This is a genomic window from Chryseobacterium cheonjiense, assembly GCF_012927265.1.
Taxonomy (GTDB): domain Bacteria; phylum Bacteroidota; class Bacteroidia; order Flavobacteriales; family Weeksellaceae; genus Chryseobacterium; species Chryseobacterium cheonjiense.
Map to the genome: position 1 here is coordinate 542206 of NZ_JABBGF010000001.1, position 57671 is coordinate 599876.

A 57671-nucleotide genomic window follows, 5' to 3' on the forward strand; every position below is an offset into this window, starting at 1 on the left:
CACAAGATAATCCTGCTGAAGCTGAATGAATTGGGGATCTTCCACTATGGCAAGAACCTGCCCTTTGCTGAAACGGCTCCCGCTGATTACGTTGATCGATTTGATATGCCCGCCCATAATGCTGGAGACGGAACTGATGTGGGAGGGCGCTATTTCCACTTTACCATTCAGCAGGATGAGCTTCTGCATAGTTTTCTCCTGAACGGTAGTCGTTGTTACACCGACGGACCGGATCTGCTGATCGGATAGCTGTACAATATTATGTTCTTCCTCTTTGAATTTTGTGTTTTCATACACTGTTTTTTCTTCATCCTTTTTTCCGGAACATGAAGATAAGGCCAGGATTGTACTTGCACTGAAGATTATGATATATTTTAAGTTCATTTTGTTTTATTTTAATAATAAAAAATTAAGCTCGGATGCGATCCCGTTTAGTTTTTCGATACTATCGATGTAATCAACCTTTATTTTAACCGCCTGATTGGTAAGAATGACCCAGTCCAGGTAATCGATTTCTCCGGCTTCCATTTGTCTTTGGGCTGTTTTTAATATTGTTTCCGACTTAGGAAGCTGTTTTTGCTCATAATTTTCAACAATTTTCATCTGGTTGGTATACGTATTCATTTGCTGGGCAAGCCTGGTTTTAAGTTCAATTTCTTTTCTCTGATATTGATTTTCAGAAATCGCCACTTTTGCTTTCGCCGCTTTTGTCAGCATTCTCTGTCCTTTTGTAAACAGGGGAATTCCCACCCCGATCTGAATGGTATTAAAACGGTTGCTATTGACGTTTTTCATGCTTTGGTTGGTATATCCCACCAAAAGATCAGGTAAAAGCCTGGATTTTTCGAACTGTGCTTCAGCCTCGCTGATGGTAATCTGCTGATTGAGATATTCCAGTTCAGGGTGTTGCCGGATCATTTCTTTTGAAACCTGCAGATCAATATCCATAGTAGGCTTATCGGAAACCGGCTGGTATTGTTCTTCAGACTGTAAGAGTAACTGCAGCTGAAGTTTTGCGGTATTCAGATCATTTTCAAGCATATTCAATTGGATTTCCGCCTGTTGCTTCTGAATCTCTGCAGTAGATTCTTCCAGAATATTGGTTTCGCCTTTTTTCAGTCTCAGCGCTGCTTTATCTGCGAAATTATTATACAGTCCGCCGATATAGACAATTACTTTTTTCTTTTCCTGAAGGGTAAGAATTCTGTAGAAAACGTCAGCAATTTCCTTTTTAAGCTGAGCTTTCGTAAGCTTTTGGTTAATGATGCTGGCAGTCCATTCTGCATTCAGCAACTGTTTTCTCTTAGTATAAACTGTAGGAAAGTTAAAACGCTGTGAAATAGAGAAGGAATTATCCGTTTCCACACCGTTCATCTGCCCGATCTGCGTATTGAGCTCTGTCTGTGGGATGTCCAGATAGCTTTCTTTTAATTTTTCCTGATATTCGGAAAGTAATCTGGAGTTTTTTAAAGCACCGTTCTGCTGAAAAGCTTTTTCCAAAGCCTGTTCATAGGTAATATTTTCCTGAGCGCTTAGTATTCCCGAGATAATTAAAAATAATATCGCGGTAAATTTTTTATGATAGTTTGAAAATTTCATACTGATGTAATTAAAATTGATGAGATGAAGATTTCTTTTTCTTTTTACCGATTTTTTCAAAGAGCACATAAAGAACCGGTAGAACGAATAAGGTGAGAAAAGTAGCCAGCATCAGACCGCCGATCACTACGGTTGCCAAAGGCCGCTGAACCTCCGCTCCGGCGCCGTTGCTAACTGCCATTGGCAAAAACCCCAATGATGCCACAAAAGCGGTCATCAGAACCGGTCGCAGACGTATTCTTGTGCCCAAAAGCACAATCCTGCTGAGATTATTGATTCCGTCTTTTTTCAGTCGGTTAAATTCGGAAATCAGAACAATCCCGTTCAGAACGGCAACCCCGAAAAGGGCAATAAACCCGACACCGGCACTGATACTGAAAGGCATTCCCCTCAAAGCGAGAAAGTAAATGCCGCCAATGGCTGATAACGGGATTGCTGTGTAGATTAACAAACTGTGTTTTACAGATCCGAATGCGAAGAAAAGCAACAGGAAGATCATAACCAGAGAAATGGGGACTGCAATTCCCAGCCTGGCTTTCGCTTCATTCAGGTTTTCAAAAGCACCGCCGTAAGAAATGCTGTATCCCGGAGATAATTTCAAATCTTTATCAACCTTCTGCTGAACTTCTTCTACAATACTCTGAACGTCTCTTCCACGAACATTGAAGCCCACCACAATCCTTCTCTTGGTATCTTCGCGCTGAATCTGATTCGGACTTTCCTTTAATTGTACTTTTGCCAATTGTGATAATGGAATTTGCTTTCCGCCAGGCCCCGGAATAAGTACATTCTGAATATTGTCTACATTTTTTTTATAAAGGCTATCCATCCGTACCACCAGATCAAATCTTCTTTCTCCTTCATATAAAACGCCGGCCGTCTGCCCTGCGAAGGCCATATTAATTACCCTGTTTATTTCTCCAACAGAAATATTGTAGCGTGAAAGTTCAGCCCGGTTATAATCGATCACAAGCTGAGGTGCGCCGACGACAGGTTCCAGATAAAGATCCTGTGCGCCGTTAACGGTTGAGATAATTCCGCCCAGCTTTTTAGCATAAGAAGCCAGGCTGTCCAAATCTTCACCATAAATTTTACACACGACGTCCTGCCTTGCTCCGGTCATCAGTTCATTAAACCGCATCTGCACCGGAAACTGAAAACCGGTGGTAAGACCGGGAATGACTTTTAATGCATTGCTCATTTTCTCGGACAGTTCCGGGAATGTGTGTGCAGAAGTCCATTCTTTTTTAGGCTTTAAAACAATAATCATATCCCCCGCATCCATCGGCATCGGTTCTGTAGGAATCTCAGCACTTCCGATCTTAGTGACTACTTTCTGCACTTCTGGAAATTGTTTCATTAAAATATGCGAGGCCTGAGTGGTTACTTTTTTGGTTTCTTCAATATTGCTGCCCTGCAGAATGCGCATTTCTACGGCAAAGTCTCCTTCTTCAAGGGACGGAATAAATTCTCCGCCCATTTTGGAAAGCACAAAAACAGCTCCGGCAAACAGAATAAGTACTGTCACAATGATTGTTTTTTTAAATTTCAAAGCTTTTATTAAAAGTTTCTGATGGCCATTTTCCACTTTTGCCATTACTTTATCAGAGACCGTATCTTTTATTTTTTTCTTCCTGCTGAGTACCAGGGCACTCATCATCGGAATGTACGTTAACGAAAGTAAAAATGCCCCGATTAACGCAAACGCCACGGTTTGCGCCATGGGCTTAAACATTTTTCCTTCAATTCCCTGTAGGGTAAAAATGGGCAGGTAAACAATAAGAATGATAATCTGTCCGAAAACCGCGCTGTTTACCATTTTCGTAGCAGATGCTGAAACCTGCTGATCCATTTCAGCTTTGGAAAGCATATTGTCTTTTCCGAAATGCTTTTTGTGGGCGAGCTGATGAAGAACGGCTTCCACGATAATGACGGCTCCATCTACAATCAACCCGAAATCCAGCGCTCCGAGGCTCATCAGATTTCCTCCGACTCCGAAAATATTCATCATGATGACCGCAAAAAGCATTGACAATGGAATAACCGATGCTACCAATAAGCCGGCCCTGAAGTTTCCGAGAAATAATACCAGAATAAAGACGACAATCAAAGCGCCCTCCATCAGGTTTGTTTTTACGGTACTGATGGTGTTATTTACCATTTTGGCTCGGTCGAGAAATGGTTCTATCACCACACCTTCCGGCAGGGATTCCTGAATTTTTTCTAATCTTTGCTTGATATTAGTGATAACTTCATTGGCATTTTCTCCTTTCAGCATTAAAACAATGGCTCCCGACACTTCTCCGGTATCATTGTAGGTCATCGCTCCATAGCGTGTGGCAAAGCCGATATTTACCTTAGCAACATCTTTTATACGGACAGGAATTCCTTCTTGTGTTGTAGAAACCTGAATATTTCCGATATCTTCCAGGCTGCCTAAAAGCCCTTCACTGCGGATAAATAGTACGGTCTCTCTTTTCTCAATATAAGCACCTCCCGTGTTTTGATTATTTTTTTCCAAAGCGTTGAAAACATCGTTGATGTTGATGTTAAAAGCCTGAAGCTGATTGGGATTAATTGCAATTTCATACTGTTTTAATTTGCCCCCGAAACTGCTGACATCGGCAACACCTTTTGTTCCCAGAAGCTGCCGCCGGACCACCCAATCCTGAATGGTTCTCAGTTCGGTGGCATCATACACGTTTTCATATCCTTTTTTAGGTCTCACCACGTACTGGAAAATTTCTCCCAGACCTGACGAAATGGGTCCTAATTCCGGCTTGCCGATACCTGCCGGAATATTTTCCTGCACCAGCTGCAGCCGTTCCTGTACTTGCTGGCGGGCCCAGTATACATTCGTATCATCGTCAAAAACGATTGTTACGAGAGACAATCCGAAACGCGAAAAGCTCCTCAATTCTGTAATTCCGTTGATATTACTGGCGGCCTGTTCAATAGGGAAGGTTACCAGCCGTTCAATATCTGCCGCCCCGTAAGATGGAGCCACAGTAATTATCTGAACCTGATTATTGGTAATATCCGGCTGTGCATCAATGGGAAGCCTGGTGGTTTCATAAATTCCAAAGAGAATCAGCCCTAATGTAAAAAGAGCGATAATGAGTTTATTCTTTACAGAAAACTCAATGATTTTATTTAGCATAAAAATTTATTAATTGAATGAAATGAAAATAGCTGCTTCGCGGAAGATCCTGAAGCATAAAATTTTAATTAAACAATTAACAAAACCGTGGAGGCTGGAAAATAGTGGAAAGATAGCTGCTGGAAAAATCTTTTTCCTGGTATACAGCCGGTTTATGAGAAATGATTATTTCCTTGATTTTTTCAAAATGAAAAGTAGTGTCGGGAAGTTTGGCATATACCATCATGACGATGGGAGGATTGAAAAACGGGAGTTTCTGGTCTGTGCTCCAGTCTGCATCTTTTGGGTGGTTGTCATAATGGTCTGCTACAAACTCTGCCAGGTTTCCTTCATAATCCATAAGATGCTCTATGAAGACAGGTACTTTCAGTACTTCTGCGACATTGGTCGTTGCAAGCACATAAATCATTGAACATAGTATGGAGAACCATTTTAACATCACTGCAAAGATATTATTTAAATATCAAATCTGGAAAATGATTTCTGAATTTGTATTGAGAATAAATTAATAATGAAGGAACTTGGAACTTCTACCCTGCAATGCAATATATTTTATTTAAATACGGATACACTGGAACTTTTGACGTTTATTTTAGATTAAAAAACCTCAACAAATAAATGTTGAGGTTAATGATTGATATACGCAATGTAACTTTTAGGCAGTATCGTTTTGTTTTATTTAAACTTTGAACTTTGAACTGTTCTAATTATAATACCGTTTTTTTAGCCATAAACTTACCCTTACAAGCAAAATAAGGACCGGGACTTCTACCAGCGGACCAATTACGCCTACAAAAGCCTGGCCGGAACTGATACCGAATACGGCAATGGATACGGCAATGGCAAGCTCAAAATTGTTTCCCGTAGCCGTAAATGCAATGGAAGCATTTTTGTCATACGGAATGTTACATGATTTGTTGATGAAGAAACTTACAAAAAACATCAGCACAAAGTAGACAATGAGCGGAACCGCCACTTTTACAACATCCAGGGGCAGTTTTACAATAGTATCACCTTTAAGGCTGAACATCAATATGATCGTAAATAATAAAGCATATAATGTTAGGGGAGAAATGGCAGGGATGAACTTTCTGTTGTACCATTCGGTTCCTTTTAATCTGGTTAAATAATAACGGGTTACAAAACCGGCCAGGAAAGGAATTCCCAGGTATGTCAAAACACTTTGGGTAACATCGGCCATCGATACGGTTACATTAAAATGTGAAAGTCCTAGCTTTTCCGGTAAAATATTGATAAAAAGCCATACCATAAAGCTGTAGCTCAATACCTGAAAAATGCTGTTCATTGCCACCAGCAATGCGCCATATTCGCGATTTCCTTTTGCCAGATCGTTCCAGACCAGCACCATAGCAATACACCTCGCAAGGCCAATAAGAATAAGCCCGATCATGTAGTCCGGTTCATCTCTTAAAAAAATAATGGCCAGGATAAACATTAAAACAGGCCCGATCACCCAGTTTAAAGCCAAAGAAATTCCGATCGCTTTTTTATCCCGGAAAATTTTAGGTAATAATGTGTAGTCCACTTTAGCCAATGGCGGATACATCATGACGATCAGCCCGATGGCCAAAGGAATATTTGTGGTTCCTACGGACAGAACATCATTAATTTGGGCGATACCGGGAAAGAAATATCCTAAACTTATTCCCAAAAACATAGCCATGAAGATCCAGAGGGTCAGGAAGCTGTCGGGAAATTTTAATTTTGGTTGCATAATATTGTTACTCTGTTCCTACAATTGTACTTCTTCTTTCCATGATTACACTGTCTTTCCAGACTCCGTTCAGCTTACCTATTTTTTCACGATATCCGATAATTCTGAATCCGAACAGTTTATGTAAGGCTATGGTTGCTTTATTTTCAGGAAACATTCCCGACTGCAGGGTCCAGATTCCATTGTCTTCACTTTCTCTGATAAGATGTTCCATCAGGATTTTCCCGACACCTTTTCCTCTGTGGTTTTCGGCTATATAAATACTTACTTCGGCCACCCCTTCATACACGCAGCGGCTGCTTACTTTCGACAAGGCGGCCCATCCCAGCGCTTCGCTATTTTCAAAGGCTATGATCTCGCTGTGCTGTAATTTATTTTCATTCCAGCTTTCCCAGGAAGGAGCGGAAGTTTCGAAGGTTGCCATTCCTGTATTGATTCCCTGCTGATATATTTCAGCGATATCAGGATAATTATTTTTATTGATTGACAGAATCTCCATTTTATTTTTTTATTTGTGAAAAGGCATACAACATTTCGGCTCCGATTTCTAAACTTCTTTCATAATATACTTTTGTCTGCTCCGGAGTATCGTCAGAAATCTTCGGATCTTCAAATGTAATCGGAATGCGTTTTTCGGCGCCTGCGATAAAAGGACAGCCACTGTCAGCCTGGGAGCAGGTCATCACTGCTGCGAATGCACCAACGGGATTAAAAGAACTGTCGTATTTTTTAGAAAAGCCAATGACCGGATGACTGTTTTCATCATATTTAATGACATACACCGGATTTTCGGAATCAGAAATTTTTGAAATTGAAAAGCCCTGTTCTGCAAGCGTTTCTGCTACTTTCGGAAACAATGCGGTTTCTTCCGTTCCTCCGGAATAACAGATGACTCCCGGAACGCTATAATAAAAGCTGGCTGCCTGCGCCCAAACCTGTGACAGATGGCTTCTTCTCGAATTATGGGTACAGATAAAATTAATACGTATTTCTTTGTTTTCATCCACCTTTTTCTGAATAAAATCAATTAATGGAGCAAGTGTAATTTTTCTTTCCGCGCTTATTTCATGCTTTTCCAGCAGCTTTACTGTTTCTGATAGTTTGGAATACATCGTTATTATTTTTGAATAGGTTTAAAATTTTAGCAGCATCCTGAGTCTGGCGTACAGCAGGAAGACTTATTAACAATAAGTTCAGATAAATTAATTTTTTGCTTTTCTGCAGGAATTCCGCAGGCATCCTGAGCTAAACACGCAGTGGTTGTATTGGTAAGGACGAAATTTTTTCCGTTAAATTCCAGGTTGTATTTTCCTATGGTCGTATTCTGGTATTCCACTTCAATTTCACCGTCTTCAAGACCCAGCTTTTCTTCAGATAATGCAATGATATTCAAAAGCTTTGCAGGTTTCAGGCGGTGCTCAAAGTCATTGGCATTCCATAACTGGAAGCTGACGGTATTCTCTTTCCGGATTGTGCCGCCGCAGTCAATAAAGTGCTTGATAACGCTTCCAACTTCGGTTACATGGAAATGTTCCGGAACAAAAGATCCGTCTTCCAGCTGAAATTCAACGTTGTCTAATGATGGTAAGATCTCTTTAATTTCTGATAACTTCATAATGTATGTTTTATTGGTTAAATGCAATATTGCGATAATTAAAAATAAAAAAATGCTCAGCAGCACTTTTGGTTGGCAACCGTAACAATGATATTTGAAAAATAATCTTTTAGTAAGGCAAAAGTCTTTTCATCGATGCAGTAACAGATCGCTGTTCCCTCAATATTTCCTTTGATGAGTCCGGCATTTTTCAGCTCTTTCAGATGCTGGGAAACAGTTGCCTGCGCCAGCGGTAATTCGTTTACAATATCACCGCAGATACAGGTGTCTACTTTCAGCAAATATTCAATAATGGCAATCCTTGCAGGGTGTCCTAATGCTTTAGCGATAATGGCTATTCTGTTCTGTTCGTCTGTAAAATGATCTGTTTTAGTTGCTCCCATCGAATAATTGTATATTGCAATATTACGATTAATGTATTTACGATCCTATTAAATTATATTATTTTTTAAATATTTGAATTTTAATACTTGTTGTGCTTCTGAATATTAAGACCAATTGTTGTCGCGGTCTTCTCTTTTAAGCTCTCTTTGTACCTCATCAATTTCTGTGAGAGGAAAAAGAAAACTGTCATTGATGTATTGAAGAATACTTTCGTTGGTGGTATGATTCACTTTCCTGATAAAAAGCTGATTGCTTTTTTTAAGCGATTCAATAAGATGGGTATAATATTGATTTTTATTAAAAAAGTTTTTTTCGATGGACGCTCTTTTATCATCATTTACAATAATATCTTTAAAAACGGTATTCATCAGGACCGTCTGAAAAAATGATTCTGCCGGTAAAAGAGTATGCAGGTAATAGTCTTCAAAGTCCATCACCCGTTTATTATTGATAAGAAAAGTACAGGTTTCTCTGGTAAACATAAACCATTTTCCACCGATATAAGGGATGACGCCATCCATAAACTCTCTTTTATAAATTAAAGAAGAAATTTTATGTGTCAGTTCCGTAAAATGATTTTGTATTCTTTGAAGTGTATCTGGTCTGTAATATTTCTGGTCGTAGTAAAAAAGATAATTTCTGCCGTTATTGGCTGTAAGAAACTGGCGGATGATATTTTGAGATTTCAGCGGATGATCTTCTCCGCTTAGATTAATGAAATAATCCCAGTCTCTGCTTACATTCAGCAGGTATTCCATTGCATTGAGCTCTGCCTGTATCATGCTGAAACCTCCCGGAACGATATTCATGCTTTCCAGGATGAATGCATTAGGATATTGCATCAGGTATACCTGAATTTCTTCTGTTATTTCCGGTTTTGCCTTTCTGTCGATATGGATAAGGTAAAACTGATCCCGGGTATAGATCTTTTCGAACATGGCCCTGAAAACATCAGGCTTATGGTGTACCATAATAAAATAGGCAATCCTGACCTGTCGGGGAGAATGCTTATCCTGTGTTTCGGATTGGGTTTGCGGGAAGTTCATATAGGTTTGCATCGGTACGGAATTTAAATCATCCGCATTTTTGCAAACAATTTGTTTGAGTTCTAAGCTACGAATAAAATTTTGATAATCAATTAATTATATTTGCTATTTTATACTTTGTTTTACCGTACCTTTGCCATGTGTTCATAAGACAGGTTCCTGCCTTCGCTAAAACTGGCATCGTTTAAATCATATTTAGATCTCTCAGTCTTGCTTCTACAGCTGCCCAATTATTAATCCGATTTCGAATTAACAAACGGAACTTCAATTCCCAAGATGATAAGAAATGCTACGTTATTGCAGGCTGTCTGATATTTTTGAAAGAGTATGGATGCCAAGCAAAAGCTGATAAATGGAAAGAGTAGAACTTAATTTATTTATCCTTACAATATTGCCTATTCAGATCCTCAGATCGGATCTGCTCACAAGATACCGGGAACTCCCGAACAATTATGATCAGTTTTAAAAATCTACATTTAATTAACCCCATCATCCGTGCTGTAACAGAAGCCGGATATTCCAAGCCTACCGAGATACAGTATTCTGCAATTCCTCATATTCTGGCTGGAAAAGACATCATCGGATGTGCGCAGACCGGCACCGGAAAAACTGCCGCATTTGCAATGCCTATTCTTCAGCTGTTGAAAAAACATACTCCGGACCACAACGAAATAAGAACTTTAATACTAACTCCCACAAGGGAACTTGCTATACAGATTGAAGAAAATTTTGCGATATACAGCAAATATCTTCCTCTTTCCCAGCTTTCTATTTTCGGGGGCGTTTCCACAGGCAGCCAGCTTGCTGCTTTAAGGAAGAGAGTGGATGTTCTTGTGGCAACGCCAGGAAGGCTTCTAGATCTTGCGGGACAAAGACATATTGACCTTTCTAAAATAGAAATTTTAGTATTGGACGAAGCAGACCGTATGCTTGATATGGGTTTTATCAATGATGTAAAGAAAATCCTGAAGATGATCCCACAGAAAAGACAAACCCTGTTTTTTTCTGCGACCATGCCCGGAAGTATCCGGAAGTTTGCAGAAACGATGCTTCAGAACCCTGTTGAGGTAACGGTAAATCCGGTATCGTCAACCGCAAAGAGTGTACAGCAGTCCGTTTATTTTGTAGAAAAACATAACAAGACCGGCTTGCTCATCAACATCCTTCAGAGTAAAGATGTACAGCGCTCACTGGTTTTTACCCGTACAAAACATATTGCCAACAAACTGGTTACGCAGCTGGAAAATGCAGGAATTTTTGCAGCGGCCATTCATGGGAATAAATCGCAGGCTGCCAGACAAAATGCACTGAATGATTTTAAAAACAGCAAAATCAATGTGCTGATTGCTACCGATATTGCAGCAAGAGGAATTGATATAGATGATTTGCCCCGCGTCGTAAATTATGAACTTCCGAATGTTCCGGAAACTTACGTCCACCGAATCGGAAGAACGGGAAGGGCGGGAGCCGCAGGAACGGCAATCTCTTTCTGTGATGCAGAAGAGCAGGCAGATTTAAAAAACATTCAAAAACTGATAGGCTTTACCATGCCGGTCAGACATTTTCAAAAATAAGATCTGTAATGTGTACAGATAACATACTATTTAATTTTAATAATAATTACAATGCAAAAAGGCACCGTAAAATTTTTCAATGAAGCAAAAGGCTTCGGGTTTATTTCTCCTTCAGAAGGAGGTAACGATATATTCGTACATTCAACCGGACTTAATACCAGATCGATCCGTGAAAACGACCAGGTTGTTTTTGATGTACAGAAAGGTGACAGAGGTTTAAATGCTGTCAACGTAAAACTTGCATAATAAAATCAGTATATTACTTTTTTTTCGTTATATCATCAGCCTCTCGCTCTATGCAGGAGGCTTTTTAACAGTTTAGGCAACATACAGTCGAAAATGAGGCTTCTGGCTTTTTAATTAACAATTAAAATAAAAAACAATGGTTATCATCAACAATTACGAAGAATATAAATTGCTGGAAGGTACAATGGTAGGCAGTTCTTCCTGGCATACCATCGATCAGGACCAGATCAGCCGTTTTGCGGATGCAACGCTGGATCATCAGTGGATTCACGTCGATAAGCAGAGAGCAGAGAACGAAGGACCTTATCAGTCAACGATTGCACACGGCTACCTGACGCTTTCTCTGATACCTTATCTTTGGAAACAGATCGCGGAAGTACGTAATGTAAATCTTGAGATCAATTACGGAATAGAAAATTTCAGATTCGGGATTCCTGTAAAAGTTGATTCCGAAGTTTCTCTTCAGGCTACTGTAAGATCTGTGATTGACCTTAAAGGAACGGTTAAAGTAATTGTCGGGGCCAAACTTCTTATTAAAAACGAGCTTAAACCTGCCTATACCGGCGACGTGGTATTTCTTTATCAATTCAAATAAATATTTTCATTTAAAAATAAATTCTCATTAAAAACTTTTATAGGAAGCACAGTAAAAAAATCTTTATGTTTAAAAACAAATACTTGCGGACATGGACAATCATTGTTCCGCTTTTAGCATGGCTCTTGTATTTTGGAAGTGCTTTCATCTCTTCGGGCTATTATTCGGTTATTCTTACTCTATTGCTGCTGGGAAGCGTTCTGTCGGCAGTTTATCACTCCGAAGTTATCGCTCACCGCATTGGCGAACCTTTCGGGACTTTGCTGCTTGCATTTGCCATTACGGTAATAGAGGTCGGGCTTATCATTTCCATTATGATGGGAGCGAAAGGTCTGGAGACAATTACCCTTGCTAGAGATACTGTTTTTGCGGCAGTGATGATAATTCTTACCGGTATTATCGGGATTTGTATTGTCATCGGTTCGTTAAGATACAGAGAGCAGTCTTTTACTCTTAAAGGGGTAAGCACGGCTTTAATCACACTTACGGCGGTAGTTGTTTTTCTGCTCATATTACCGAATTACACCGTAAGCCACAGCGGTGGAGAATATACCTCTTTTCAGCTGCTTTTTATTGCGCTGATCTGCCTGTCGCTTTACCTCGGTTTTACTATGGTTCAGACGATAAGGCACCGCAGCTTTTTTATTTCGCCCCAAAACAAACTTTTGGAAGATCATGCAAAAACGGATGATCATAAGAAGGGTTCTCGTAAAAACATCTATATCAGCAGCTTTTTTCTGATGCTCTGCCTGGGAATTGTGGTGCTGATTGCAAAACTCCTTTCTAAAGATGTTGAATATATCATGATCGCTGTAGGAGCTCCCAAATCAGCAGTAGGAATAGTAATTGCCGGAATCGTACTTTTGCCGGAAGCTTTATCGGCGTACCGGGCTGCAAAAAATGATCAGATCCAGACCTCTCTAAATCTTGCATTCGGTTCTGCGTTGGCAAGCATCGGGCTAAGTATTCCCGCTATTGCCATTATATCGGTGATTACCGGCATACGAATGACTTTAGGTATTGATATAAAATCAACCGTTCTTCTGGGATTGTCGCTTTTTATTATTACGGTATCGCTGGCTACCGGTAAAACGAATATTATGCAGGGTGTGGTGCTTGTCGGGATCTTTTTAATGTATTTATTTATAAGTGTTGTACCTTAATTATTGAGGGAATAAATGGCTTACGCCCGCAATTGTGCCGAATAGTAATCGATTGCATGATCGATTATGGATTTTGTTGTAGAAAAATTGGAATAATTATCGCGGTAAACCTCCAGCTTATTGAGTTCTGTGGTAATGCTAAAGCTAAACGAACTTGTAAGATCTAAATCTGCTAACACCTGCTTGATGTGAACAATGGTTCCAATCGTATAGTCGATAGATGTCAGGGAAGAGAGTGATGATCTTAACTTTTTAAGTTCATCTATTTTTTGTTGTGTAATTTGTTTAGCCATAGAATAATCAGTTGAGCCATATGCTCATTTAGATTTCCAAAAACTGTACCACCGTATTTAACATAATAGCTCACGCTTTAAATTTAGCTATATTACTGCTGTTCAAAAGATTTCAGCGTGCCGTCTTCGTTATATTCGATATCATACCGGTACCGCTCACTATTGATGGTTCCCGGATGCCATACAATTTTATTTCGCCGTAAGCCTGCATTGATTACTTGGTTCTCATTATTGCTTCCTATTTCTTTTCCTTTTTCTATAAGGATTTTGTATACATTGTTTGCATTTTTAAAAGGAATTTTGTCTAAACTTATAAGATCTGCCTGTACATCATCATTTTTGGAAAGAAGTACTGGTTCCGGCTGCTGCCACTGTCCGTTGCTGTAAGTATATTCATCTACGAAATTCGGATTTTCAGGAGTCTGAAGCTTGACAATGATTCTTCCGTCTGCATAAAAATGAATATCCTGGTAAATGTATATCAGTTTTCCTTTAAAACGCGGCAGATCACGGAGCTGTTGTTCGGCGAGATTAAGCTTTTCCGGTTTTGAGGCGAAAGGAGCATCTTGTTCTTTACTGTTATTTGTATCTTCCAGGTTAACGGAACCGTTTTCTAAAGTTGCGGTACCTTGGAGAGAATCTCCGGCAGAACGGTTAGCACTAAGCGTATCATCAATACTTTTCTTAAAATCTTTGCAGCCTGCCAAAATAAAAGGCAGCATCATTATTAAAATATTTTTTTTCATGGTCTAGTCGTTATTGATTTCATCATAAAACACGAATTTTTCAGGCCGCTCCGGCAGATACATAATTTCCCTCTGTTTTAAAGCCGAAACTTTAGCAATATCAAGCAAAGACACAATTTCTTTCTTGGATATATGAAATAACTTCCCGTTTTGATCGGCAAATTGCAGGGTATATTCAACCTGCGGCTGCTCATTGATGTACGTTCCGGTCTGCCTTACCTGTACAATTTCGGCAGTTGCCTTTTTTCCTTTGAATTTCAGTTCCAGAAGATCCCTTCCGGTTTTGTTTCCCATAATGAATATCCTGAAAATAAGATAAAACACACCCGTAAACAGAATAAAACATGCAGGAATAACAAGCAGGGGATGGAAAAGCTCAAGAAAACGCCATCCTAAGCCATCGCTTTCCGTAGAATAGGCATACTGGTAATATGCAATGACTCCGGCTGTGAAAACAAGCCATATCAGAGGCAGAATATAATTTATTTTAGATTTTGACCCTTCCATCAGCAAATATGGATTCTTCTTAAAATCGGGATCGACCTTTAGAAAAATAGTCTTTCCGGCTTCAAATCTCTTTTCGTTGGGGCGTGTGTCATTCATGATCATGGTGTGATGAACGGTTTCCCCGGAAAAATTGCTCATCTCAAGACCGATTTGCCGGGATACCCAGGATTGATGTTCTTTAAGCACCTGCGATTTGATGATCACCGCCTGGATTCTTCTTCCGTGGCGGTCAATACAGATAAGATTTCTTTGGGCTAAAATGCCGTTTTTCAGGATAAGCCATAACGTGCTTCCCAGTACAATGGTCCACAAAGCAAAGCTTAAACCCAGATAGAACAGGGCAAGCATGCCATTTTCAGTGTTATTGCTGGTATGGTAAGTATTGTAATAAATGATGCTCGGATGCACAAATATAAAATAGGCTATGAAAAGACCCCAAAATCCGATGAATCCTTTTTTCATATCAAATTAAATTCTTCTTGTTGAATGACCCGGACTGAGAATGGTGCAGACCGGCAAATAGAATCTATAGATTTAAATGAAAGTATAATTCTACAAATACAGTTGCTGATCATAATAATATCCTCAGGAACGGACTGTTTAAAAAGCAAATCATGTAACAAATATTATGCCCTAAGCAGAAGGAAATACTGTTGTTTTGCGAAAATTATTTTGCCTGCCCCGGATAAACAGTCGTGATGACACCGCTTCCGATGGTTCCCGACTGATCGGCCACCTCAAAATCCATTCCTTCATAAAGTTTATCGTTTAACATATCGTCGCCGATCAGGGTAATTTCAGCATTGATGACATCTCCCGGAAATACCAGTTCCGTCTCCGGAAAAGTTTGGCTGGCGATGTACATCCTGTTTTCAAAAGGAAATATAAAAGAAGCTCTGAACCCGGACGAAACTGGCGTAACAATACCGCCGTCTTCGGTTTTGTTATAGGTGATCAGTGCTTTAAAGTGGGGTCGTTTTTTCATTTTAAAAAATTTAGACAAAGCAACCGTAGTGTTATATTTTTTAATGATAAGCAAACTGTATATTAATACATTTTTTTACGGTTCTTCTGTTCCTCTTCCTAAGGTAATAAAATATCATTAAACTATCGCTATTATAAATCTTAGCTGAAGCAGGAACTTCTGTTATCTAAAGGTAGCGGTTAACTGAAATGTCTTGATTTTCGTTTTCTTACAATTTATCGTTCATGAGGGTATCTACATTTGCATCATAAAAGAACGTAAAAATATTTCATTATGAACTGTTTATACAAAAAATATTTATCCGAAAATAAAAACATCCGGGTCGAAAAGGGGCTCATAATTATTCCTGACATCAGTGGCTATACGGAGTTTGTAAACGGTATATGTATTGAGGCCGGACGTTACATTACCAGAGAACTGCTTTCCACGATTTTACAGGCCGATACAATCGGGATGAGCGTGTCAGAAATCGAAGGCGATGCCATCTTGTTCTATAAATTTGGCAAAAAACCTCCCGTACATAAAATTTTAAAGATGTATGAAACAATGCTTAATGCTTTTAATATAAAACGTAAAGAGATTGAGTCTGTGGTGGGATATACACTCAATTTATCATTAAAATTAGTAGCGCATTACGGATCTTTCTCAGAATATACGATCGGACCTTTTAAAAAGCTTTATGGAGAGCCGGTTGTGAAGGCGCACTCGCTTTTAAAAAACAATATAGAAAGTAAGACGTATATATTGCTGACCAGTGCTCTCGTCGGCAATCAAATGTCTGAAAAAGAATATTCTTTTATCAATTACCAGTCTGAAAATATTTTTACAACAACCATAAAAAACGAGAAAAATGGAACAAACAACAAAGGTAAAATTCGACCAGTCAGCTTACAATCCGGTATTGTTTAAAAGCTATAAGACCGTTAAAAAACTAATTAAGTATAGTTTTTATCTCGCTCTGGTTTATTTCCTCTATGAAGGTTTTATGTCTTGGGATTAATTGCTCACACTATTACCTGATCGCCGTTGATGAGAAATTCATCAGCGGCTTTTTTGATGGTGCGGTATATTATAAAAATTTAAATACTTTTGTATAGGTTAATCATCTATAACCAATTGTATCATTTATTTTAAAATGATAACGGTTTGATTCCAAAACTTATACATATGAATGGCTATAATAGTTACCGAATACCCGTGCCAACAGAATTTGAAGAAGTTTTTTCGCATTTTTATTATGCTGAAAACAAATCGGAAGCACTGGTGGAAAAAACGCTATTGCCTTCATACCAGACAATCCTGATTTTTAGTTTCGGTACTTCCGCATCTTTTATTTCTAAAAATAATACCGAAATTATTGTTGAAAAATGTATAGTGTTAGGTCCTATAAAACAGGCTTTTGATTATATTCTGCCGGACGGCGCAGAGATCCTGGTCTGTAATCTCAAAGATGATGCTTTTTTCAGATTTTTCGGAAATACAGCTTTTGAAGATGATTTAGGAGCGAATCCGGATGAGCTGCTTGGTCAAAATTGCTTTACAACACTTTGGTCAGAACTGAATAAGATCAATACTGCCGAAAGCCGGGTTCAGACATTGCTGGATTTCTGCAAGCCTTACTTACGGAGCCGTGACGAGATCGCAAAACAAATTGCTGACTTCGACAGAGCAGTCTTCAGCCCTATCAAAGAGATTTCAAGGAAAAATAAATTATCAGAAAGGGCACTTCAGATGAATCACAAAAAGCATTTTGGCTATACCTCGAAGGAATTGTACCGCTACCAGCGTTTTTTAAAAGCACTTCAGATTATTCAGACCCATTCTTCCCGAAATATGAAATTAGATTGGTTTGAGGTAATCAATGAATGTGGCTATTACGATCAAAGTCAGCTTATTAAAGATTTCAAACATTATATTAATCTCAGTCCTTCCAAATACCTGAAATTTCAGGAATCAATATGTGACCCTAAAAATTAAGGTCATATCCATTGATTTTTAAATATTCCATACCGTCCGATTCTCGAGTTGGCGGCTTTTATTATTGCTTTACATGTGTTAATCTGTAAAGAGGCTTCGTTTTCTTACAATTTTAGCTCCTCTATTAGACCGAATTTTGGGTTATTAAAAAAAACAGTTTTATGAAACAGACAAACCTTTTAATTACAGGAGCAACGGGAAGTGTAGGTACACAGCTTGTTAAAGAATTAGTGAATATGAATGTGTCTTTTAGAGCATTAGTCCGAAACAATGATCAGAAAGATTTGATGGCCAATTGGCCGCAGGCTGAAACAGCAATTGGTGATTTATCGGATCCCGACAGCCTTGCTCATGCGTTGCGGGGAATTGAAAAAGCATTTTTGCTGACAAACTCATCAGAGCATAGCGAAGAACTTCAGCTTAACTTTGTTAATGCAGCATATAAAGCAGGAGTAAAGCACATTGTAAAATTATCCCAGCTGGCTGCTGAAGAAACTTCACCGGTCCGTTTCCTAAGATATCACGCCGCTGTTGAAAAAAGAATTAAAGAACTGGGCATGGATTACACGTTTTTACGTCCCAATTTATTTATGCAGGGTCTTATTGCATTCGGACATTCGATTAAATACGAAGGAAAATTTTACGGATCATTGGGAAATGCAGCTGTTAGTGCAGTTGATATTCGGGATATTGCAGGAGTAGCTGCAAAAGTACTGACGGAGCCGGGTCATGAAAATAAGATCTATAATATAACAGGACAGGAATCCATTACACATTTTCAAATGGCAGAAATATTTTCCCGTGTATTGAATACTAAAGTTACTTACATTGATTTAAATTCCGACCAGATGCAGGAAGCATTAACCGCTGCCCGGTTTCCGGAATGGCAGATAGGCGGCCTTATTGAAGATTATGCACATTATGCAAGAGGAGAGGCTTCTGAGATTTTTAGCAGCGTTCAGGATGTAACCGGAAGTCTGCCGGTAAGCTTTGAACAATTTGTTCACGATTATCAAAAGTTTTTTAAATAATTATTAATCTCTAAAAATTAACGAAATGAAAATATTGGTTTATAGTCTGCTTTTAATAGCAGGAGTCATTGCAATAGCCGTTACCTGCCTGGAAATGTTCACTTCATATACTGTGTCAGAATCTATTAATAAGGAAGCTCCGGTAAAGACCTATCAGCAAATTACGATAAATGCCCCTGCGCAAAAAGTTTACCAGCTGATGAGTGATATCAATCGTTGGAACGAGTGGCATACTGACGTTAAAGATCCTAAACTGAACGGACCATTTAAAAAGGGAAGTTCTTTCGACTGGAAAAGCGGGGGATTAACGATTCATTCAACCTTACATACCGTATTGCCCGGACATAAAATTGGCTGGTCTGGTAAAGCTTTCGGAGCATTTGCCATACACAACTGGTCCTTTGTAGAACAGAATGGAAAAACAACTGTGAAAGTCGAAGAAAGCATGGAAGGATGGCTGGTATCTCTTATGGGTAAAACATTTCAGGAAGGTCTGGAAAATTCATTGCAAGTCTGGCTGCGGAATCTTAAAAGCAAAGCAGAAGAAAAATAGATTCTGATGATCTGAAGCTGAATCGGTTTTTCCCGAATTACCATTATACAATAATCATTTTATTAAAAACTTTCTATATTTGATGAAGCTGAATAAAACTATTCACCATTAAATCATCAAACGGATTATGGTAAATGATTACAAAAAATATGAGCTATTCGGGAAAACCCTGATGCAGAGAATTGAGTTGACGGGGCCTTTCAGGTATGATTTTCCAGTTGCTGAGCAAGCCTGTTTTATTTACGTTTTAAACGGAGAGCTTCAATACAGGACGGATGAAACAGCTTTTGATATTCCTGCGGATTATTCTTTATTTCTGAATTGTATAAGTTCAGGAAAACATGTTCATAGTTCAGGGCAGGAGGAAAATTGTCACATTGTTATTGTTACCTTTTATCCGGATATTTTAAAAAAGATTTATGACCGGGAATTGCCTTCGCTTTTTCAAAAACCGGAAAATGTAGTCTCAAATAAATCTAATCAGAAGATCAATAACGACTTTCTGATAAAAAAATATGTTGAGGGACTGCTTTTCTATTTCGAAAATCCGTCACTCGTTAATGAAGATATTCTGGTCCTTAAGCTGAAGGAGATTATTTTATTATTGGCGCAGTCTCAGAATGCAGATTCCATTCAGCTGATTTTGTCACAGCTTTTTTCTCCGGCAACGTATACTTTTAAGCAGATTATTGAAGCTAATGTATTTTCACAGCTCACTATTGAGCAGCTGGCCGAACAAAATAATCTCAGCGTTTCTTCTTTCAAAAGAGAATTTGCAAGACTTTATAATGATACGCCTGCAAATTATATCAGGAATAAAAAACTTGAGAAAGCAGCCGAACTGCTCCAGATATCCGATAATAGAATTACCAATATCGCCTATGACTGCGGCTTTAATGATCTGGCTACTTTTACGAAGAACTTTACGGATAAATTCCACAGCAGTCCTTCAAATTACAGGCTCAATCATAAAGAAAAGTCGAATTGATAATATATTACAGAGCCTTTTTGAATTATAATTTATTTTTAATATTAGAAGTTGTCTTAAAAAAACTTAATAAAAACAATTTATTGATTTCTTACTTTATTTCAAATTAATTTGCTGAAATTCTTAAAGTTAACTTTAAAAATAAACAAGTTTATTTAATTTAGAAATTAAGAAGAACCTATAAAAAAATTATTTAGTAAAATTTAAACAGCTTTTTCAATTAAAAATAAATTCCACAACTCTGAATAAGTATTTCTGAATACATCGGCGATGCTTTCTTGAACTAAAATCTCAAATATCTGAACCAAATCACAAAACCATTCTTGTCTATCTGTTGCAACTTTGTCCTGTTATTTCAGGGAAAAAATTCCCTGTATGACAGAATTTTTAGTTAAACAAATATTAAACAAAATGAATTTATCAGGTTTAGGACTTTTTCATACCATCATCGGTGTTTCAGCAATTGCAGCGGCAGTAATCGGGTTCATAAGATATGGCAAAATCAATCTTGCCATGCTTTCAGGTAAAGTGTACTTTTATGCAACGCTCATCACTTCAGTTACGGCATTAGGGATTTCAAAACATGGCGGTTTCAATGCGGGACATGTTTTTTCTTTATTTATTATTGTTTTGATTGTTGTTGCGTATTTTCTGTTTTCAAGTAAAAAAGAAAACCGGAAAGCTGCATATTTTGAGAACTTTTTATTATCATTCAGCTTTTTTCTATCGCTCGTCCCTACGGTTAATGAAACATTCACCAGAGTTCCCATCGGGCATCCGCTTGCGAAAGACATTAAAGATCCCGTGATCGGACAGACACTTCTTGTTCTTTTTATTCTTTTCATTGCAGTTTCTGTTTTACAGTTTCTGAAACAAAGAAAACTCAACAAAAAAGCAGTTCTATTAAAAGCAGAAGAGAATCCAGATGGTTTTTAGTGACTTAAATATCCAAGATATTGAAAATGAAGGGGACGTATTAAATTGATGTTTCTTCAGTAAGTAAAGGCTCTATCATCAGCTCGAAGCAAAAAACGGGAAAACAATCCGTAAAATTTTATTAAAAATAAAACATTTAATGCAGCAAGCACTCACAAAAATGTGGGTGCTTTCTCCATATAATTACAGATTTCCGAAATTGATTTTGTTCCATATTATTAATATGAATAATAAAAAAATGTGTATTTCTATATTATCTGTTTGATTGTCAGTTAATAATAAATTGTTAACTTTAAATGTTCATAATGTTGATCCTTTGTTAATGAACCTTAACAAATAAAAATGGAAATGCTTTGTTTTTTTAGATAATTTTGAGCCGTTAAAAGTGAAATATTCCTGAATTTAATTACGTAAGGAATTGACAAGGTGATTATTATATATAGTGTGTAATTTTTGAAAAAAGAGTAATGATTAAGGCAACAAAGGATGATATTCCCAAAATGATAGCAATACTGACAGAGTCTTTTGAAGACAACCAATCTGTAAATTTTGCTGTAAAAAACAAAAAGTCACTTCCCTGGCTTTTTGAGTATTCAATCGCCAAAGGATTTCTTTTTGGTGATGTCTGGATGAATAAAGATAAAACCGCCTGTGCGATTTTACTGGATCCGAAGAAAAAACAATCGGGTTTACGATCAAAACTGCTTGATCTTAAATTGGTTTTTCAGGTTGTTGGGCTGTCCAGAATGAAGAAAGTCCGTAAGAAAGAAATGATTACCGAGCAAACGCTTCCTCAGGATATAAATTATATTCATTTATGGTTTTTGGGGGTAGCACCTGAAATGCAGGGCAATGGAATAGGCACTTTATTTTTAAAAAAGCTCATCGAACATTACAGACCTTCAAAAGAAGCCATGTGTCTGGAGACTTCCACACTGGTAAACATTCCTTTTTACGAGAAACAGGGTTTTTTAAGATATGCAACAAAATATTTCGGATTCGAGTTCTTTTTTTACATTAAACAGCTGCAAAATACAAAGGAGTTTATGTACTAAACTCCTTTGTATTGATTTGTGATTATTCAACGTCCGGAACAGCTCCGAGAGTAAATTCTATATTTCTTTCCTTGTAAACATTAGGATTTTCTGCAGTAGGTACAATTAAGGTTAAATAGGTTCTTTCATACGGTTCGTAATTTTTTAAAGCGTCTGAAAAAGACTGTATGTCATATACCGGATGAGATCCCACCGATTTAATGAGTGTTCCCGGTAAAATATTGTTGCGGTGTAAGGCGCCGCCCACGGTGATGGGTCCAGCCAGCAGGCATTTTACATTTTGTAAAGGGGTGCTATATCCGTTAAACATATAAAGCTGGCCTTCCCACGGCATGGCATCAATCATACCGATTGATGGTTTGTATTTTGCTTCTTCTTTAGCGATAACCGGCTGGGTAACCGCATGCTGTACAGATATTGTTTTGACGCTACTGTAGTCTTTTGCCATTTTGGTCATTTCAGTGCTGTTCAGTACTCTTTTTATGGATGTTTTGCCACTTCCGCTGTTATTTCCCCATCGTACACCATTGGCAATAAAGCCCACATAATCTTTTTTACCCAATGCTGCTACTGCCGCTTCAATATTAGGAGTAAGGTTAGGGTCATTCTTGGATAAAGCCTCCGCATACTGGAGATGGAAATTCTGTAGTTTTTCGTTACCTTCAGCTTTAGCTTTTTCAGCCGCAGCAAGATGATTTTGGATGGCCTCCGTTGCAGATATTTCAGGAAAAAATATTTTTTCAAATGCATCAATCATCTCTTCATCCGCATCATACATCTCTATTCTTGTAGCATTGATAGTTTCATCCTTGTACTGAGAGTTCACTTGTTCGTTAAAAGAAGATTTCATTGATTTTTTACTGCTTCCGAATCCGAGAAATGCCCATCCGCTGGACTTTTGGCTGGTACTGCTCTGGTAGGCTTCATTCAATACCTGATTTATAACTGCAGTGGCATCAATATGAGCGCTGATTGAGCTTACTTTAGAATTCTTAAACTTATAGCTCACCGATATATCTGCATTTCCGTCTGCTAAGACATTCTTGGTATATTCTGTAGGATTTTCTATCCTGATATTTTTGAAAGTGCCATTCACAATGTAGGTGCCGGGAATACTTTTGTTATATACCGTTTGCCCACCGGCTTCCACCGTAAACTCCACCTCATTGGGAGAAATAATCTGGCTCTGGAAGTTGGTATTAAAATCAGTAATGAGCTGTTGCTGCGGTGCAATTACCGTTGCTTCATATTGACTGGCCAATGAAAATAAGTAATTGACAAGGGATGGATTTGAATTTACCAAGGGGCTCAGCAACGGCTGTCCGTTCATGTTTTTAACAATAGGAGCATAATATGCCGATAGGGTGGTGCTTCTTATTGCTGCGTCAATGGATGCCTTCTGGCTTTCATTGGGTAGCGCCAGTTCCTGTGTGACAGGGATCACCAATGTTCGGATGTCATCAGAGTTTTTATAAGTCTCTTTTCCTTTACTGTCTATATATTTAATATTATTCACATCAAACTTCAGGATCGGCAAGATATACACTCTCCCGATACTGCCTTTTGGGACGCTCTCATAAAAGCCGTGAGTTGTGTAGGGTATGTATTTTCCATTTCCGTCTAAGGCAATGTAATTGACTACGGAAAACCTGTTCGTATTGGGAGGGATCGGTTGTGAATAAGCATTTTCGGTACTGGCAATAAGTATCAAAAAGATAATTAGAAAATTTTTCATGATGATTTTATTTAAAGGTTACGGTAATGTTTTTATTGGGCGTGCTGTTGGGATCAGAAGTTCCGTAAAATGCTTCCTTCAGTTGGGCATAAGCGCCAGCACTTTGCTGAACACTGCATTCCGAAAGATTAGCTCTCATTCCTACCAATACACATCCTTTAATTTGCTTGGTATAGTTTCCCATATGAATCTGTACCCCATCCCGGTCGGGTACATTTTCGAGCTGTATTCTCCATCCGTCACTTTTATCATATCGTAAAATTCCTTTATAAGATCCCGAAGGAATACAGCTGATGTTTTTTGCATTGTTTTCCCAGGGTAATTCTAAAGTATAGCAAACCGCTTTATTATTAATGCTCAAGTATCCCATGATACAGGCATCAGATGATATTTTTCTTTCAATCGTTATCTCGTAATTTTTTTGCGCAGAAAAATATGTGAAAGAAAGTGTAGCTAAAAAGACGAGCAGGAATGGTGCTTTCATGACTTTATTTTTTAAACCGGAAATTATTATGCTTACAGCCGATGCCTGAATCTTATAAACATGGTTCATTCGCATAATATGACCCGAATTATTTATGGTAAAATTATTCGTTACCTGAATAACAGTCCATAGCACTTTTGTGTGATTTTAGCTCCTGTTATTTGCACTTAAAATTAAACAGAGTGATAAAGAACTTTTTGAGGTAAAGATTAGATAAAATATTACAGAAATAATAGCATGACATTAGCCCTACTGTAAAAATTATCGTTAAATAATGCTAAAAGATAGGTGTCCTCGCAGAATAAACGAGATGAAGTGATATTAAATTTTAAGAAATATGATAATCAGAAAAAGCAGTTTTAAAATGTTCCCTGATTATCCTATAGGAAGGGTGAACCAGAATGTACTTCCTTCTCCTTCAGTACTTTTTACACCTATTTCTCCGCCATGTTTTTTAATGATGTCAGCGCTGATATAAAGTCCCAATCCAAGACCTGTAAATCTTTGTCCCTCATAATTGGTTCTGTAATAGCGTTCAAATAAATGCACCTTTTTTTCAGGGGGTATCCCGGGCCCCTCATCCTGAACGCTTATTTTTATTTCGTTATTGCTGATTTTCTCTGCTCCAATAATGATTTTTTCAGATTGTGGCGCATACTTTACGGCATTGGTAATGAAATTCGTCATCACTTGTCCTATTTGTTGGCTGTCCGCCGTGATAATTTCATGAATATCCCCTTCCAAAATAATTTCCTGATCGGTAATCTGCGCAAAGTTGCTACAGCAGTCATCAAAAAGTTCGGATACCGTAAAGGACTTCTTTTCCAATTTGATATGTCCATGCTCCAAACGGCCTGCGTCAAGTAATGTTGTTATTAAAACTGATAATTTTTCGACGCTTTTAATAGCCTGAGTCAGCAAGCGGCTTCGGGAGTCAGCCGGAAGTTTATCATAAGACCTTTCCAATAATTGTAATGAAGCCTTGAGCGCTGTAACCGGTGTCTTCAGCTCATGACTGGCAATGCTGATAAAGTCTTCTTTTCCCTGCATCACCAGACGTCTTGCCGTTACATCCATGAATGTGCCGATTCCGCCCGTTAATACACCGTCTTCATTAAATAAAGGCGCTGCATTAATCGAAATGTACATACGTTCTCTTCCCGGAGCCTGCACAGCGATTTCATGATCGAAAACAGGTTTTCCGGTTGCCAGCATAATAGACATCGGATGTTCCTCGGAAGGAAGCAGGGTGCCGTCAATTCTAAGATTTTGCCACTCCGGGGCATCATAAGCTCTTTCCTTAATAGCGCTTTCGTTGAGGCCCAGGATCTGCTGAGCCATTGGGTTGGCATACACCAGCTGTCCGGTAGCATCGATCACTCCTACGCCTTCTGCCATGGTATCAAGAATACCCTGAAGGCGCTGCTCGCTTTTTTTCAGAGTTTCTGCCAAAACACTCTTTTCATGGATAGTCGCATCACGTTCCTGAACTGCAAGCACTTGTGGTGTGACTTCTACCGCCATATCAATAACTCCGGTAATTACACCATCTTCAATAAATGGGGTATAGTTAAAATTAAAATAACGCTGCTCCAATTGGTCGTTGCGCTTGAGCTTTACCGGATTTGAATGCTCAGAATGAGCTTTGCCAATATGAAAAGTTTCCATCAGCATATCGGCGGCAGGCTGCCCTTTAAGTTCGGGGAATTCTTCAAATAAATTCTTGCCTATGATCGAATGATCTTTTCCGATAAGCTCGAGCATGGCATCATTAATCATGGTTACCGTCAAATGATTTCCCTTTAACAGCATCATGGCAACGGGAGCCTGAGCAATAAGGTTGCTGAAACTTATATCGCTTTCAGAAAGTTTTCTGTTTAATATTGAAATTGTATTGTTTAATGCAATTAGTTCTTTATTTTTAACTTCCAGGTTTCTGTTGGAGTGGTCCAGGTGTGCAATATCATCTTTAAAGACATGATTGTCAGAAATCAGGTCTTTATTTTGCTGTTCAAGAGCTTCATTCAGCTGATGGATATTTTTGCTGGAATCATCTAGCTCGGTGTTGGCTGTCGTGTACTTTTCATTTAAAGCATTGAGTTTCTCGGTAGAGTTTTGCAGCTGTTGATTTACCTGTTTAAGTTCATTAATCTGCCTTACCAGATCCCTGTTCCGAACACGCTCGGTGACATCATTTCCTGTATGTATAATGCAGATTACAGCGCCGTCTGCACTCATAATGGGTTTGTACGTGAAATCAAAGAAAGAACTGACTGTTTTCCCATCCTTTTCCAGCGTTACGGGAATTTCTTTTGCTTCAAAAGGTTCGCGTGTATTCCAAACCTTCAGCAATATATTATAAAAGGAAGGTTCTTTCGCTTCAGATAAAGTGTCTTGGAGTGTCTTGCCGATAACCGATTCATTCTTTCCCCAGATTGTAAGCATCTCGTTATTTGCCAGCTCAATGCAGAATTCTATTCCTGTATAAACTGCTATAGCCTGAGTGGATTGCTGTAATATTTCGACAATCGAATTGCTGTCCAGAGGAAATGAAGGTTGGGGCATTAGTGATTAGGCATTATGAAATGATACAAGATTGAACTTACAAAGTTACAATATTTATCATAATAATGAATGAAAAACAGTTTTCAGCGTGACCTACCGAGTTATTTGATTGACAGCATTAATGTGCAGGACACGCGTGGCCATGTGTTACGGATGCTTTTATCCCTTTTTTTTAAATATTAGCTAGTGTTGGAATAAATGTTAAGTTCATTGGCGAACCCTTTGTTGCTGCTAATGATTTACATTAAAAATATGATATCAGATTCATTACTTGTGATAATAAATTTTTCCGCCCTCAATTTTCAGAATGTGCTGCTTTTCCATTTTTTTTATAGTTCTGATAACAGTTTCAATGCGCAGCCCGGTTAATCCTGCCAATTGCTTCCTTGAAAGGGGAATAGGCCTCGGTTGCCTGCTGTAAGTGCTGTTGTATTCTTTAAAATACTCCATTACGGTTTGTAGCTGATGGGAGGGATCATTAGAAGAAATGGTAAAGAGCATTATCGATTTGTAATATAATCGTTCCGCTAAACATCTGAATATATTAAGGGAAACTTCGGGATTGAGTAACAGGAGCTTAAAAAATGCAGGTTTCGATAATCTCAGGATAACACAGTAAGACTTTGCCACTGCCGACATGGGATACGGCTTTTCCGTAAAGAGCACAGACTCTCCAAAACATTGCCCCGTTGAAAGGATGTTTTGGGTAAATTCCTTACCGGACTCGTTGTAATTGGTAAGTTCTACGGTGCCTTCCACAATCTGATAATAGAATCTGGGAGCATATCCTTCCTGAAATATTTCCTGATTGATTTCATAGGATACGTATTCTGCACCGTTTTCTAACAAAAGATTCTCATTAATAATCATATATTGCATTTAATGGTTGTGACGAAAATCTTAGTATCAATTGGTAATTTATATGTGCAAAGATTATTCCATCATATTCATATACATGTATTTACAATATATAAGTTTAATAATGGTTAAATATATACTATAAAATAAAAATTAGTTGATATATAAACTAATTTTGTATTTTAGTACGGTAATTTAACTAAAATGGAACTTCCGGAAACAGGCAGCTGTTGCAAAGATTATAAAGCTTTAGTAGACCAATATTTGTTGATGAACGTTAGGAATACATTCGGCATAGAACTTCCAATTGCAGACGAATATTTTGTTACGCTTAATATGATTTCTAAAAAGATAATTGTAGCGAAAACATTCTCCGATACCGTCATAGAAAATCAGCCGCTCCATTATTTATTGAATTCATTGATTCATGCCATTAATAGCGGACTTGTAAAATCGGACGACATGATTGCCGAACTCGCAGCAGAAAACACGACAGTTACTAATTTTTAAAAATAAAAAAGCGGCTTATTTGCCTAATTAACTTTTTATTTTTTGTCCGGAGATGGATTAAAATTTCACACCCTCATTCTTTGGTGATTTAAATTTAATTTTTTTATGCCCAATAATACGAGTAAATAAAGCAATTTTTAAGTGTTAAAAAATATATCGCTATTAGTAGAGTTATTTTTTTTATTTCAGGAAATTAAATTTTGAAATTTCCACAAAAGATAGACTTATATATAGCTTATTATCAGCAATAAAAAAGTACAAAAGATTCGTTGTTTTTCACAAGAAATGTTTCGTGGCAAGTCTATACATTTGCACCATAAAAATTAGAATTAATTTAAAAAAAGATACCAATCGTTTATGAAAAAGTGTATTCTTGCTTCTGTTGCTTTATTAGGGTTCATCACAATCGGAGCACAACAAAACGTTACGTTAAACGTAAGACTAAAACCAATCCAGACTTTGGTGGTTAACAATTCTCAGAAAATCGTAAACTTAGACTATGTAACGAAAGATGATTACGCAAACGGAGTTTCTTCACTTAATGCGGATCATTTAACCATCTTTAGTACCGGAGGTTTCCAGGTAAAAGTAAAAAGCGCTAACGCTGTTTTACAAAATGGTGGTAAAAACATCCAGGCGAATACCATTCAGCTTAAAGCCAGTGCAGGTACAGATGCTGTAAACGGAGCACAATATGCACAGGGTGCCACCCTTTCTACAAACGAAACAACCTTGGTAACTTCTACCGTAGGAGGTGTTGATAAAAAAATCAGTATCGAATACAAAGGTGCAGGAGCAAATGCTTACCTTGACAATTATATCGCAGGACAGGATCCTACCGTATATACAACTGAACTTACCTACACGATTATTGCACAATAATAAGTATTGTAGATTTATTTGTCAAAATTAAAGAGGCTGTTTCAAGTGAAACAGCCTCTTTAATTTAATAGTTATTTCGCTTGGAATCTTAAACTAAGAAGTTCCATTAAAGCTTTTTTCAAGACTTAGGTGGTACTAATTAATAATGTCGTATCATAACCCAATATCCATATCTAAAAGCGTCTTCATTTATTAATTTTCTGTTGTGGTACGCTTTTCAACAAAGCAAAGAGAGAAATCGTTGCTATTTTTGTATTTTCGTGAACCGAAACTTTAAGCAACGATGAAAGATCCTGTACCACCCTTAGATTTTGAACAACTTATCAATGTGCTTTCTTTTACAAACACCGCCACTGCTGTGCATGTTGGTGAAGATGCAAGGATAGAATTTGCAAATCAGGCAATGTTAGCCATTTGGGGTCGCGGCTCGGAGGTAATCGGAAAAGGTCTTGGTGAGGCCATGCCTGAACTGTCAGATCAGCCGTTTATTGAAATGTTTGCAAAAGTATGGCGTGAAGGTATTATTATTTCGGGAAATGACACCCCCGCAGAAATATTGGTGGATGGTGTATTGGATACGTATTACTTTGATTTTGAATATCGCGCCATAAAAGACTCAGATGGTCGGGTAATAGCCGTATTGCATACCGCTACTGATGTAACCGAGCGTTACCTGAACAGGCGTGAACTGGAAGAAGCCAGCCAGAATAAAAAGCTTCTTATCCGGGAGCAATCGCTCAACGAACAGCTTGCAGCAGCCAATGAAGAATTGAGTGCAATTAATGAAGAGCTTCAGGCAAGCCGAGAAGAACTTTCACGAATGAATGTTGAGCTGGAAAACATCGTTCAGGATCGCGTAAAAGCACTGGTAGAAAGTGAAGAACGCTTCAGATCTATGGCAGACAATACCGATGTGCTTATAGGTGTCCGTAATGAGACGGGGCAACTGATTTATTTTAATAAAGCATGGTCACAGCTTAGCGGGCGAACTGCAGATCAGCTGATCAGCAGAGGATGGCATGATTTGATTCATCCAAATGACAGACAAAAATTTTTAGATATGCATCGGCAGGCATTTGCGAGAAGAATTTCTTACAGTGCCGAGATGCGTTTGCTGGGATCTGACGGATCTTATCATTGGCTCTTAAAGAAAGGAACGCCAAGATTTCTTTCTGACGGAAGCTTTGCCGGCTATATCAGTTCCTGTGTAGACATTACCCAGCTAAAACTGAGTGAACAGCAGCTACAGGATTTAAACGAAGAATTAGCAGCTTCCAATGAAGAGTTTGCTGCGCTTAATGAAGAGCTTGCAACAACCAATGAAGAGCTTGCAGAATCCAATGAAGAACTGCTGCGCAGTGAAGCGCGTTTCCGGAATCTCATCAGGCAGGCACCGGTTGCCATCTGCGTGATCCGGGCCGAAGATCTTATTGTTATTGAAGTTAATGACGGTTATCTTGAATTGGTGGGCAGATCCAGGGAACAATTGGAAAAACGCTTTATCTGGAGTGGGGTAGCCGAAGCAGCGGAAGTATATTCTCCGATAATGCAGCAGGTAATTAAAACGGGAATTGCTTTTCATGGAAGAGAACATGAACTTGTTCTGAACCGAAATGGAGTAGACGAAACCGTGTTTGTCGATTTTGTTTACGAACCCGTAACAGACCTGAAAGGAAAAGTTACCTCGATTATGGTAGTAGGAAATGATGTGACCGACAAAGTAATGGCCAGAAGGCAGATTGAAGACGTTGAAGAACGTAACCGTCTTGCTATTGAAGCAGCAGAAATCGGAACCTATGAACTTAGCTATGAGGAACAATTAGTTATTGGCTCAAAACGGTTTGATGAAATCTTTGGTGTTACCAGTCCCGCTTCAAGAGAGCAGGTGCTTGCTACGTATCATCCTCTTGATGCACATCTTAGCGACCAGGCTCATGACATTGCCAGAAAAACCGGAAAACTTTTCTATGAAACCCGTATTGTGCTTGCCAACAATGCTGTAAAATGGATTCGCCTGCAGGGGAATGTTCATTATGATAGTGAGGGTAATGTAAAAAAATTACTTGGTACTGTGATGGATATTACTGCCTTAAAACAAATCCAGCAGCAGAAAGACGATTTTATTTCTATCGCCAGTCACGAGCTTAAAACACCGCTTACCAGCCTGAAAGCTTCTTTGCAGCTGCTGGAAAGGATGAAGAGCAGCCCGACAGCATTGCTTCCGCGGTTAATTGACCAGTCTAACAGAAGTATGGAAAAAATTTCTGAGCTGGTGGAAGAATTGTTAAATGTAACCAGAATAAATGAAGGCAAAGTTATGTTAAACAAAAAGAAGTTTAATCTGACAAATATGGTAGACGAATGCTGCTCACATGTCCTTCAGCTGGGAACGCATGAACTGGTAGTGGAAGGTGAAAGAAACCTTGAAATCATCGCAGATGAAAACCGCATACAGCAGGTAATCATTAATTTTATCAATAACGCCATTAAATATGCTCCCCAGAGCCGCGAAATATTCCTGAAGATTGAACAAGGGGCAGGTTCGGTAAAAGTTTCGGTGAGAGATACCGGTCCCGGAATTCCGGCGGATAAATTGCCCTATCTGTTTGAGCGCTACTACAGGGTTGATCCGAAAGGGATACAGGCTTCCGGGCTTGGATTGGGACTGTATATCAGTGCCGATATTATCCAGCGCCACGGCGGCAAGATTGGTGTTGAAAGCACCGAAGGCACGGGAAGCACCTTCTGGTTTACCCTTCCTGATCAGGCTGAATCATCTTCCGAACCTGTTTTTTAACACAAAATAAATTAGTCTAAAGTCATCAGCGTACCGAATTGTAATTTTAATTAAGCGTATTCTTATCGGGAAGAGTTCTTATTTTTAATATAAATTACCCGTTGTGCATTTTGAATTATTGTTTTTCGAAAATAAGTGAAACGGCTTTGTTTAGCTTTATAATAAGTATTTTTTTTATAATTCTTTGTATAACCTTGCGTTTTTATTGGTAGGAAATGCATTTTTTTTAATAAATATTTATTTTTTAAGAAAAATAATGGTATTTCAGTTAATAAAAAAGGCAAATGTTTAATTATCAGTCATTTGGATGTATTTGCGAAATGCACAACGGGAATAAATTCTATTATAAATTAATATGAAAGTTATCTTTCATAATGATTATATGGTGTTGATAATCTATTATTTGCTGGCATTTTATTTGTTTATTATAGCTAAAATAAAATTATGGCAGATAATAAATCAAAAAAGACCAGAGGGACCGCAGTAAAGTAAGTGGTTCGGAAAACTACGAAATTCAATATTTCAAAGACAAGCTTGGCGTAACATCGCAGGCAGTAACCGGTGCAATTCGTGCGACGGGTTCAAACGACAGAAAAACACTTGAAGCCTACTTAAAAGATAAGCACAAGAAATAGTAAAATACGCTCAACACCAGAGCGTTTTTGTTCATGATCTTTCTGAAGCGGAAAGATCATTTTTCATCTAAAAATATTTCTAATGGATTTATCAGACTACAAAAAAAAGAGATCCGCAGAAAAGACACCGGAACCTTTTGGAGGAGTTTCGTCAGGAAAAGAACTGCGATTTGTCATCCAGAAGCACGATGCCTCTCACCTGCATTATGACTTCCGTCTTGAGATGGATGGTGTATTGAAAAGCTGGGCTGTTCCCAAAGGGCCTTCACTCGACCCTGCCATCAAGCGCCTGGCCATGATGGTGGAAGATCATCCCTACGATTATAAAGATTTTGAAGGAATCATCCCCAAAGGGCAATATGGCGGCGGAACGGTGATTGTATGGGATGAAGGAACCTATACCGCAGCAGAACCTGTGGAAGGCGATTTTAAAAAGCAGGAGAAAAACCTTCTGCATCAGCTTTATTCCGGTAAGCTTAAAATAAAACTCAACGGTAAAAAGCTTAAAGGAGAGTTTGCATTAGTAAAAGCCTATGGAAGAGGAGAAAACGGATGGCTGCTGATGAAGCTGGATGACAAATATGCCACTGCTGATGATGTCACCTTAAAGGATAAATCTGTAATTTCTAAAAAAACCATAGAACAAATGGAAAAAGCACCTGATCATGTATATGGTAAGGATAGCGCTAAAACAGATCATGCCGCAAAAGATGAGCAGGCCGGTAGAGAAGAAGCCAAAGATAATCACTCTAAATCAAGCGAAAAGACGAAAAAGAAAAAGGTATCCGGAAATACAGTTGAACCCCTATTAAAAAATACTCCTGACCAGGCATTTTATCACAATGTTGAGCCGATGCTGGCTACATTGGTAGACCAGCCTTTTGACAGTGATGACTGGCTGTATGAAATTAAATGGGACGGTTATCGCGCAGTAGCTTTTATGAACGGTAAAACCGTGGAACTGAAATCTCGTAACGATAAAAGCTTCTCAGAAAAATTTTATACGATACAAAAGGAGCTGGAAAAACTGAATCTGAACGCAATTCTCGACGGAGAAATTGTTGTATTGAAAGAAAAAGGATCGGCAGATTTCGGGGCACTGCAAAACTGGCGCAGTGAAGCAGACGGAGATTTGGTTTATTATGTATTCGATATTCTCTGGTATGACGGGAAAGATTTAAAAGATCTGCCCTTAACGGAACGCAAAATGATTCTGGAAAATATATTACCACAAAATGAGTCTATTTTGATCAGTCAGGATTTTCATACTTCCGGTCTGGAATTTATGGAAGCGGCAAAAAAAATGGGCCTTGAAGGTATCATGGCTAAAAAGAAAGACAGTTTATACCATATTAAAGACAGAACCAGGGATTGGCTGAAGATCAAAGCGAATAAGAGACAGGAAGTCGTCATCGGAGGATTTACCCTTAATGATGATTCAAAAAAACTGTTCAGCAGCCTTCTGGTCGGTGTTTACAAAGATGGAAAATTAGTATATACCGGAAAAGTCGGTACCGGATTCAACGCAAAAATGCAAAAAGAAATGATGATGCAGTTCAAACTGCTGATTACCGATAAAGTGCCATTTTCTGAGGAGCCGGATGTTAACAAACCTTCACGATTTCGTCCCAATCCGCCGCACGCAACAGTAACATGGCTTAAGCCCGAACTCATCGGTGAAGTAAGCTATACGGAACTTACCAGTGACGGAGTGATGCGCCATCCTTCATTTGAAGGGATGAGGTCTGACAAAAACCCCGAAACCGTAATTCTCGAAAAAGAAGCCGGAACTGAGGATATCGTTGGCGGAAAAACGCTTATCCAACCCCGAACAGGCAGGAAAAGAAAAACACTGCTTAATCCTACAGAATCTACACAGGTTAAAAAAATCAACAGGCACGAGCTGAAGTTTACCAATCTTAACAAAATATTCTGGCCGGATGAAAAAATAACAAAACGCGACCTGATCAATTATTATTATCAGGTGGCGCCGTATATATTACCATATCTAAAAAACCGCCCCCAAAGCATGAACCGGTTCCCGAACGGTATCGCTGAAGAAGGTTTTTATTTTAAAGATATTACAGGCAAAGCTCCGGATTGGATTGAAAGATATGCGTATCACAGCGATACCGATCATAAAGAAAAACAATATCTAGTAGGAAGTGACGAAGCAACGCTCCTGTACATGGCGAACCTTGCCTGTATTGAGATGAATCCGTGGAACAGCACAATAAAAAAACCTGACCATCCGACCTATTGTATTATTGACCTTGATCCTGATAAAAATACTTTCGACCAGGTAATTGAGACGGCGCAGGTAACAAAACAGATTCTCGATGATTTGGGCGTTCCCTGCTACTGTAAGACAAGCGGCTCTACAGGACTGCATATCTATATTCCTTTAGGGAACAAATACACTTATGAGCAAAGTAAAGAGTTTGCAAGAGTGATTGTGAAACTTGTTCATGAAGAATTACCGAAAATAACTACCATTGAGAGACATATTTCTGACCGTAAAGGAAAAATGTATCTTGATTTTCTCCAGAACAGACCACACGCCACCATTGCATCGGTATATTCAGTGCGTCCTAAGCCGGGTGCTACCGTATCCATGCCGCTGGAATGGGATGAGGTTAAAAAAGGGCTTAAAATGAATGACTTTAACATTTTTAATGCATTGGAACGCTTGGAAAGTGTTGGAGATATCTTTAAACCGGTTTTAGGAAAAGGTATTGATATGATCAAAATTATTTCTAAATTTTCAGAAGAATAATATTTCTGGGAAATAAAAAAGAACCCATTCCGGTTTAGAATGGGTTCTTTTTGTTTAATATCATCCTGTATCCGGCTTTTATTTATTTTAAATATTACTGTACTAACTCTGTAATTACATTCTTAGAGGTTAAAACTTAAATGTGGTACCGGATATTCCCTTAAAGGTCTGGTATTTGTATTTTACCGTTACAGCAAAACACTAACACTTAATATTATGAAAACAACAGAAAACCAAAACGGCCGTGGTGCCGGAAAAGTAGCTGCCAAATCTTCTGCAGCTGACGGACTCAGAGAACTTTTTATCGATGAGCTTAAAGATATTGTTTATGCGGAAAGAGCCTTAGTGAAAGCATTACCGAAAATGGCAAGAAATGCAACAGAGCCGAAACTTATTGCTGCTATAGAAGAACATGTGGCTGTTACCGAAGGACAGGTAGAACGTCTGGAAAAAATATTCGATTTGCTTGGAGAATCCAACCGTGGTAAAAAATGCGATGCTATGGAAGGCCTTATCAAAGAAGGAGAAAGCATTATGGAAGAGACCGAAGCCGGCCCGGTGAGAGATGCAGGAATCATTTCAGCATCACAGAAAATCGAACATTACGAAATTGCTTCCTACGGAACTTTGGCTGCTTTTGCCAAAACGTTGGGCGAAACCGAAGTCGCATCACTACTCGAAGAGACACTGGCGGAAGAAAAGCAGGCTGATGCCCTGCTCACAGAATCGGCATACAATTCTATTAATTTTGAAGCTTCGGAAGAATAGGAATAAAAACAATTTATAAGACTGCCAATGGCAGTCTGTTTTATTTAAATCAAAAGATAAATACTGGGTAATGAATGCCAGGTTTTCTGAAATCACAGACAGTACTTCTGTTCCTTCACAAAAAATTGCCATACAGCACGCCAGGCTGATGCCTCTGCCTGGAAGTAAATAAAAGAAGGCGTATTGATTATAAGATAAAATGCTACAAGGAATTGTGGCATTTTTTGCGTTTAAATCAATCCTGCAATGGAAGTTTTGAATGGTTTTTAATAACACTTACGGATATTGGGTTCATACCTATTCAATTTTTTGTATTTTTATTTAAACAGGGCAGTGGCCTAAAAAACAATAGAAATAACGAATGCAAAAAAAAGATAATGTTATACTCTTCAATGCAATGGACGAAGCAGATTCTAACGGTATATCCATTGAAAGAATCAGTTTTAAAGAGAACGGATTTCCACATTCTCACCGTGATGAAGGATATACTTTTCATATCCTGGAAAAAGGAACCGTAGATATCGAAATCGATTTTAATAAATATTCAATTTCTTCGCCGTCTGTTGTTTATATTCATCCCACTCAGGTTCACCGCATCTTACATTTTGAAAATATTACAATCTGCTCTCTGTCTGTAAAAGATGAAAGCCTGAATCCTGATTATCTTAAGCTGCTAGAGCAAATCACACCCGTAAAACCTCTGAAACTTGAAGATACTGCCAATGCTGTTCTTACCAACATCTGTGATCTGTGCCTTAGTTTTTCCGTTAAAAAAAATGATGCGCTTCAGCATTCATTATTAAAAGACAGCTGCAATATGCTGGTTGCATTTATGATCCGGCAGTTTTTAGGTAAAGAAAAACCTGAAGCCCATCTTTCAAGACCTGAAATCATTACAAAATCATTCAGGCTGCTGCTAGAAAAGAATTACCGTATAAATAAGCGACCCGGCGAATATGCTGATCAGCTGCATATTTCTACCGCTTATCTCAATGAGTGTATAAAGAATATAACGGGTTTGCCGGTATCCCGGCACATTCAGGAGCGGATTATCCTTGAAGCAAAACGATATCTCTATCACACCCGCAAATCCGTAAAAGAAATATCCTTTGAATTAGGATATGATGATCATACCTATTTTTCAAAGCTTTTTAAAAAAATAACGGGAATGTCTGCGCTCTCTTTCCGCAGAAAGAACCACGATTAATCCAATCTTTACCGCATTTCTTTATTTTGAGGATGTATTTTGTTTAAGAATTTTGTATTACAATTTAAAACAATAAAAATGAAACAAAATAAAAGTGTGCTGGTTTCCGGGGCGAGCTTCGCGGGGCTGGCAACAGCTTACTGGATGAATAAAATGGGCTGCAATGTTACGGTTGTGGAAATTGGTGATCATCTTAAAATGGGCGGTACTCCCGTAGATATTAAAGACAGAACGGTAGATGTTGTTAAAAAAATGGGACTTTTTGAGAAGATTAAAGCCCATAGAATAGGACCCGAAAAATGGGAATTTAAAAATGCTGATGACATAAGTGAGCTAACAGTTTCACTGGAAAAATCCGATAACGAATTCGAGATTGAAAGAGATATTTTGCTGACCATGCTGTTTGATCTTATTGAAAAAGATGTATGCTTTATGTTTAACAACAGTATAACAGCTTTGGAGGAAAAAGAAGATGGCATAAATGTGAAATTTAAAGACGGTACTGAAAATCAGTTTGAACTCGTTTTTGGCTGCGATGGAATTCATTCGGCCGTTCGGAGAATCTGGTTTGGCGAAGAATCCAGATACGCTCATTTTCTCGGGCAGTATTTTTGTGTTGCTATTGCAGACAGGTTGTTGGTGGAAGAGGGTACCTATCAGCTGTATGCTGAACCGAACAAAGGTCTTGCACTGTATGCTTACAACAATAAAACCGATATTATCTTCTCTTTTCGTTCCGGGAATGAGATTTCTTATGATTTTCGGAACCGCGAGCAAATGAAACAGATCGTTGTTACATACATGCAGGGTATGGGTTGGAGAGCATCTGAATTGAAAGAAGAGCTGATACATTCCGGATCCTTTTACTTTGATAAATTCTGCCAGATAAAAATGCCATCATGGACAAAAGGCAGGGTCGCACTGGTGGGTGATGCCGGATATTGTGCTTCCCCGGCGGCGGGAATGGGCGGTTCGCTTGCGATCATAGGAGCTGCTGCAGTGGCCGATGCTTTTGAAAAAAACGATTACAATTTCAGAAAGGCTTTTGATCAGTACAACAAAGATCTGCGACCTTACATAGACGAAGTACAAAGCGCTGCAGTACACACTCTTGATAAGCTGCTTCCTAAAACGCAGGAGAAGATTGACTGGAGAAACAAGAATGGATTTGAGCTTTAAGTAGAGAGAACTTATTTTGTAGTAAATTTTTTAGGCGTCCCCGGAATATAGAATTACCTTTTAAATTTACCAATTTTTTTAAAAGTAATTTTTCATACGTAAATTTTCAATGCGGCATATTTTTGGATAGCCCTGATTTATTATATTTATTACATGGATCATAAATCAATACTGCTTGAAGCTAATAAAGCAATAACAGAAGGGGATCATGAAAAATTCCTGTCTTATTGTACTGCCGATACCCGATGGATTTTTGTTGGTGACCAAACATTAAAAGGGATAGATGAAGTCAGAAAATACATATCTGAAGCCTATCAAACTCCGCCAAAATTTAAAGTTGATCTCATGATTGAAGAGGGCGATTATCTTACTGCCATGGGAACCATCAGCTTATTGAATGAAAATTCAGAATGGCAGGATTTTGAGTATTGTGATGTATGGAAATTTGAAAATGGAAAAATGGCAGAATTAAAAGCCTTTGTTGTATAAAGCTCTTAGAAGGTTGAACTCTTTTAATAAGGCCAAAGGAATACTATACCAAAAACGCCACGTTCACTCTTATTAAAAAGTATTCATTATCGCCGCTTCAAAGCCGATGGCATCACGGAATACACCTGCTTTTCCATATATTTGTAAAATTATGATTATCCAAGAAAATTTGTCTGATACCAGCTTCAGTACGGATTTAATTATCCAGGCCTTAACCTCATCTCCCTCACCGACATCCATTTATTCAGGCGAAGATATGATCATCCGTTTTGCAAATGAAGGCATGCTGGCGCTTTGGGGTAAAGATTCATCAGTAATAGGCAAGCCATTAATGGAGGCGATTCCGGAGCTGGAAGGGCAGCCTTTTCTGGATATTTTGAGAGAAGTCTGGTATTCCGGTAAAACATATTCGGTATCCGAAGCTCCTGCAAAACTGATAAAAAACGGGAAAGAAACGCTTGATTATTTTGACTATGAATATAAAGCACTGACGGATCATAATAACAAAACATGGTGTATATTGAATACGGCACTCAATGTCACTTCAGACCGTGAATTTTTACAGCAAATACAAAAGAAAGAAGAAAGGGAACAAATCCATAATGAGGAGATGGCTGCAACACTTGAAGCATTGAGTTTTACAAATGAAGAACTCAATAATTCTGTAAGGCAGCTTGCCCAAAGCCGGGAAAATATCCGGACAATCATTGAGCAGGCTCCTGTGGGCATTGCCATGTTAAAAGGCCCGGAACATATTATTGAAATTGCCAACCCGGCCATTCTTTCAATATGGGGGCGAACAGAAGCGGAAGTCATCGGGTATCCTCATGAGAATGCCCGCCCGGAATTGAAAGATCAGCCTGTAAACGGATGGCTTAGAGAAGTTTATCATACAGGAAAGCCAAAAATAAATACGGAGTTCCTTGTCAAATTACGACGCAACGACGGATTGAGGGATGCTATCGTAAATTCTATTTATCAACCTATATTTTCTGATAATGGTGACATCTCCGGTGTTCTTATTATTCTTGAAGAAATAACTCAACAGGTCCTGGAACGGCGTAAAAATGAAAATGACCAGCAAATGTTGGCCTTGGCAATTGATGCGGGAAAACTTGCTACTTTTTATTATCAGCCCTCAACAAACCTGTTTTCGGGAAATGCTTTGCTAAAAACCTGGTTCAGACTTTCTTCTAACGAAGATTTGGACCTGTCGCTGGCATTAGCGATGATTTTGCCTGAGGATAGGGAACGGGTTATTGCCGCTATTAAGAAATCGCTTAGTATAAATTCAGACGGAAATTACTTTATAGAATACCGGATCAAAAATAATACAGATCATAAGATAAGGCTCCTGCAGGCCAATGGCAGGGTTTTTTATGATACTAAAGGCAATCCGCTTAGTCTTAACGGAACGCTCCGTGATATTACCGAACAAAAGAGAGAGGAAGAACGAAAAGATGATTTTATGGCAATGGTAAGTCATGAGCTTAAAACGCCGCTTACGTCACTTAAAGCATACCTTCAGGTTTTACAGCGTATGGCAACAAAGGATCAAAATCTTTTACAGCAAAATACATTGGAAAAATCTCTAAAACAGGTTGATAATATGACGGGGATGATCAACGGTTTCCTGAATGTTTCCAGGCTAGATTCGGGCCAAATGTATATTGATAAAACACGCTTTGATTTTCAGCTGTTATTTTCTGAAATTGAAGATGAGGTACTTTCAATTACACATACCCATCATTTTCTGTTTAAAGATTCGGGACCTGTAGAAGTATCGGCAGACCGTGATAAGATTTCTCAGGTACTCCATAATCTTATTGGCAATGCCGTAAAGTATTCTCCTACAGGATCATTAATAACAATAGAATACCTTACAATAGGCAACAGCTTAAAAATTAAGGTCCACAATCCGGGGAGAGAAATTTCAGCGGAGGACCAGCACCGCATCTTTGAACGCTATTACCGGGTGAAGGATATTAACACGACATCAATAGCAGGCTTTGGTATCGGGCTGTATCTTTGTAAAGAGATTATTGAGCTTCATAACGGTACTATTGAGGTGCAAAGTTCCCAAAACGAAGGCACTGTGTTTTCATTTGTTTTGCCCCATTGATACGCAAAAAATTAAATGATCGCCTTTAATTTAATCCATTAATACCAGCTCATATTATAATTCTGCGCTATAATGTAGCGGCAATATCAGAAAATATTGACGCGGTATTATATTTCTCCAGAAAATTTTCCCGGCAACTTCGGCAAAACACCAGCTTTTGAGATCCGCTGAAAGAATTTTGCTTAATTACTAAGTTTTTTAATCACTTTTTCAACAGTTATACCCTGGATAATAATCGAGAAAATCACGATCACGAAAGTAATAGAAACAATTATATTTTTAAAAGGACTTGGTGGCAGAGACAATGACAACGCGACTGATATTCCTCCACGGAGACCTCCCCATGTCATGATAAGCAAAGACTTGGTGCCCAACGATTTTTTAAAGCTGAAAAGCAGAGATGGAAAATAAAGTGAAAAGAAACGTGCTAAAATAATCACGAATGCCATAATCACTCCGATGATCAGATAATTGATATCAAAGGCTACAACCACAATTTCCAGACCTATTAACATAAATAAAACAGCATTGAGCACTTCATCGGTTACTTCCCAGAACTTCCCCAGATAATCACGTGTGATATCGCTCATCGCGAACTCTTTTCCGCGGTTTCCGGTCATGATACCTGCTACAACCATGGCAAGCGGACCAGAGACGTGTAGAGAATGACAGAGGCTGTAGCCTCCCATAACCATCGCCAGGGAGATCAGGATCTCAGTCTGAAAATGATCTATAGATTTCATAAGGCGGTAACCGATATATCCAATAACAAGACCCGCTAAAATTCCCCCAGCTGCTTCCTGTAGAAAGAGCTTTGTAATATCGGCCGGTCCGAAACTCTCGGTTCCTGCAACGGCTATTTTCATTAATGTGGCAAAAATAACCACTCCGATACCATCATTGAAAAGGGATTCTCCCACAATATTGGTTTCGATTTTCTTAGAAAGTCCGGCCTTTTTGAGAATGCCCATCACGGCGATCGGATCGGTAGGAGAGATCAGTGCCCCAAACAGCAGACAGTAAATAAGAGGTATATTCTGGTTGAATATTGGTAAAATATAAAATAAGGCAAAGCCTACGGCAGCTGTTGAGATGAGAGTTCCCAACGTCGCAAAGCTGATGATGCTTTTTGCAGATTCGCGAAGGTCGGGAATCGATACATGCAATGATCCCGCAAATAGCAGGAAACTCAGCAGAATGCCCAACAGGAACTCAGAAAAGTCGATCAGCAATAATTTTTCTCTGATAATTTCAGTAAACCCTGTGGAAAAATAGCCGGCAACAATAACGCCCAATGCAACAATGACACCCATCAGCATAAGACTGATCCCGGAAGGAATTCTGAAGAATTTTACATTCAGATAAGAAAAAAAAGCAGCCAGCGTTATTAAGCTGGAGAATAGTATAAATAGCTCCATGTATTGGTATAGTTATGTACAAAAATAATTAAATTAAAATGATAATAAATTGCAATAGCAAGCTCATAAAGAAAACTAATTGCACATCTGTGCAGTTAATCTATAATATTTACTCGTTATTTTTCAAAACATCTTTTATTCCTTCAAGACCTTCGCTGAACTTGGCCAGCAGAGCAATCACCTGGGTCATCCGGTCACTTTCGCCCAAACCTTTGATGGTTTTGTTTTTAATGAATGTCTTTTTGATCTCTTTCCAACGGAAATTCTCATCTTCTGAAATGAGATTCATTAATTCTTTTAGCTTCAGCATGTTTGCTTCAGCTCCCGTGGTTAAAGTCTGAGATTCATTCTGATAGTGATTTAAAACTATCTGAGTAACTTCTTCATCCTTCAGAATGGGCTGAATTTCGGAAATAAGCTTATTCATATTCCGGTAAGAACCCTGAAGCTTAAAAGCAGGCTCATTTCTGTATTCCTCTGACATGGCAGCAGAAGCAATATACTGTTTGTTAACTTTTAAAACAATATCTCTCACTTTCAGCGTGTTTTCAAGCACTTTTCTGAAATCTGAAATTTCATTTGAACTGAAGTTTCCTGCCAGATCCACATTTGCGGAACCGGACAGGATGCTTTCGTACAGATGGTAAAGATTTTCCATTCCGGCTTGGGTCAGCCGGGTAAGATAATCGTTTGACATCAAAGCATTTTCAATTAAGCTTAGATCAAACAACTCCGTTTTACTGCCCGAAATTTCACCTAAATTGTAAGTGTCGGAACGGTTGGCCAGCATGTCGGGGATCCTGAATTTTTCACCACTTTCCGTGTATGGATTTCCGGCCATGACAAGACAAAAACGTTTAGACCTTAAATCATAGGTTTTGCTTTCACCATTATAAATTCCTTCAATTTTTCTCTGTCCGTCTGCCAGTGAAATGAATTTTTGTAAAAACTCCGGGTTGCAATGCTGGATGTCATCAAGATATAACATCACATTGTCACCCATTTCAAAAGCGAGATTAAGTTTCTCGAGTTCCTGTTTTGCACCTGCATTTTTCGCTTCGTGCGGATCGGTAGATACAATATCGTGGCCGATTGACGGACCGTTGATTTTCATGAAAACCAGTCCCATTCGGTCTGCCATGTATTCCATCAATGTCGTTTTACCATAACCCGGTGGCGAAACCAACAGCAGCATCCCCATTCTGTCGGTACGTTTGTCATTTCCTACGGTTCCCAGCTGCTTGGCAAGATTGGCTCCAATCAATGGAAAATACACATCATTAATCAATCTGTTTCTCACAAAAGAACTTAACACCTGAGACTTGAAAGTGTCGATTTTCAAAGCTTTCTTCTTGTCGTTTACCCATTTTGCTTTCATCTCCTGAAGCTTTTTGTACTTAGGAACCACGGTTTCATTAAAATGAGATAAACGGGAGGTAAATTCATAATAATTTAATACATAATCAGCATCTTTTTCCAGTGACTTCAATCCTTTCAGGATCGTTTCATAAGAAATATGCAGGATATTTTTAGCATCAAAACCCTGCGTTACAAAAAATACTGCTGCTTCTTTTTTAATATCATCTTCAAAATTTGATTCTGAATTAAACAGGAATGCATTCAAAGCACTTTCTGCAATTGAAAAACAGGCTGCAGGATATTTTTTCAGCGCATTCAGCTGGTCTATAAATTCTAAATCTTTTCCTTTTTCTTTTAAATCTTTAAAAAATGATTCATAAAGCACTCCTGCTTTCTCCGAAACCAGAAATGCCGTTTTATTTTCTTTTTTAAGATAAATTGCTGCATTCAAATGATTTACATCAGCAAAAAAATGATCGTTCTGAGCGAATAATTGTATTTCATTCGACAGTTCCTGATTGAGATGTTGGAAACCTTTGTCTGTTGCAAACGATTTTGAAATTAGATGAACTGCTTCAAACTGCTTTTGATAATTGTCTTTTTTTTGCTCATCCAGGAAATACCAGAACAGCTGCGCCAAAGCTCTTTCTTGCGGTGTAAACTGCATCAGTCCCAATTCATTATGCATCTGCTGAAGTTTTGAAACAACCGTTAACGCATCTTCATCGTGGATTCCTTTTACCAGACCTTCGCCAAAATGTTCTGTCATAAATTGCTGAATGGTAGTTCTGTTTTGTTCGTCAGTATTGATATTTTTATTGTCTGAAAAAACATTCCATGCCAGATATTCAAAACGTTTTACCGTAGAATTCTCTGAAATGTATTCCTGATTCCAGACTTCTTTATAATCTGAAATGGCTTCAAAATGTAACGGTTCATAAAATGAAGTTCCTGTAAGATGATAATAATACTGTGCATTTCTCATCACCAGAGTCAGGTCTAATTTCTGACGGTTCACTGCAAATTTATAATCGCCCAAAGCAATTATATTGTCTCCGTCCGCATAGATTTCCTTTTTATCTTTTAGTTTTCTAACCGATTCCTGCTGAGAAGTTTTCAACAAAGTCTGGATTTCTTCTGCTTTTGCAGAATCTTCCATTTCCATAAGCTGCCTCGCAATATCCCGAACTTTCTCTACCATCAAATCGGTCGCAAAATAGCCGTTGATTTCATTTTCAGAGTCGAATGACTCGGATTTTGTCTGAACTGATTTTAAAATCCGTTGTGCAGAATCATACAAACTCTGCGTACGCTTGTTCCTGGATTCGGTTAACTGAACTCTTTTATTTTGAAAATGACCGTAAACTTCTTCTCTTTTTTCTTCAATTTTCCGGATAAATTCTTCAAAGTCAACAAACTTTGTTGCCATTTCCTCCAGTTGGATGGAAAGCTTCGTAAGATAATCGTCACATTTTTCCGGCGTCTGAGACAATTCAAGGAAATTAATCACCGATTGGTCAAACAAGGTCATCTGCGCCTGAAAATCTGCAGAAAGCTCTTTCCCCGAAATTTCTCTTTTTCTTTTCGAAAGCTCTAATCGTTCCTGGTTTAATCTCGCAAAAATCACCGAAATATTTTCAATGATCTGTGTGGACTGTGAAGTGTCTTCAATCTTTAAATTATTAACAATATCCACCAGAAGCTCAAGCTGTCCCGAGAGATTATTGATTTCTTCCTCAATAGATTTCGCATCAATAGCTTTCTGTAAATTGATGATATTTTCGGAAATCTGCTGTGCTCTGTTTTGATAGGGGAGCAGCGCATCATCCTGAAGAAGGAAATTGACACACGCACCGGAGAGTTCTTCCGATCTTTCCGTTAAAGATTTTTCTAAAGAATCAAGAGTTGCAACATCCACATATTTCAAATCCCTTGCCCCTGTAATTTCTCCCCGCAAAGCTCTGATTCGCGAAAGCATATCAATATAATCTGTCAGCTGCGAATAGTTGATTCTTTTGGTATCATCCAAAATTTTCTCACAGGCAGCTTTCAGTTTTTCGACCGCTTCACCGGTGCTTTTTTTCTGCTCAATTACTTTTTCATATTCATTGATGGCAGAATGTGCGATATTCCTGATTTCCTTTAAAGGCTGATCGAGATTTTCGACTTCATTATCACCCAAAAAGTAATACGCATCCAGAATGGTTGTGGAAAGCTTAACGATATCGTCATACAGTCCACTGTAAGAGTCTTTTTTGTTTAAAAGTGTAATCAGCTCCTGACTTTCCGCCATTACTCTTACAATATCTTTATTCCCGATTTTGTAAAGAAGTGTGCCTGACTTTTCGGTATTCGGCTGTAATTCTTTAGAATACGGTGTCTGCCAGATTTGAGCTAAATGATGTTTTGTCGTTTCTACACTTTCTCTTAGATAAATAAGTTTTCCTTCGTTTAACAGAGAATATCCGCTGCAGCGAATCGGGGTTTCAATCGTCTGGGTAATAATGTTGTATGAAATGAGCTGATAATTATTGGTTTTATCATCATAGAAAACATACATGAAATTTTCGCCATTCGGCTCCTGAATGGTTTTCAGATAGTGAAGCCGGTTGGCATCCTGAGAAATTACCTTCAGACCTCCGGTCTGCAAAGCATAACCGTTCGAGAACAAAACACCCTGATTTTCCGGAAGTAAAACCGCCGAATATTTCAAAGTATCAACTCTTGAAACTGTTTTCTCCTTATGATTGTATATGAAATATCTTTCTGTTTCCTGGTAAGGTTTAATTTTAAATAAAACCAAATTATCAAGATCACAGAAGTGAATTTCCGCATCATCCAGGTTCTGATCTTTATGAACAACATCTTCGGAGTAAATCCCTTTTCCGGTATCGGTATTGTCTTCAATTTTTATGGTAAGATCTCCGTGAATAGATTCCACAAAAACTTTATCAGCTAAAGAAACGTGCGGGAATTTTCCGGTTCGCTGCATGTCTCTTGTTGCTTTTGTCCATGCAAAGCCATGTTGGGGCGGATAAGAAACTTCGGAAGCGCTCCTTGAATCGACATAAGTCAGCTGGCTGTCTTTAATAAGCCATTTGAATGCTTTGATGTCCGACGTGCTTTCAGAAAGCTGGAAAACCATATACATATAGTTTTCGGTAAAGTAAAAACGTACGAAAAAAGTATTTCTGTAGTACTTATACAGGTTTTTGAATTCTTCAATAAAAGTTGCATCCGAAATGAGAGAAGAATCCTGTGGTTCAAAACGGTTGTTATTGATCGTATATATTGAAAAAACATCTGTAATGTTGATTTCTGTCTGTAAACCCAGATGTGCATTGGAACCGAAGATCAAAGCGTTTTTCAGCGAAAAAATATCTTTGGCCACGCAGTTGTGGTCCGTAGAAATTCTTTCGTTGGCGATAAGCGAAAAATCTACTCCGCCGAAAATCTCTTTACGATTTTCGTTCAGCTGCTGAAGCTTTTGAATGAGATTGTTTTTCTGCTCATTCAGACGGCTTTGTATGATTTCGTATGTCCCTGAATTTAATTGTTCTGACATAGGTTTTTATATGTTTGATAAATGATGATAGATCATTGATCTTATTCATCATTCTGTTATGAATATATTCTTTCGTTTGCAAAGGTTTTAATACTCAGCAAATTTTTAATAATGCTTTTTTATTTTGAACGGATTAAAACCACCTGTTTCTATTGAATTACTTATTCAATAAAAATACTATTAGAAAAAACTCTCAAAGGATTAATAGAATCAGACAATGAGAGTTTATCATATATAAGGATGGTTATTATTTTTATTGTACCGGTTTGTGATCTATTCCCAGGCTTTTTGCCATGTCCAATGCTCTGTCGAGCAGTCCTCTTTCCTGCTGGTTGGCAACGCTGTTCAGTTTAAAAATAAGACCTGCAATGCTCATATTTTTGATATCTTCGGAAGAAATGTTGTATTTATCAACCATTCCCATTACTTTCCCGATGATATTTTCGCCGTCGCCCAAAAGGTTTTCCTTAACCAATGTTGCATTTTCGCTGTGGCTGATAAATTTATCCAAACCTTTACCTGCAGAAACCTGCCGAACAACATTGTCAAAGAATGTGCTGTCTCCGCCTACAATGTCAATTTTTGCAGATTTGAAAGCTTCGGCCAGAACGCCGGCCTGTGCCTGTGCAATATCTTTCTGAATAGCAATCTGAGCCAGTTCCACTTCTTTTTCTTTAGCCAGTGTCAGTCTGAATTCTTCATGGTCTTTTCCTGCGTCGTTTAGTTTCTTCATCGCTTCAGCTTTTTCGGTGATTCCTGCGGCTTCGGCCAGTGCTTTTTCTTTGATGACTTCAGCCTGGGCAATTCCTTCTTTTTTAATGGCATCAGCTTTTTTCTCAATCACAACAGCTTCTACAATACCCTGTCTTTCTGCTGCATCTGCTTTTGCGTGAAGAACCTGAGCTTCAGATAAACCTACCGTTGCTTCTTCTTTTGCTTTCGCATCGGCGATGATTTTACGGGCTTCAGCTTCTTTTTCTGCGGCATCTCTTTTAGCCTGAGCTTCAATTACATATTTCTGAGCGTCTTTTTCTGCCGCCAATTTTCTGGCTTCTGCAGCTCTTGTTTCTTCGATCAGTTTCTTTTCAGCTTCCTGTGTTGCCAGGGTGATTTCCACCTGCTTATTTCTGTCGGCTGTTTTGAACGCTTCAAGATCTTTAATTCCCTGCTGTTCTTCCACAACGGTTTTTTCCATGGTTAGGCGCTCGCGGATCGCATCCTGAATATTTTTCTTTTCCAGCTCGATGGCTTTTTCTTTTTCAATCTGAGCCAGAGAAACAATTCTTTCTCTTTCGGTTGCTTCCAGCATTTTGTCCTTTTGTACTCTTTCAGTCTCTACCAAATCGGCACGTTCTTTATTTTTAGCGGCAATAACCACCTGTCTCAGCTTATTTTCTTCAGCGATCTGAAGTTTTTCTTCCGTTGCAATACGAACAGTTTCATATTTCAGCCTTTCTTCTTCATTTACTTTTAATATTTCTGCATTTTCTCGGGCTTTAATATTGGCAACTTCTCTTTTTTGAGATTCTTCTTTTTCAGCCAGCTGTTTTTCCAGTTCTAAAATCGCTTCACGGGCCTCAACGTTTTGTTTTGTAATCGTTTTTTCCTCGTCTCTGCGAACCTGATTGGCTTTAATATTTTGTGTTGCCGTTAATTCAGTTATTTTTTTGATTCCCTCAGAATCCAGAATATTGTCTTTATCTAAACTGTCGATGGAAGTCTGTTCCAGATAATCAATCGCACAGTCATCCAGAACGTAGCCATTAAGATCTGTTCCGATAATATCAAGGATTTCCTGACGGAATTCGCTTCTCGCTTCGTACAGTTCGATGAATTCAAATTTTTTACCAACTGTTTTTAGCGCTTCCGAAAATTTAGCTTCAAAAAGTTCTCTCAGGGTATGAATATCCGAAGCTCTCTGGCAGCCGATCGTCTGGCCAACATTGACAATATCATCAACCGATTTATTAACCCTGATAAAGAAAGCCACCTGAATGTCTGCCCGCATATTGTCTTTACAGATCAGGCCTGCTTTTCCTTCTCTGGCTATTTCCAGTTTTTTTACGGAAATGTCCATAGATTCCATTCTGTGGATGATAGGAATTACGATTCCTGCATTAAAAAATACCTTTGTTCCTCCGTATCCGGTTCTGAGAATAACGATTCCCTGTACTGTTTTTTTGTACATAGACAGAATCCAGAATATTAATCCAACTGAAGCTACTACAGCAACAATTATCCCTGCAATTAGTGGTAAATTCATAGTTTTAAAGTTTAATTATTTGAAATGTGTTTTTTTTATTAATTATATAAGCATAAAGCATAATGGATGTTCATAATGTCTGATCACCATCGGAAAAAGTAGTCCAAAATATGATTAAAAGCGTATTTCTGTGGCTACATAGAAATATTTTCTGTTGGGGTCTTCGTCTACGATAAATACCGTTTCTCCGTATTCTATTTTCTCGCCGTCTTTACTTTTTACCATCAGGGTCATCGGATCGCTGCCGATAAAAACTTCGAGAATTCCGATTTTGTTTCCGTGAATCGTAGATTTCAATCTTCCCGTTCGGCCCAGAAAATCATGCGGTCTTTCTCCTTTATGATTGATTTCCCTGAAAAAAGGATTCAATGGTTTTAAAAGCAGTTTTGTTAATAAGATACTTCCCAGAAATATCGGAAAAACAAACATCGCAGATACCCAAACCTGAAAGGAAGCAAATACTTCGAGGTAAAACGAACCCAGCCATGTAAAGAATAGCGATATCGTCAGAAAATACGTAATCGGAACAATATCAAGATCCAGGAATGTTAGAAACTGAATCCAGGGAGAAGGATTTTCCGGAACATGAACCTGACCATCCGGAGCATCTATGTCTACATCCATATCAGCATCTAAACCGACATCGATATCCAAGCCCGTAACAATAGTGAAAAGCCAATATATAACAGCCAGAATCAGCAGTATGCTCAAAACGGTGTTCACCGGTGAAAAAGCTGTCTGCAAAAATTCCTGAAAGGTCATATTAGTCTTTTTTAAGTGTTTCTTTTAATTTTTGTAAAGCTTCTTCAGCCTGCCTGTCATTATTTTTTATGATCGCATCAATCTCATCATCAATTGTTTTTCCGACACCTGAAACATCAGAATATGCTTCTGCCAGTGCTTCCTGCTGTTCTGCTCTTTCTTTTAGTTTTTCGAGCATGGTTACTGTGCTTCCTGTATCCATGAGGGTCATTTTTTTATTAATATCCCTGGTTGCTTCACTGATCTGGACTCTTGCTTTCAACGTCTGCAGTTCATTTTCCCATTTCGAAATGCCGGATCTCAGATTATTGATGTTAGCCTGCATTTTTTCACATTCTCCATGTAGTTTTTCATACTCTTTTTCGAGGTGTAAAGCATTTTCCTGAGCAATTCCCTGCTTTTTCAGGGATTCTTTTGCCAGTCGGTCTGCTTCAGCCGCTTCAAGTTCTCTGTTTTCAGCTTTCTGGACTAAAATCACCGCTTTGTTGTAATAGTCATTCGCGGTTTGCTTTTCTGTTTCCGATTCGTTTTTCTTTCGTATAGACAGCGCTTTCAGCTGGGCGAGTGCCTCAACGCTTTTGGCGAGTTGTTCTTTCATTTCCCTTATTCCCTGTTCGGTCATATTAATGGGATCTTCGAAGCCTTCGATCACTGAATGGATCTCGGCTTTTCCTATTTTGAATAATCTTGCGAAAATGTTCATGATAATTTTTTTTGTGATTTATTTACTCATTTCGATCATTTCATTGCTAAATTCGCCCACCAGAATTCCTAATGAGTTGATGGAGGCAATGACTTCATTCTGCGCCATATTATCAGTAGGAAGAGTATCGCGGAAAATAACCCTCTTGCCGGTATTGTCCAGCGCGAATGCTCCGTGCACAATATCCCTGTTTTTTCGTAACAGTGAACGATAAATGGCTTCCGAAGGGGTTTTTATTTCAAAAAGAAACTGTTCCATAATAAGTATAGAGTCTGAAATAATCAGAATCATATTCTTTATTCCGCTGGATTCTTTTTCAATGATTAGAATTCTCTGAGTTTCATCTTCCAACGTGATGTTGAACTCATAATCTAACAACCATTCTTTAACCGTTCTGAATATTTGATTTCTCATGATCGTAAGTTTGCTTCAAATTTTGTTAGACAAATATAGAGCAAATTTTTAAAATTGCAAATATTTTTAGCATTATTTTGTTTTAATTCTTATATTTGCTAAAAAAATAGGCTTATGAGTTTTTTCGGAACCAACATTAAGAAAATAAGGCAGGTTAAGGGTTTAAGTCAAAAGGCTTTTGCTGATTTGTTTGATCTGAACAGGGGAGTTATAAGTTCTTATGAAGAAGGAAGGGCCGAGCCTAAGATTGAAACCATTCTGAAGGTTGCCAATTATTTTAACCTTAATCTGGATAAGCTATTAACGGAAATATTACAGGTTAATCAGTTAGTAAGTGTTTCTGATATTGACCATCTGATGTTTGAATCGGATAAAATTAATGAAAAGTCACTTGTTGTCAGTCGTTATAAGAATGGAAACATTGTTCAGGAGGATATTTTGCAAAAATTATTAGCAAACGTTGATCTGATTTACGAGTATAAAAGTAGACAGAATGTGCAAAATTTTTATCAGGATGGCGATTTGTTGTTTTTAAGTGTGGAGAAATCCGGTTTTTCAGCAGATTGTGTCTTTTTGGATAATGAAGGCTATCTGCAATTCGCAGGTGATAGTAAAAAAAATGAAAATCTGTCTTTTTACAGAATTATCGGGCATGTTTCAACAGGAAGTAAAAATGTTTTTGCGGATATTTTATCACGACTTGAGCGTTTGGAAGAAAAGGTTTTTGACGGTTTTAAAAATAGCAAGAATTAACATTGTTTAATCTGCAATACTGACCGTTATACCCTTTTAAATTGTAATTGTATTGATTTGCAGTATAATACGATTTTTTAAAGGACTATTTTTTTACCTCCTTATTTATTTAAACAACTATTACATTTCCGAATAAGATCACTCGGCTGATGAATTTTAATATTCATTGAATTCGATAATTTAGCTTTTTAAAATTTTTCATTGTATTTTTAAGGAATGAACTTTACCGCAATGAATAAAATAAGAAATACCCTGAAACCGGGGATTACCATTCCGAGTTTGATCTTTATCATTGGAGTTTGTTTAATCTCAGCAGTATATCCGACTGCAACTGAGAATCTTCTGAATATTGTTAAAAATTTCATCTTTATCAACCTCAATTGGGTATACGTCTGGTCGGTGACCCTGTTTGTCATATTCCTGATCTATATTATGGCCAGCAAATACGGAAATATACGGCTTGGGAGAAATGACAGTAAGCCGAACTACAGCTTCTTTTCATGGCTGTCGATGCTTTTCGCTGCAGGAATGGGAATCGGGTTGATGTATTTCAGTGTTGCCGAGCCGATGCAGCATTATTCCAATGAAATTTTTGCTTCCAAGACACCTGTTCAGAGAGCTCAGAATGCGCAGCTATACACCTTTTTTCACTGGGGAATTCATGCATGGGCCATCTACGGAGTGGTGGGGCTTGCACTGGCATATTTTTCATACCGTTACCGTTTGCCTTTATCCTTAAGAAGCTGCTTTTATCCTTTGCTTAAAGACAAAATTAAAGGAAAATGGGGAAATCTTATTGATATTTTTGCGCTGTGCAGCACTTTTTTTGGGATTACCACAACCTTGGGGTTCGGTGTTGTACAGATCAACTCCGGCCTGGTAACATTGCATATTTTACCGGAAACAAGTTTTCCTTATCAGGTTCTTATCGTAACTGTTTTGGTCTCGTTAGCAATCTTTTCTGCAGTATCAGGATTGGATAAAGGCGTTAGAATATTAAGCAATATTAATATCACAGCAGTAGTAGTACTGTTACTTTTTGTACTGATATTCGGGCCGACGGTGTATCTGATTGGGAGTTTTACAGAAGGAATAGGAACCTACATCAATAGCTTTTTCAGCCTTACTTTCAATACCCATATATACGAGGAAAACACCCAAAGCTGGTTTCACGACTGGACGATATTGTACTGGGCGTGGTGGATCTCATGGTCTCCGTATGTGGGACTCTTCATCGCAAGAATCTCTAAGGGAAGAACAATAAGAGAGTTTGTAGCTGCCGTATTGATATTGCCTACGCTTTTCAACTTTATATGGATGTCGGTTTTTGGAAATAGTGCGATTTGGTTTGATATGAATATTGCTAATGGCTATTTAAGTAAAATGGCCAACGATCCGGATGGTCTGATGTTTCAGTTTCTGGAATATCTTCCTTTCACAAAGGCAATCAGTTTCCTTGTTATTGGTATCATTATTATTTTCTTTGTCACTTCTGCAGACAGTGGTATTTTCGTGATGAACAGCATCGCAACCAAAAATGCCAGAGTATCCCCGAAATGGCAGACTGCAGGGTGGGGAGCACTTCTCGCGGTTTTGGCTTTAATGCTTCTTAATGCCGGAGGTTTGGCGGCTCTGCAAAGTATGACTCTCATTACTGCTTTGCCTTTTTCAATCATTATGCTTTTATTTATTGTAAGCCTTTCCAAAGCACTGGTTATTGACAAGGGTTACTATGAAAAAGATTTTTCTTCAACTACCGTTCCCTGGTCTGGAGAGCACTGGAAAGAACGGCTGCATCAAATCGTATCATTCAATGATGCGAAATCGACAGAATTTTACATAAAAACTACAGTTCAGCAGGCGTTTGAAGAATTGGCAGAAGAATTTTCCAAAAATGGTATCGAAGCTAAGATCAATTCTCAGAATAGTCCGCAAAGTATAGAAATTGAGATCAAGTACGGTGTAATCAATAACTTTAAATATGGAGTAAAAAAGGAATCAAAAATGGTATCGGAATATCTTTTAAATGAAGATAACTTACCCGGTTTGGAAGAAGAGCTTATATATTATCCTAAATCCTATTTCGGTGACAATAGGGAAGGATATGACGTCAAGCTGTTTACGAAGAATGAATTGATCTCGGATGTATTAAAACATTATGAACGTTTTGTAGATATCGTTTCCGAGGAAAAGAATACGATGTTTATCAGCAGTGATGCCAATCACCGTTTTAAGTGAAAGAACAGTGATTATAAAATTTCAAATGTCTCAATAGAGTAGTGAAAAAACAAAATAGGTAATAGTATATTAAAAATTCTTTCTTAGGAAGATTCACGGCATTCCGGTAATTTTAAGATAATTAAAATATTTTGTTTTTAAACATGGTGAGATGTTTGCAGGTATATTCAGAATATAATAGAATCAACCTGCACTAAACCACACTATGACCAATATATTTTTTGAAAGCTGGGCCGGCATCTGGCATGTAACATTGCTTACCATCATTTCTTTCATAACACTTTTTGTATTCATTAGAATATCAGGAAAGCGTACACTCGCCAAATTCAACGCTTTTGATTTTGTGGTAACCGTAACGCTTGGATCTGTTTTGGCCTATATGATGCTTGCTCAGATTAACCTTGCCGAAGGCGTTGTCGTATTGTCGATAATCATTGCATTGCAACTGTTATTTGCTAAGCTTTCACGCACATCAGAATTTATGGAAAAAGTGTTCAATGCTTCACCCACATTATTATTTTATAAAGGGGCTTACCTAAAAGCTAATATGAAAAAGGAGTTGGTCACCAAAGAAGAGATTCTCGTGGCCATTCGCGGGCAGGGAATAGGCAATACCGCAGAAGTGCTTGCAGTGGTAATTGAAGCAAATGGAGACATGAGTGTTGTAAAAAAATCTGAAAGTGACAGCAACGCCAGTTCATTGGACAATATTAAAATATATGAAAATCAGAAATCACAGAAATAAATTAAAGGACATGTAAAGAAGTGATAGATTTTCTGTTCCAATTTTTAGATCAGTAAGCAGATGTTCTAATTTATTTCATCTTTGATTATTCTGACGTTTTTTTCATGAAGTCTTTTTTGCAGCCACTGCGAAAGTTGTTTCTGATCAATTTCCCGACCTGAATAAAGTAAAGTAAACTGCAGTTTTGCACTGTCTGTGCGGGGATATTGCTCAATTTTTCCGTAAGAAACATTACTAATGTCAGGATAAAGGATTTTTATCTCTTGCAAAAGGGTAGAATCAGCAACCCTGTATGTATCAAGTTCCTGTCTTAGTTTGGAAATGGCAATATCTTTTTCGGAAATATTGTTGTCAAATTTATTGATTTCGCTGAGGATCTCAGATTTGATATCGGTATCGTTCTGCCTTATGGTAAGCTTGGTATCCAGAAGACCATTGTCTGCAAGCATCTTATTAAAAGAAATAATTTCCTTTTCTGTAAATTTCTTGTTAAGAAAAGCCAGGTCGATTGTCTTTGGACTTACGTTGTAGTTTATTTTTTTGTAGATCACCGTATAGCCGTTGTTTTCAAATTCCTTTTGGACAAAATGCTCCGCTGTTTTTGTAAACTTCTTTTCGTTATACAGGTTGTAAGCCAGATAAAAACTTGGTACAATCATAACAACAATTAAGATCGAAATTCCATATCTGATTCTTTTCTCATATTTGCTTTCAATAAGCGAAGACGGGTATTGAAGAAACTTTACCACGAAAAAGGTAGCAATACAGATAAAAAAGCAATTAATGGTATATAGATAAAATGCTCCGAAAAAATATGAAAAATTAAAGGTCGCCAATCCAAAGCCTGCTGTACAGAGCGGGGGCATCAATGCGGTTGCAATGGCTACTCCGGGAATAGGATTTCCTTTTTCAACTCTGGTAATGGCTATTACACCGACCAATCCACCGAAAAATGCAATCAAAACATCATATATATTGGGGGCTGTCCTTGCCAACAGTTCCGACTGGACATCTTTGAAGGGACTTACATAAAAATAAATCGCAGAAACCGTAAGACTTACAAAGGTTGCAATCAGAAGATTCTTAAATGACTTTTTAAGCAATGAGAAGTTGTAAGTTCCGAGAGCAAACCCGGCACCGACGATTGGTCCCATCAATGGTGAAATCAGCATCGCACCAATGATAACCGCCGTTGAGTTAACGTTAAGTCCAATGGAGGCAATAATAATGGCACAGGCAAGAATCCACAGATTTGAACCCCGAAAAGAGATATTGGAAATTACATTCTCAAGAACCTTATCTTTTTTTTCCTCACCATTATGAAGAGTAATAAAATTGAATATATTTCTGATCATCTTTAGTTATTTTGAAGATCGGTTGAGAATCACATATCCTAAAAGTCCACCAATGAGTGATGCGGCAAATATACCTATTTTTGCCTGAGTCTGGTATTCCTCATGACTGAAGGCCAGTGACGTTACAAAAAGTGACATCGTAAATCCTATAGAGGCTAAAAATCCAAGTCCGAAAAGGTTTTTGATCGTCATTCCTGAAGGAACTCTGGCAATTTTCAGTTTAATAAACAGAACGCTGAACCCTACAACGCCGATTACTTTACCCAGTAAGAGACCTAAAGCAGTACCCACTGCAATATTATTGTTAAAAAGACTCTCTATATCAATACTTAGCGAAACGCCGGCATTCGCTATAGCGAAAATAGGAATAATCAGGAATGAAACGGCGGGATGCATGGCATGTTCAAGCCTCTGCAATGGAGGAGTGGCGGCCAAGGTTGCCTCGTTCATTTTTTCCAGGACGTGTAGCTGTTCATTGGTGAGGGTAGGTGTATTTTGATCAGGGTCAATATTTTTAAATCTTTCAAGGTAGGAATTAATCTTAGTAATAAAAACACTTTCCCGGATCTTCACGTCGGCCGGGATTGTAAATGCGGCTAATACGGCGGCTATCGTAGCATGAACTCCCGATACAAGAAAGCAGGTCCAGACCCCACCAATTCCCAGCACTGCATAAAAAATAATGGATCGTATGCCAAGCTTGTTTCCCAAATACATTAAAGCAAGAATGAAAAGCCCGGTCAGTAAAAACGTCATATTGATTTCAGCGGTGTAGAAAAATGCGATTACCAGTACTGCCCCAAGATCGTCAACAATAGCAAGGGCTGTTAAAAAGACCTTGAGAGCCAACGGTATTTTATTTCCCAGCAGGTAAAGAACTCCCAATGCAAAAGCAATATCT

General features: G+C 38.3%; 50 protein-coding genes (2 of these 50 only partly in view). 24 read left to right on the forward strand and 26 right to left on the reverse strand.

Annotated elements, in window-relative coordinates:
- The 10 genes from HHL20_RS02645 to HHL20_RS02685 form a co-directional block, all read right to left on the reverse strand.
- A protein-coding gene (locus tag HHL20_RS02645; protein WP_169229641.1) for an efflux RND transporter periplasmic adaptor subunit crosses the window boundary here: on the reverse strand, positions 1-384 show its beginning. The gene continues 768 nt to the left of window position 1, outside the view; the window shows 384 of its 1152 coding nt (coding positions 1-384); the start codon lies at positions 382-384; the stop codon falls past the left edge of the window.
- A 6-nt stretch (positions 385-390) separates the two neighbouring features.
- Complete coding sequence (locus HHL20_RS19660; protein ID WP_185194789.1) at positions 391-1599, reverse strand: TolC family protein; 1209 nt, start codon at positions 1597-1599, stop codon at positions 391-393.
- 10 nt (positions 1600-1609) lie between these two features.
- Positions 1610-4759 (reverse strand): efflux RND transporter permease subunit, encoded by a 3150-nt coding sequence (locus HHL20_RS02650; RefSeq protein ID WP_185194790.1) that lies wholly within the window; start codon positions 4757-4759, stop codon positions 1610-1612.
- Positions 4760-4835: 76 nt separating this feature from the next.
- A complete protein-coding gene (locus HHL20_RS02655; RefSeq protein WP_169229642.1) occupies positions 4836-5168 on the reverse strand; it encodes a hypothetical protein in 333 nt (110 codons plus the stop codon).
- 294 nt (positions 5169-5462) lie between these two features.
- Entirely contained in the window at positions 5463-6494 is a 1032-nt protein-coding gene (gene arsB, locus HHL20_RS02660) for an ACR3 family arsenite efflux transporter (protein WP_169229643.1), read from the reverse strand.
- Between the two features lie 7 nt (positions 6495-6501).
- The gene (locus tag HHL20_RS02665) at positions 6502-6993 is read right to left on the reverse strand and encodes a GNAT family N-acetyltransferase (RefSeq protein ID WP_169229644.1); all 492 of its coding nucleotides are present in this window, start codon (positions 6991-6993) and stop codon (positions 6502-6504) included.
- Between the two features lies 1 nt (position 6994).
- Entirely contained in the window at positions 6995-7606 is a 612-nt protein-coding gene (locus HHL20_RS02670) for an arsenate-mycothiol transferase ArsC (RefSeq protein WP_169229645.1), read from the reverse strand.
- Positions 7607-7635: 29 nt separating this feature from the next.
- Positions 7636-8109: a DUF6428 family protein gene (locus HHL20_RS02675; protein WP_169229646.1), complete on the reverse strand. Its 474-nt coding sequence runs from the start codon at positions 8107-8109 to the stop codon at positions 7636-7638.
- A 56-nt stretch (positions 8110-8165) separates the two neighbouring features.
- Positions 8166-8492, reverse strand: a complete 327-nt coding sequence (locus HHL20_RS02680) for an ArsR/SmtB family transcription factor (RefSeq protein WP_169229647.1) — start codon at positions 8490-8492, stop codon at positions 8166-8168.
- A gap of 105 nt (positions 8493-8597) precedes the next feature.
- On the reverse strand, positions 8598-9551 hold the full coding sequence (locus HHL20_RS02685; protein WP_169229648.1) for a beta-1,6-N-acetylglucosaminyltransferase: 954 nt from the start codon (positions 9549-9551) through the stop codon (positions 8598-8600).
- Between the two features lie 443 nt (positions 9552-9994).
- On the opposite strand from HHL20_RS02685, the gene HHL20_RS02690 reads away from it, so the two are divergent.
- From HHL20_RS02690 to HHL20_RS02705, 4 genes are all read left to right on the forward strand, one after another.
- On the forward strand, positions 9995-11113 hold the full coding sequence (locus HHL20_RS02690) for a DEAD/DEAH box helicase (protein ID WP_169231099.1): 1119 nt from the start codon (positions 9995-9997) through the stop codon (positions 11111-11113).
- A 51-nt stretch (positions 11114-11164) separates the two neighbouring features.
- A complete protein-coding gene (locus tag HHL20_RS02695) occupies positions 11165-11359 on the forward strand; it encodes a cold-shock protein (protein WP_169229649.1) in 195 nt (64 codons plus the stop codon).
- Positions 11360-11495: 136 nt separating this feature from the next.
- Positions 11496-11954, forward strand: coding sequence for a MaoC family dehydratase (locus HHL20_RS02700; protein ID WP_169229650.1), 459 nt, complete (start codon positions 11496-11498; stop codon positions 11952-11954).
- A gap of 65 nt (positions 11955-12019) precedes the next feature.
- A complete protein-coding gene (locus HHL20_RS02705) occupies positions 12020-13117 on the forward strand; it encodes a calcium:proton antiporter (protein WP_169229651.1) in 1098 nt (365 codons plus the stop codon).
- Positions 13118-13137: 20 nt separating this feature from the next.
- Here HHL20_RS02705 and HHL20_RS02710 read toward each other — a convergent pair whose 3' ends face one another.
- The 4 genes from HHL20_RS02710 to HHL20_RS02725 form a co-directional block, all read right to left on the reverse strand.
- Positions 13138-13410, reverse strand: coding sequence for a hypothetical protein (locus tag HHL20_RS02710; RefSeq protein ID WP_169229652.1), 273 nt, complete (start codon positions 13408-13410; stop codon positions 13138-13140).
- Between the two features lie 92 nt (positions 13411-13502).
- Positions 13503-14156, reverse strand: coding sequence for a hypothetical protein (locus HHL20_RS02715; protein WP_169229653.1), 654 nt, complete (start codon positions 14154-14156; stop codon positions 13503-13505).
- A 3-nt stretch (positions 14157-14159) separates the two neighbouring features.
- On the reverse strand, positions 14160-15125 hold the full coding sequence (locus HHL20_RS02720; RefSeq protein ID WP_169229654.1) for a hypothetical protein: 966 nt from the start codon (positions 15123-15125) through the stop codon (positions 14160-14162).
- Between the two features lie 205 nt (positions 15126-15330).
- Complete coding sequence (locus HHL20_RS02725) at positions 15331-15648, reverse strand: hypothetical protein (protein WP_169229655.1); 318 nt, start codon at positions 15646-15648, stop codon at positions 15331-15333.
- Positions 15649-15921: 273 nt separating this feature from the next.
- Here HHL20_RS02725 and HHL20_RS02730 point away from each other — a divergent pair, with 273 nt between their 5' ends.
- From HHL20_RS02730 to HHL20_RS02760, 7 genes are all read left to right on the forward strand, one after another.
- A complete protein-coding gene (locus HHL20_RS02730; RefSeq protein WP_169229656.1) occupies positions 15922-16557 on the forward strand; it encodes a DUF2652 domain-containing protein in 636 nt (211 codons plus the stop codon).
- Positions 16558-16815: 258 nt separating this feature from the next.
- On the forward strand, positions 16816-17625 hold the full coding sequence (locus HHL20_RS02735; protein WP_169229657.1) for a helix-turn-helix domain-containing protein: 810 nt from the start codon (positions 16816-16818) through the stop codon (positions 17623-17625).
- Between the two features lie 161 nt (positions 17626-17786).
- A complete protein-coding gene (locus HHL20_RS02740) occupies positions 17787-18656 on the forward strand; it encodes an SDR family oxidoreductase (RefSeq protein WP_169229658.1) in 870 nt (289 codons plus the stop codon).
- A gap of 25 nt (positions 18657-18681) precedes the next feature.
- Positions 18682-19209, forward strand: coding sequence for an SRPBCC family protein (locus HHL20_RS02745; RefSeq protein WP_169229659.1), 528 nt, complete (start codon positions 18682-18684; stop codon positions 19207-19209).
- A 127-nt stretch (positions 19210-19336) separates the two neighbouring features.
- Complete coding sequence (locus tag HHL20_RS02750; protein ID WP_169229660.1) at positions 19337-20197, forward strand: helix-turn-helix domain-containing protein; 861 nt, start codon at positions 19337-19339, stop codon at positions 20195-20197.
- 411 nt (positions 20198-20608) lie between these two features.
- A complete protein-coding gene (locus tag HHL20_RS02755; protein WP_169229661.1) occupies positions 20609-21133 on the forward strand; it encodes a hypothetical protein in 525 nt (174 codons plus the stop codon).
- A 467-nt stretch (positions 21134-21600) separates the two neighbouring features.
- Entirely contained in the window at positions 21601-22188 is a 588-nt protein-coding gene (locus HHL20_RS02760; protein WP_169229662.1) for a GNAT family N-acetyltransferase, read from the forward strand.
- A gap of 22 nt (positions 22189-22210) precedes the next feature.
- Here the strand turns inward: HHL20_RS02760 and HHL20_RS02765 are convergent, their stop codons facing one another.
- From HHL20_RS02765 to HHL20_RS02780, 4 genes are all read right to left on the reverse strand, one after another.
- Positions 22211-23923 (reverse strand): hypothetical protein, encoded by a 1713-nt coding sequence (locus HHL20_RS02765; protein ID WP_169229663.1) that lies wholly within the window; start codon positions 23921-23923, stop codon positions 22211-22213.
- Between the two features lie 7 nt (positions 23924-23930).
- Complete coding sequence (locus HHL20_RS02770; RefSeq protein WP_169229664.1) at positions 23931-24407, reverse strand: DUF5675 family protein; 477 nt, start codon at positions 24405-24407, stop codon at positions 23931-23933.
- A gap of 375 nt (positions 24408-24782) precedes the next feature.
- The gene (locus tag HHL20_RS02775; RefSeq protein ID WP_169229665.1) at positions 24783-26972 is read right to left on the reverse strand and encodes an ATP-binding protein; all 2190 of its coding nucleotides are present in this window, start codon (positions 26970-26972) and stop codon (positions 24783-24785) included.
- A gap of 267 nt (positions 26973-27239) precedes the next feature.
- Positions 27240-27842 carry a Crp/Fnr family transcriptional regulator gene (locus HHL20_RS02780; RefSeq protein WP_169229666.1) on the reverse strand — a complete coding sequence of 201 codons (603 nt, stop codon included), beginning with the start codon at positions 27840-27842 and terminating at the stop codon, positions 27240-27242.
- Positions 27843-28034: 192 nt separating this feature from the next.
- On the opposite strand from HHL20_RS02780, the gene HHL20_RS02785 reads away from it, so the two are divergent.
- The 10 genes from HHL20_RS02785 (at position 28035) to HHL20_RS02835 (ending at position 41195) form a co-directional block, all read left to right on the forward strand.
- Positions 28035-28340 (forward strand): hypothetical protein, encoded by a 306-nt coding sequence (locus HHL20_RS02785; protein WP_169229667.1) that lies wholly within the window; start codon positions 28035-28037, stop codon positions 28338-28340.
- Between the two features lie 357 nt (positions 28341-28697).
- Positions 28698-29222, forward strand: a complete 525-nt coding sequence (locus tag HHL20_RS02790; protein WP_169229668.1) for a hypothetical protein — start codon at positions 28698-28700, stop codon at positions 29220-29222.
- Between the two features lie 283 nt (positions 29223-29505).
- Positions 29506-32019: a PAS domain S-box protein gene (locus HHL20_RS02795; RefSeq protein ID WP_169229669.1), complete on the forward strand. Its 2514-nt coding sequence runs from the start codon at positions 29506-29508 to the stop codon at positions 32017-32019.
- Between the two features lie 458 nt (positions 32020-32477).
- Positions 32478-32654 (forward strand): DUF3606 domain-containing protein, encoded by a 177-nt coding sequence (locus HHL20_RS19725; RefSeq protein ID WP_394352914.1) that lies wholly within the window; start codon positions 32478-32480, stop codon positions 32652-32654.
- 82 nt (positions 32655-32736) lie between these two features.
- Positions 32737-35430: a DNA ligase D gene (gene ligD / locus HHL20_RS02805; RefSeq protein WP_169229670.1), complete on the forward strand. Its 2694-nt coding sequence runs from the start codon at positions 32737-32739 to the stop codon at positions 35428-35430.
- 216 nt (positions 35431-35646) lie between these two features.
- A complete protein-coding gene (locus HHL20_RS02810) occupies positions 35647-36198 on the forward strand; it encodes a YciE/YciF ferroxidase family protein (RefSeq protein WP_169229671.1) in 552 nt (183 codons plus the stop codon).
- Between the two features lie 361 nt (positions 36199-36559).
- The gene (locus HHL20_RS02820; protein WP_228463075.1) at positions 36560-37405 is read left to right on the forward strand and encodes a helix-turn-helix domain-containing protein; all 846 of its coding nucleotides are present in this window, start codon (positions 36560-36562) and stop codon (positions 37403-37405) included.
- 78 nt (positions 37406-37483) lie between these two features.
- Positions 37484-38584 (forward strand): FAD-dependent monooxygenase, encoded by a 1101-nt coding sequence (locus HHL20_RS02825; RefSeq protein WP_169229672.1) that lies wholly within the window; start codon positions 37484-37486, stop codon positions 38582-38584.
- A gap of 153 nt (positions 38585-38737) precedes the next feature.
- Positions 38738-39073, forward strand: coding sequence for a nuclear transport factor 2 family protein (locus HHL20_RS02830; RefSeq protein WP_169229673.1), 336 nt, complete (start codon positions 38738-38740; stop codon positions 39071-39073).
- Positions 39074-39224: 151 nt separating this feature from the next.
- On the forward strand, positions 39225-41195 hold the full coding sequence (locus HHL20_RS02835; protein WP_169229674.1) for an ATP-binding protein: 1971 nt from the start codon (positions 39225-39227) through the stop codon (positions 41193-41195).
- 182 nt (positions 41196-41377) lie between these two features.
- Here the strand turns inward: HHL20_RS02835 and HHL20_RS02840 are convergent, their stop codons facing one another.
- From HHL20_RS02840 to HHL20_RS02865, 6 genes are all read right to left on the reverse strand, one after another.
- The gene (locus HHL20_RS02840) at positions 41378-42613 is read right to left on the reverse strand and encodes a cation:proton antiporter (RefSeq protein ID WP_169229675.1); all 1236 of its coding nucleotides are present in this window, start codon (positions 42611-42613) and stop codon (positions 41378-41380) included.
- A 109-nt stretch (positions 42614-42722) separates the two neighbouring features.
- Positions 42723-47537 carry a DNA repair ATPase gene (locus HHL20_RS02845; RefSeq protein ID WP_169229676.1) on the reverse strand — a complete coding sequence of 1605 codons (4815 nt, stop codon included), beginning with the start codon at positions 47535-47537 and terminating at the stop codon, positions 42723-42725.
- A 253-nt stretch (positions 47538-47790) separates the two neighbouring features.
- Entirely contained in the window at positions 47791-49800 is a 2010-nt protein-coding gene (locus HHL20_RS02850) for a flotillin family protein (RefSeq protein ID WP_169229677.1), read from the reverse strand.
- A 114-nt stretch (positions 49801-49914) separates the two neighbouring features.
- On the reverse strand, positions 49915-50562 hold the full coding sequence (locus HHL20_RS02855; protein WP_169229678.1) for a hypothetical protein: 648 nt from the start codon (positions 50560-50562) through the stop codon (positions 49915-49917).
- A gap of 1 nt (position 50563) precedes the next feature.
- Positions 50564-51265, reverse strand: coding sequence for a PspA/IM30 family protein (locus HHL20_RS02860; protein ID WP_169229679.1), 702 nt, complete (start codon positions 51263-51265; stop codon positions 50564-50566).
- Between the two features lie 18 nt (positions 51266-51283).
- Positions 51284-51679: a YbjN domain-containing protein gene (locus tag HHL20_RS02865; RefSeq protein ID WP_169229680.1), complete on the reverse strand. Its 396-nt coding sequence runs from the start codon at positions 51677-51679 to the stop codon at positions 51284-51286.
- A 114-nt stretch (positions 51680-51793) separates the two neighbouring features.
- On the opposite strand from HHL20_RS02865, the gene HHL20_RS02870 reads away from it, so the two are divergent.
- The 3 genes from HHL20_RS02870 to HHL20_RS02880 all read left to right on the forward strand — a co-directional run bounded on the left by HHL20_RS02870 (position 51794) and on the right by HHL20_RS02880 (position 55415).
- Complete coding sequence (locus HHL20_RS02870; RefSeq protein ID WP_169229681.1) at positions 51794-52432, forward strand: helix-turn-helix domain-containing protein; 639 nt, start codon at positions 51794-51796, stop codon at positions 52430-52432.
- Positions 52433-52663: 231 nt separating this feature from the next.
- Positions 52664-54670, forward strand: coding sequence for a BCCT family transporter (locus HHL20_RS02875; protein ID WP_228463076.1), 2007 nt, complete (start codon positions 52664-52666; stop codon positions 54668-54670).
- A 205-nt stretch (positions 54671-54875) separates the two neighbouring features.
- Positions 54876-55415, forward strand: a complete 540-nt coding sequence (locus HHL20_RS02880) for a DUF421 domain-containing protein (RefSeq protein WP_169229683.1) — start codon at positions 54876-54878, stop codon at positions 55413-55415.
- Positions 55416-55480: 65 nt separating this feature from the next.
- Here HHL20_RS02880 and HHL20_RS02885 read toward each other — a convergent pair whose 3' ends face one another.
- Both HHL20_RS02885 and nhaA read right to left on the reverse strand, forming a co-directional pair.
- Complete coding sequence (locus HHL20_RS02885; RefSeq protein WP_169229684.1) at positions 55481-56770, reverse strand: DUF389 domain-containing protein; 1290 nt, start codon at positions 56768-56770, stop codon at positions 55481-55483.
- A 6-nt stretch (positions 56771-56776) separates the two neighbouring features.
- Positions 56777-57671, reverse strand: partial view of a Na+/H+ antiporter NhaA gene (gene nhaA, locus HHL20_RS02890; RefSeq protein ID WP_169229685.1) — the 3' portion only. Its footprint extends 431 nt past the window's final position; the window shows 895 of its 1326 coding nt (coding positions 432-1326); its start codon lies beyond the right edge, outside the window; the stop codon is at positions 56777-56779.

Bases quoted from the DNA above. Each gene is read 5' to 3' on its own strand.
- HHL20_RS19660 (WP_185194789.1), bottom strand. From the start codon at position 1,599: ATGAAATTTTCAAACTATCATAAAAAATTTACCGCGATATTATTTTTA.
- HHL20_RS02650 (WP_185194790.1), bottom strand. From the start codon at position 4,759: ATGCTAAATAAAATCATTGAGTTTTCTGTAAAGAATAAACTCATTATC.
- HHL20_RS02655 (WP_169229642.1), bottom strand. From the start codon at position 5,168: ATGATTTATGTGCTTGCAACGACCAATGTCGCAGAAGTACTGAAAGTA.
- arsB (WP_169229643.1), bottom strand. From the start codon at position 6,494: ATGCAACCAAAATTAAAATTTCCCGACAGCTTCCTGACCCTCTGGATC.
- HHL20_RS02665 (WP_169229644.1), bottom strand. From the start codon at position 6,993: ATGGAGATTCTGTCAATCAATAAAAATAATTATCCTGATATCGCTGAA.
- HHL20_RS02670 (WP_169229645.1), bottom strand. From the start codon at position 7,606: ATGTATTCCAAACTATCAGAAACAGTAAAGCTGCTGGAAAAGCATGAA.
- HHL20_RS02675 (WP_169229646.1), bottom strand. From the start codon at position 8,109: ATGAAGTTATCAGAAATTAAAGAGATCTTACCATCATTAGACAACGTT.
- HHL20_RS02680 (WP_169229647.1), bottom strand. From the start codon at position 8,492: ATGGGAGCAACTAAAACAGATCATTTTACAGACGAACAGAACAGAATA.
- HHL20_RS02685 (WP_169229648.1), bottom strand. From the start codon at position 9,551: ATGCAAACCTATATGAACTTCCCGCAAACCCAATCCGAAACACAGGAT.
- HHL20_RS02695 (WP_169229649.1), top strand. From the start codon at position 11,165: ATGCAAAAAGGCACCGTAAAATTTTTCAATGAAGCAAAAGGCTTCGGG.
- HHL20_RS02700 (WP_169229650.1), top strand. From the start codon at position 11,496: ATGGTTATCATCAACAATTACGAAGAATATAAATTGCTGGAAGGTACA.
- HHL20_RS02705 (WP_169229651.1), top strand. From the start codon at position 12,020: ATGTTTAAAAACAAATACTTGCGGACATGGACAATCATTGTTCCGCTT.
- HHL20_RS02710 (WP_169229652.1), bottom strand. From the start codon at position 13,410: ATGGCTAAACAAATTACACAACAAAAAATAGATGAACTTAAAAAGTTA.
- HHL20_RS02715 (WP_169229653.1), bottom strand. From the start codon at position 14,156: ATGAAAAAAAATATTTTAATAATGATGCTGCCTTTTATTTTGGCAGGC.
- HHL20_RS02720 (WP_169229654.1), bottom strand. From the start codon at position 15,125: ATGAAAAAAGGATTCATCGGATTTTGGGGTCTTTTCATAGCCTATTTT.
- HHL20_RS02725 (WP_169229655.1), bottom strand. From the start codon at position 15,648: ATGAAAAAACGACCCCACTTTAAAGCACTGATCACCTATAACAAAACC.
- HHL20_RS02730 (WP_169229656.1), top strand. From the start codon at position 15,922: ATGAACTGTTTATACAAAAAATATTTATCCGAAAATAAAAACATCCGG.
- HHL20_RS02735 (WP_169229657.1), top strand. From the start codon at position 16,816: ATGAATGGCTATAATAGTTACCGAATACCCGTGCCAACAGAATTTGAA.
- HHL20_RS02740 (WP_169229658.1), top strand. From the start codon at position 17,787: ATGAAACAGACAAACCTTTTAATTACAGGAGCAACGGGAAGTGTAGGT.
- HHL20_RS02745 (WP_169229659.1), top strand. From the start codon at position 18,682: ATGAAAATATTGGTTTATAGTCTGCTTTTAATAGCAGGAGTCATTGCA.
- HHL20_RS02750 (WP_169229660.1), top strand. From the start codon at position 19,337: ATGGTAAATGATTACAAAAAATATGAGCTATTCGGGAAAACCCTGATG.
- HHL20_RS02755 (WP_169229661.1), top strand. From the start codon at position 20,609: ATGAATTTATCAGGTTTAGGACTTTTTCATACCATCATCGGTGTTTCA.
- HHL20_RS02760 (WP_169229662.1), top strand. From the start codon at position 21,601: ATGATTAAGGCAACAAAGGATGATATTCCCAAAATGATAGCAATACTG.
- HHL20_RS02765 (WP_169229663.1), bottom strand. From the start codon at position 23,923: ATGAAAAATTTTCTAATTATCTTTTTGATACTTATTGCCAGTACCGAA.
- HHL20_RS02770 (WP_169229664.1), bottom strand. From the start codon at position 24,407: ATGAAAGCACCATTCCTGCTCGTCTTTTTAGCTACACTTTCTTTCACA.
- HHL20_RS02775 (WP_169229665.1), bottom strand. From the start codon at position 26,972: ATGCCCCAACCTTCATTTCCTCTGGACAGCAATTCGATTGTCGAAATA.
- HHL20_RS02780 (WP_169229666.1), bottom strand. From the start codon at position 27,842: ATGATTATTAATGAGAATCTTTTGTTAGAAAACGGTGCAGAATACGTA.
- HHL20_RS02785 (WP_169229667.1), top strand. From the start codon at position 28,035: ATGGAACTTCCGGAAACAGGCAGCTGTTGCAAAGATTATAAAGCTTTA.
- HHL20_RS02790 (WP_169229668.1), top strand. From the start codon at position 28,698: ATGAAAAAGTGTATTCTTGCTTCTGTTGCTTTATTAGGGTTCATCACA.
- HHL20_RS02795 (WP_169229669.1), top strand. From the start codon at position 29,506: ATGAAAGATCCTGTACCACCCTTAGATTTTGAACAACTTATCAATGTG.
- ligD (WP_169229670.1), top strand. From the start codon at position 32,737: ATGGATTTATCAGACTACAAAAAAAAGAGATCCGCAGAAAAGACACCG.
- HHL20_RS02810 (WP_169229671.1), top strand. From the start codon at position 35,647: ATGAAAACAACAGAAAACCAAAACGGCCGTGGTGCCGGAAAAGTAGCT.
- HHL20_RS02820 (WP_228463075.1), top strand. From the start codon at position 36,560: ATGCAAAAAAAAGATAATGTTATACTCTTCAATGCAATGGACGAAGCA.
- HHL20_RS02825 (WP_169229672.1), top strand. From the start codon at position 37,484: ATGAAACAAAATAAAAGTGTGCTGGTTTCCGGGGCGAGCTTCGCGGGG.
- HHL20_RS02830 (WP_169229673.1), top strand. From the start codon at position 38,738: ATGGATCATAAATCAATACTGCTTGAAGCTAATAAAGCAATAACAGAA.
- HHL20_RS02835 (WP_169229674.1), top strand. From the start codon at position 39,225: ATGATTATCCAAGAAAATTTGTCTGATACCAGCTTCAGTACGGATTTA.
- HHL20_RS02840 (WP_169229675.1), bottom strand. From the start codon at position 42,613: ATGGAGCTATTTATACTATTCTCCAGCTTAATAACGCTGGCTGCTTTT.
- HHL20_RS02845 (WP_169229676.1), bottom strand. From the start codon at position 47,537: ATGTCAGAACAATTAAATTCAGGGACATACGAAATCATACAAAGCCGT.
- HHL20_RS02850 (WP_169229677.1), bottom strand. From the start codon at position 49,800: ATGAATTTACCACTAATTGCAGGGATAATTGTTGCTGTAGTAGCTTCA.
- HHL20_RS02855 (WP_169229678.1), bottom strand. From the start codon at position 50,562: ATGACCTTTCAGGAATTTTTGCAGACAGCTTTTTCACCGGTGAACACC.
- HHL20_RS02860 (WP_169229679.1), bottom strand. From the start codon at position 51,265: ATGAACATTTTCGCAAGATTATTCAAAATAGGAAAAGCCGAGATCCAT.
- HHL20_RS02865 (WP_169229680.1), bottom strand. From the start codon at position 51,679: ATGAGAAATCAAATATTCAGAACGGTTAAAGAATGGTTGTTAGATTAT.
- HHL20_RS02870 (WP_169229681.1), top strand. From the start codon at position 51,794: ATGAGTTTTTTCGGAACCAACATTAAGAAAATAAGGCAGGTTAAGGGT.
- HHL20_RS02875 (WP_228463076.1), top strand. From the start codon at position 52,664: ATGAATAAAATAAGAAATACCCTGAAACCGGGGATTACCATTCCGAGT.
- HHL20_RS02880 (WP_169229683.1), top strand. From the start codon at position 54,876: ATGACCAATATATTTTTTGAAAGCTGGGCCGGCATCTGGCATGTAACA.
- HHL20_RS02885 (WP_169229684.1), bottom strand. From the start codon at position 56,770: ATGATCAGAAATATATTCAATTTTATTACTCTTCATAATGGTGAGGAA.